This is a genomic window from Burkholderia sp. WSM2232, from assembly GCF_000472545.1.
GTDB lineage: Bacteria > Pseudomonadota > Gammaproteobacteria > Burkholderiales > Burkholderiaceae > Paraburkholderia.
Map to the genome: position 1 here is coordinate 57,433 of NZ_AWZV01000022.1, position 57,671 is coordinate 115,103.

General features: G+C 64.4%; 47 protein-coding genes (2 of these 47 only partly in view). 24 read left to right on the forward strand and 23 right to left on the reverse strand.

Going from position 1 to position 57,671, the window contains the following annotated elements; all coding sequences use genetic code 11:
* A protein-coding gene (gene polA, locus F757_RS0120480) for a DNA polymerase I (protein WP_027213025.1) crosses the window boundary here: on the reverse strand, window positions 1-704 show its 5' end (the start). It extends 2,038 nt beyond the left edge of the window; 704 of the gene's 2,742 nt are visible here — the first part of the coding sequence; the start codon lies at window positions 702-704; its stop codon lies beyond the left edge, outside the window.
* Window position 705: 1 nt separating this feature from the next.
* Here polA and F757_RS0120485 point away from each other — a divergent pair, with 1 nt between their 5' ends.
* On the forward strand, window positions 706-1,449 hold the full coding sequence (locus F757_RS0120485) for a TIGR00730 family Rossman fold protein (protein WP_013342013.1): 744 nt from the start codon (window positions 706-708) through the stop codon (window positions 1,447-1,449).
* 102 nt (window positions 1,450-1,551) lie between these two features.
* Here the strand turns inward: F757_RS0120485 and F757_RS0120490 are convergent, their stop codons facing one another.
* Window positions 1,552-2,460: a transcriptional regulator GcvA gene (locus F757_RS0120490; RefSeq protein WP_027213027.1), complete on the reverse strand. Its 909-nt coding sequence runs from the start codon at window positions 2,458-2,460 to the stop codon at window positions 1,552-1,554.
* A 96-nt stretch (window positions 2,461-2,556) separates the two neighbouring features.
* On the opposite strand from F757_RS0120490, the gene F757_RS0120495 reads away from it, so the two are divergent.
* Window positions 2,557-3,126 (forward strand): chromate transporter, encoded by a 570-nt coding sequence (locus F757_RS0120495; RefSeq protein WP_027213028.1) that lies wholly within the window; start codon window positions 2,557-2,559, stop codon window positions 3,124-3,126.
* The gene (locus F757_RS0120500; RefSeq protein WP_013342016.1) at window positions 3,123-3,650 is read left to right on the forward strand and encodes a chromate transporter; all 528 of its coding nucleotides are present in this window, start codon (window positions 3,123-3,125) and stop codon (window positions 3,648-3,650) included. The genes F757_RS0120495 and F757_RS0120500 overlap by 4 nt, the downstream gene beginning before the upstream one ends.
* Before the next feature lie 99 nt (window positions 3,651-3,749).
* On the opposite strand, the gene F757_RS0120505 is transcribed toward F757_RS0120500, so the two are convergent.
* A complete protein-coding gene (locus F757_RS0120505; protein WP_027213029.1) occupies window positions 3,750-5,276 on the reverse strand; it encodes an AMP nucleosidase in 1,527 nt (508 codons plus the stop codon).
* Between the two features lie 201 nt (window positions 5,277-5,477).
* Between F757_RS0120505 and F757_RS0120510 the strand changes: the two genes are divergently transcribed.
* The 4 genes from F757_RS0120510 (at window position 5,478) to F757_RS0120525 (ending at window position 9,500) form a co-directional block, all read left to right on the forward strand.
* Entirely contained in the window at window positions 5,478-5,873 is a 396-nt protein-coding gene (locus tag F757_RS0120510) for a hypothetical protein (RefSeq protein WP_013342018.1), read from the forward strand.
* A 214-nt stretch (window positions 5,874-6,087) separates the two neighbouring features.
* The gene (locus tag F757_RS0120515; protein ID WP_027213030.1) at window positions 6,088-7,083 is read left to right on the forward strand and encodes a homoserine kinase; all 996 of its coding nucleotides are present in this window, start codon (window positions 6,088-6,090) and stop codon (window positions 7,081-7,083) included.
* Complete coding sequence (locus F757_RS0120520) at window positions 7,074-7,883, forward strand: BPSS1780 family membrane protein (protein ID WP_027213031.1); 810 nt, start codon at window positions 7,074-7,076, stop codon at window positions 7,881-7,883. The genes F757_RS0120515 and F757_RS0120520 overlap by 10 nt, the downstream gene beginning before the upstream one ends.
* 117 nt (window positions 7,884-8,000) lie before the next feature.
* Window positions 8,001-9,500 carry a cryptochrome/photolyase family protein gene (locus F757_RS0120525; protein ID WP_027213032.1) on the forward strand — a complete coding sequence of 500 codons (1,500 nt, stop codon included), beginning with the start codon at window positions 8,001-8,003 and terminating at the stop codon, window positions 9,498-9,500.
* A 129-nt stretch (window positions 9,501-9,629) separates the two neighbouring features.
* On the opposite strand, the gene F757_RS35330 is transcribed toward F757_RS0120525, so the two are convergent.
* On the reverse strand, window positions 9,630-9,806 hold the full coding sequence (locus F757_RS35330; protein WP_084530981.1) for a DUF3563 family protein: 177 nt from the start codon (window positions 9,804-9,806) through the stop codon (window positions 9,630-9,632).
* 131 nt (window positions 9,807-9,937) lie between these two features.
* Window positions 9,938-11,128 (reverse strand): extracellular catalytic domain type 1 short-chain-length polyhydroxyalkanoate depolymerase, encoded by a 1,191-nt coding sequence (locus F757_RS0120535; RefSeq protein WP_027213033.1) that lies wholly within the window; start codon window positions 11,126-11,128, stop codon window positions 9,938-9,940.
* A 337-nt stretch (window positions 11,129-11,465) separates the two neighbouring features.
* On the opposite strand from F757_RS0120535, the gene F757_RS0120540 reads away from it, so the two are divergent.
* From F757_RS0120540 to F757_RS0120555, 4 genes are all read left to right on the forward strand, one after another.
* A complete protein-coding gene (locus F757_RS0120540) occupies window positions 11,466-12,167 on the forward strand; it encodes a phosphatase PAP2 family protein (protein WP_027213034.1) in 702 nt (233 codons plus the stop codon).
* A 128-nt stretch (window positions 12,168-12,295) separates the two neighbouring features.
* On the forward strand, window positions 12,296-13,069 hold the full coding sequence (modA, locus tag F757_RS0120545) for a molybdate ABC transporter substrate-binding protein (RefSeq protein WP_027213035.1): 774 nt from the start codon (window positions 12,296-12,298) through the stop codon (window positions 13,067-13,069).
* A 41-nt stretch (window positions 13,070-13,110) separates the two neighbouring features.
* A complete protein-coding gene (gene modB / locus F757_RS0120550) occupies window positions 13,111-13,785 on the forward strand; it encodes a molybdate ABC transporter permease subunit (protein ID WP_027213036.1) in 675 nt (224 codons plus the stop codon).
* A gap of 1 nt (window position 13,786) precedes the next feature.
* Entirely contained in the window at window positions 13,787-14,488 is a 702-nt protein-coding gene (locus F757_RS0120555; protein ID WP_027213037.1) for an ABC transporter ATP-binding protein, read from the forward strand.
* 169 nt (window positions 14,489-14,657) lie between these two features.
* Here the strand turns inward: F757_RS0120555 and F757_RS0120560 are convergent, their stop codons facing one another.
* Both F757_RS0120560 and F757_RS0120565 read right to left on the reverse strand, forming a co-directional pair.
* The gene (locus F757_RS0120560; RefSeq protein WP_027213038.1) at window positions 14,658-15,494 is read right to left on the reverse strand and encodes a TOBE domain-containing protein; all 837 of its coding nucleotides are present in this window, start codon (window positions 15,492-15,494) and stop codon (window positions 14,658-14,660) included.
* 124 nt (window positions 15,495-15,618) lie between these two features.
* The gene (locus F757_RS0120565; RefSeq protein ID WP_027213039.1) at window positions 15,619-16,002 is read right to left on the reverse strand and encodes a tautomerase family protein; all 384 of its coding nucleotides are present in this window, start codon (window positions 16,000-16,002) and stop codon (window positions 15,619-15,621) included.
* Between the two features lie 98 nt (window positions 16,003-16,100).
* Between F757_RS0120565 and F757_RS0120570 the strand changes: the two genes are divergently transcribed.
* Entirely contained in the window at window positions 16,101-16,952 is an 852-nt protein-coding gene (locus tag F757_RS0120570; protein ID WP_027213040.1) for a LysR family transcriptional regulator, read from the forward strand.
* A 174-nt stretch (window positions 16,953-17,126) separates the two neighbouring features.
* Here the strand turns inward: F757_RS0120570 and F757_RS0120575 are convergent, their stop codons facing one another.
* Window positions 17,127-17,600: a hypothetical protein gene (locus tag F757_RS0120575; protein ID WP_232221433.1), complete on the reverse strand. Its 474-nt coding sequence runs from the start codon at window positions 17,598-17,600 to the stop codon at window positions 17,127-17,129.
* 235 nt (window positions 17,601-17,835) lie between these two features.
* Between F757_RS0120575 and F757_RS0120580 the strand changes: the two genes are divergently transcribed.
* Both F757_RS0120580 and F757_RS0120585 read left to right on the forward strand, forming a co-directional pair.
* Entirely contained in the window at window positions 17,836-18,273 is a 438-nt protein-coding gene (locus tag F757_RS0120580) for an MbcA/ParS/Xre antitoxin family protein (RefSeq protein ID WP_027213042.1), read from the forward strand.
* Window positions 18,270-18,971 (forward strand): RES family NAD+ phosphorylase, encoded by a 702-nt coding sequence (locus F757_RS0120585; protein WP_027213043.1) that lies wholly within the window; start codon window positions 18,270-18,272, stop codon window positions 18,969-18,971. Before F757_RS0120580 ends, F757_RS0120585 begins: the two co-directional genes overlap by 4 nt.
* Before the next feature lie 53 nt (window positions 18,972-19,024).
* Here the strand turns inward: F757_RS0120585 and F757_RS0120590 are convergent, their stop codons facing one another.
* The gene (locus F757_RS0120590) at window positions 19,025-19,762 is read right to left on the reverse strand and encodes a metallophosphoesterase (RefSeq protein ID WP_027213044.1); all 738 of its coding nucleotides are present in this window, start codon (window positions 19,760-19,762) and stop codon (window positions 19,025-19,027) included.
* A 433-nt stretch (window positions 19,763-20,195) separates the two neighbouring features.
* On the opposite strand from F757_RS0120590, the gene F757_RS0120595 reads away from it, so the two are divergent.
* The 8 genes from F757_RS0120595 (at window position 20,196) to treY (ending at window position 39,804) form a co-directional block, all read left to right on the forward strand.
* Window positions 20,196-20,858 carry a DUF1345 domain-containing protein gene (locus tag F757_RS0120595; protein WP_027213045.1) on the forward strand — a complete coding sequence of 221 codons (663 nt, stop codon included), beginning with the start codon at window positions 20,196-20,198 and terminating at the stop codon, window positions 20,856-20,858.
* Window positions 20,859-21,289: 431 nt separating this feature from the next.
* Window positions 21,290-24,742, forward strand: coding sequence for a maltotransferase domain-containing protein (locus F757_RS33895; RefSeq protein ID WP_084530983.1), 3,453 nt, complete (start codon window positions 21,290-21,292; stop codon window positions 24,740-24,742).
* Entirely contained in the window at window positions 24,739-28,209 is a 3,471-nt protein-coding gene (gene treS, locus F757_RS0120605) for a maltose alpha-D-glucosyltransferase (protein ID WP_027213046.1), read from the forward strand. The genes F757_RS33895 and treS overlap by 4 nt, the downstream gene beginning before the upstream one ends.
* Complete coding sequence (gene glgB, locus F757_RS0120610; RefSeq protein WP_027213047.1) at window positions 28,202-30,412, forward strand: 1,4-alpha-glucan branching protein GlgB; 2,211 nt, start codon at window positions 28,202-28,204, stop codon at window positions 30,410-30,412. Before treS ends, glgB begins: the two co-directional genes overlap by 8 nt.
* Window positions 30,413-30,527: 115 nt before the next feature.
* Window positions 30,528-32,747 carry a glycogen debranching protein GlgX gene (glgX, locus tag F757_RS0120615; protein ID WP_027213048.1) on the forward strand — a complete coding sequence of 740 codons (2,220 nt, stop codon included), beginning with the start codon at window positions 30,528-30,530 and terminating at the stop codon, window positions 32,745-32,747.
* 66 nt (window positions 32,748-32,813) lie between these two features.
* Window positions 32,814-34,745, forward strand: coding sequence for a malto-oligosyltrehalose trehalohydrolase (gene treZ, locus F757_RS0120620; protein ID WP_027213049.1), 1,932 nt, complete (start codon window positions 32,814-32,816; stop codon window positions 34,743-34,745).
* Complete coding sequence (malQ, locus tag F757_RS0120625) at window positions 34,742-36,952, forward strand: 4-alpha-glucanotransferase (RefSeq protein ID WP_027213050.1); 2,211 nt, start codon at window positions 34,742-34,744, stop codon at window positions 36,950-36,952. The genes treZ and malQ overlap by 4 nt, the downstream gene beginning before the upstream one ends.
* Window positions 36,949-39,804: a malto-oligosyltrehalose synthase gene (gene treY / locus F757_RS0120630; RefSeq protein ID WP_027213051.1), complete on the forward strand. Its 2,856-nt coding sequence runs from the start codon at window positions 36,949-36,951 to the stop codon at window positions 39,802-39,804. The genes malQ and treY overlap by 4 nt, the downstream gene beginning before the upstream one ends.
* Before the next feature lie 115 nt (window positions 39,805-39,919).
* Here treY and F757_RS0120635 read toward each other — a convergent pair whose 3' ends face one another.
* Both F757_RS0120635 and F757_RS0120640 read right to left on the reverse strand, forming a co-directional pair.
* On the reverse strand, window positions 39,920-41,263 hold the full coding sequence (locus F757_RS0120635; protein ID WP_027213052.1) for a hemolysin family protein: 1,344 nt from the start codon (window positions 41,261-41,263) through the stop codon (window positions 39,920-39,922).
* A gap of 91 nt (window positions 41,264-41,354) precedes the next feature.
* Entirely contained in the window at window positions 41,355-42,158 is an 804-nt protein-coding gene (locus tag F757_RS0120640; RefSeq protein ID WP_027213053.1) for a sensor histidine kinase, read from the reverse strand.
* Window positions 42,159-42,342: 184 nt separating this feature from the next.
* Here F757_RS0120640 and F757_RS0120645 point away from each other — a divergent pair, with 184 nt between their 5' ends.
* Both F757_RS0120645 and F757_RS0120650 read left to right on the forward strand, forming a co-directional pair.
* Entirely contained in the window at window positions 42,343-42,684 is a 342-nt protein-coding gene (locus tag F757_RS0120645; RefSeq protein ID WP_006047612.1) for an FKBP-type peptidyl-prolyl cis-trans isomerase, read from the forward strand.
* Between the two features lie 36 nt (window positions 42,685-42,720).
* The gene (locus tag F757_RS0120650) at window positions 42,721-43,497 is read left to right on the forward strand and encodes an AraC family transcriptional regulator (protein WP_027213054.1); all 777 of its coding nucleotides are present in this window, start codon (window positions 42,721-42,723) and stop codon (window positions 43,495-43,497) included.
* Between the two features lie 291 nt (window positions 43,498-43,788).
* On the opposite strand, the gene purF is transcribed toward F757_RS0120650, so the two are convergent.
* The 12 genes from purF to asd all read right to left on the reverse strand — a co-directional run.
* Window positions 43,789-45,339, reverse strand: coding sequence for an amidophosphoribosyltransferase (gene purF / locus F757_RS0120655; protein ID WP_027213055.1), 1,551 nt, complete (start codon window positions 45,337-45,339; stop codon window positions 43,789-43,791).
* 144 nt (window positions 45,340-45,483) lie between these two features.
* A complete protein-coding gene (locus tag F757_RS0120660) occupies window positions 45,484-45,978 on the reverse strand; it encodes a CvpA family protein (protein ID WP_013342048.1) in 495 nt (164 codons plus the stop codon).
* Window positions 45,979-45,986: 8 nt separating this feature from the next.
* Window positions 45,987-46,970, reverse strand: coding sequence for an SPOR domain-containing protein (locus F757_RS0120665; RefSeq protein ID WP_027213056.1), 984 nt, complete (start codon window positions 46,968-46,970; stop codon window positions 45,987-45,989).
* Window positions 46,971-46,999: 29 nt separating this feature from the next.
* Window positions 47,000-48,310 (reverse strand): bifunctional tetrahydrofolate synthase/dihydrofolate synthase, encoded by a 1,311-nt coding sequence (gene folC / locus F757_RS0120670; RefSeq protein WP_027213057.1) that lies wholly within the window; start codon window positions 48,308-48,310, stop codon window positions 47,000-47,002.
* 232 nt (window positions 48,311-48,542) lie between these two features.
* Window positions 48,543-49,415 carry an acetyl-CoA carboxylase, carboxyltransferase subunit beta gene (gene accD / locus F757_RS0120680; protein WP_027213058.1) on the reverse strand — a complete coding sequence of 291 codons (873 nt, stop codon included), beginning with the start codon at window positions 49,413-49,415 and terminating at the stop codon, window positions 48,543-48,545.
* Between the two features lie 78 nt (window positions 49,416-49,493).
* Window positions 49,494-50,306: a tryptophan synthase subunit alpha gene (trpA, locus tag F757_RS0120685; RefSeq protein ID WP_027213059.1), complete on the reverse strand. Its 813-nt coding sequence runs from the start codon at window positions 50,304-50,306 to the stop codon at window positions 49,494-49,496.
* Between the two features lie 36 nt (window positions 50,307-50,342).
* Complete coding sequence (locus F757_RS0120690; protein ID WP_027213060.1) at window positions 50,343-51,254, reverse strand: DNA-methyltransferase; 912 nt, start codon at window positions 51,252-51,254, stop codon at window positions 50,343-50,345.
* Between the two features lie 11 nt (window positions 51,255-51,265).
* Window positions 51,266-52,459, reverse strand: coding sequence for a tryptophan synthase subunit beta (trpB, locus tag F757_RS0120695; RefSeq protein WP_027213061.1), 1,194 nt, complete (start codon window positions 52,457-52,459; stop codon window positions 51,266-51,268).
* Window positions 52,460-52,511: 52 nt separating this feature from the next.
* A complete protein-coding gene (locus F757_RS0120700; RefSeq protein WP_198021424.1) occupies window positions 52,512-53,261 on the reverse strand; it encodes a phosphoribosylanthranilate isomerase in 750 nt (249 codons plus the stop codon).
* Entirely contained in the window at window positions 53,237-54,049 is an 813-nt protein-coding gene (gene truA, locus F757_RS0120705; protein ID WP_027213063.1) for a tRNA pseudouridine(38-40) synthase TruA, read from the reverse strand. The genes F757_RS0120700 and truA overlap by 25 nt, the downstream gene beginning before the upstream one ends.
* The gene (locus F757_RS0120710) at window positions 54,046-56,637 is read right to left on the reverse strand and encodes a FimV/HubP family polar landmark protein (RefSeq protein ID WP_027213064.1); all 2,592 of its coding nucleotides are present in this window, start codon (window positions 56,635-56,637) and stop codon (window positions 54,046-54,048) included. Before F757_RS0120710 ends, truA begins: the two co-directional genes overlap by 4 nt.
* 140 nt (window positions 56,638-56,777) lie before the next feature.
* Window positions 56,778-57,671, reverse strand: the 3' portion of a protein-coding gene (gene asd, locus F757_RS0120715; RefSeq protein WP_013342058.1) for an aspartate-semialdehyde dehydrogenase. Its footprint extends 228 nt past the window's final position; only the last 894 of its 1,122 coding nucleotides appear in the window; its start codon lies off the right edge, out of view; its stop codon occupies window positions 56,778-56,780.

The following is a 57,671-nucleotide window of genomic DNA, read 5'->3' on the forward strand; positions in this document are numbered from 1 at the left end:
GCACGTCGCAGATTGTCTCCTACCGCACCTTTGATCTCTTCTGCATGTGCGACGATGCCATCCAGCGACTCGTATTGCGTGAGCCATTTGAGTGCGGTTTTCGGCCCGCATTTCTCGACACCCGGCACGTTGTCGACGGTATCGCCGATCAGCGACAGGTAGTCGACAATGCGCTCCGGAGGCACGCCGAACTTGGCAAGCACTCCCGCACGGTCGAGTTTTTCGTTGGTCATCGTATTGATGAGGGTGACATGATCCGACACGAGCTGCGCCAGATCCTTGTCCCCAGTCGACACGATCACGTTCATGCCACGCTTTTCCGCCTCGGTGCTGAGCGTGCCGATCACGTCGTCCGCTTCCACGCCGTCGATCATCAGAAGCGGCCAGCCAAGCGCCCGCACGGCCACGTGAATCGGTTCGATCTGCCGCGAGAGATCATCGGGCATGGACGGACGATTCGCCTTGTACTCGGGATACCAGTCATCGCGAAACGTTTTGCCCTTGGCGTCGAACACGCACGCGCTATACTCTGCTGTGACTTCCTTGCGCATGCGCCGCAGCATGTTGATCATCCCGTAGAGCGCACCCGTGGGGCCACCATCGGGCCCGCGCAGATCAGGCATCGCATGGTAGGCCCGGTACAGATAACTCGAACCGTCGACCAATAGCAGGGTCTTACCTTCAAGGCTTCGTTCTTCAGGCATTATGACTAAGAGAAAAGTGATTCCGAGTCTGCGATCACTCGCAGATCAAGAGCGCGCAACGGCAAAAAAAGCCCGCGCATCGTGGCAGATGTTCACGATTATGGCAGAGTTTATTGAGGCGACCGAGTACCTCTCGGAGATTCGCCCGGCTGTCAGCATCTACGGTTCAGCGCGTCTGAAACCGAACTCGCCGTATTACAAACTGGCCACGCAGATCGCGCGCAAGCTCTCGGATGCGGGCTTCGCCGTAATCTCCGGCGGCGGCCCCGGCATCATGGAAGCCGCGAATAAAGGCGCGCATGCAGGCAAGGCGCCTTCGGTCGGGCTGAACATCGAATTGCCGCATGAGCAGTCCGGCAACCAGTGGCAGGACATCTCGCTGCGCTTTCGGCACTTTTTCACGCGCAAGGTCACGTTCGTCAAGAACTCCGACGCCGTGATCGTCATGCCCGGCGGTTTCGGCACGCTCGACGAACTTGCCGAAGTGCTCACGCTCATTCAAACCAAGAAGTCGCGCCACGTGCCGATCATTCTGGTGGGCGCCGAGTTCTGGGAAGGCCTGCTCGCGTGGTTCAAGAATTCGCTTACGCCAATGGGCCTCATCAATCCGACCGACATCGACCTCATGCAGGTGATCGACGATCCGGACCAGGTTCTGGAAGCGGTGCTCAAGTTCTACGAAGATCGCGAAGGTGCGGAGCCGCAGCCCACCAAGTCGGAAGAAGACCGGATGTTCTATCTGTAACGTCCAGGCTGACAGGCCTTCTTGCTTTCGCGCGTGGCACGGCAAGCACGCCCGCGCGAAGTCTCTACCCGAGCGGGCAGCCTTTTTGCTGCCCGTTTGCGTTCATACCGGCGCTTGCGCTTGCATGTCGTCGCGCTGATCGCCCTGCGCTTGCAGCCATGCGCAGAATTGCGCGACCAGCGGCGCGTTCGCCACCTCGCGGCGCGCGACCCACCAATAGCCGCGCGCGTCAAGACGCGGCCCGGCAAGCGGCATCACGAGCCGGCCCGACGCAAGTTCGTCAGCGACCAGCGGCAACGGGCCGAGCGCTACGCCGAGCCCATCCACCGCAGCCTGCAAGGCCAGATAGAAGTGATCGAACGACTGCTTTTTGCGGCATTTCGTTGTCACGCCCGCGGCGGATAACCAGTTGCTCCACGCATCCGGCCGCGTGTCCGAATGCAGCAGCACGTGCCGCGCGAAATCGTCCGCGCTTCTGATTGGCGAACGCTGCAGCAACGCAGGACTGCAGACCGGCACCTCGCTTTCGCCGAGGAAATGGCCGCTCACGCAATTGGGCCAATGCGCGGGGCCGCGCCGCACGGCGACGTCGAAACTGTCCAGTGTCTCGACGGGCGCATTAGACGTGGCAAGCCGCAGTTCCACATTGGGCACTTTGCGCTGGAATTGATGCAGTCGCGGCAGCAGCCACTTCATCGCGAAAGTGGGCAGCGCATTCACGCGCAGCACGTGCACCACGCCGGAGTCGCGCAACTGGTCCGTGGCGTGCGCAATGCTGTCGAACGCAGCCTGTACCGTGGACAGATAACGCCGGCCGTCGGCCGTCAGCCGTACACGCTTGCCGTGACGCTGGAACACCTGCACGCCGAGCCAGGACTCGAACGCCGAAACCTGCCGGCTGATTGCACCGTGAGTCACATGCAGCTCGTTCGCGGCGGCACTGAAGCTTTCATGACGCGCCGCGGCTTCAAAGGCGCGTAGCGCGGGAAACGGAGGAAGATTGCGAGCCATGCTTGTGATTGTAAGTCACAAAGCCGGGCGCAAAAATCGTTTTGCCGCGCGGCAGTTCAGCGCTAACCTCCTGAGCTTGAACTGGAAGCAAAGCATATGGACCACAACCTCACCTCCTTCGACCCGACCGCGGTGCCAAAGCCCACGTTACGGGAAATCTTCGGCGGCTTTCTCGGCCTTGGGCTCATCTCGTTCGGCGGTGCATTGCCGCTCGCGCGGCGCGCGCTCGTCGAGCAGCGCCGCTGGCTGAGCGCCGAAGACTTCACCGATCTGCTCGGCCTCTGCCAATTCCTGCCGGGCGGCAATGTGATCAATCTGTCGGTTGCAGTCGGCATGCGTTTTCGCGGCGTGCCGGGCGCGCTCGCGGGCTTGCTCGGGCTGATCGCCGGGCCTTCGCTGGTAGTCATCGGACTAGGCGTCCTGTACGAGCGCACGCAGGACGACCCGCATGTGCGTCATCTGTTCGCGGGGCTTGCGGCGGCCGCAGCGGGCCTTTTGATTTCGATGGCGGTGAAGATCGTGCTGCCGCTGCGCAGCAAACCCATGGCCGCGCTCATCGCCGCGCTCGGTTTCGTCGCCATCGCGGTCATGCGGTTGCCGCTTCTGCCCACCATGCTGGTACTGACGCCGCTTAGCATCTACCTTGCATCGAGGAACGCACCATGAACGACACGCTGGTTTCCCTCGCCATTATCTTCAGTCAGCTTTCGCTGCTGGCCTTCGGCGGCGGCAACACGATTCTTCCGGAGATGCAACGTCAAGTGGTGGAGGTGCATCACTGGATGCCGGCGAGCGAGTTCAGCGCGCTCTTCGCGCTCGCGCAAGCCGCGCCCGGACCGAACCTGATGATCGTGACCCTGATCGGATGGCACGTGGCCGGCTGGCCCGGCATGCTCGTCACGTCGATTGCGAAGTTCGGACCCTCGTCGATCGTGACGATACTCGCATTGCACGCGTGGGACCGCTTCAAGGACCGGCCGTGGCGACGCTACGCGCAATTGGGACTCGTGCCCGTGACGGCCGGCATCGTCGCGGCGAGCGCGGCGCTGATTGCACAAGCGTCGGATTCGACGGCGATCGCATGGGCGATCACCGCGTTCACAGCAGCTATCGCGCTGAAGACGCGCATCCACCCGCTATGGTTGCTGGCCGCGGGCAGCCTGATCGGATTGACTGGCTTCGGGCAGTAAGCGAGCCGCTTTTTTGCGAGCGGCGTCAGGCACTCGTCATCAACGCTTGGGCGGCAGCAGCGGGCGGCGCGCGGTCCGCGCGCTGCTGTAATTGCCAGCTTACTGAAACGCCACTTCAGCGAAGCTGCGGAGTTTGCGGCTATGCAACCGATGCAGCCCGTTCTCGCGCAACAGCTCCATCGCTTTCACGCCAATCTGCAAGTGCTGGTCAACCTGCGCGCGATAAAACTGATCGGCCATGCCTGGCAGTTTCAACTCGCCGTGCAGCGGTTTGTCGGACACGCAGAGCAAGGTTCCGTATGGCACGCGGAAGCGGAATCCGTTTGCGGCAATGGTCGCGCTTTCCATGTCCAGCGCAATCGCGCGGCTTTGCGACAGCCGTTGCACCGGTTCGCGATGATCGCGCAACTCCCAGTTGCGGTTGTCGACACTGGCCACGGTGCCTGTGCGCATCACGCGTTTCAGTTCGACGCCGTCCAGTTGCGTGACCTGTGCCACGGCGCGCTCCAACGCGACCTGCACTTCGGCGAGCGCCGGAATCGGCACCCACAGCGGCAAATCCGCATCGAGCACGTGATCCTCGCGCACATAGCCGTGCGCGAGCACATAGTCGCCGAGGCGCTGCGTGTTGCGCAGCCCCGCGCAGTGGCCGAGCATGATCCACGCATGCGGACGCAGCACGGCGATGTGATCGGTAATGGTCTTCGCGTTAGACGGCCCGACGCCGATGTTGATCATCGTAATGCCGCTGCCGTCCGCGCGCTTCAGGTGATACGCGGGCATTTGCGGCAGGCGCGGCGGCGCGGTGCCTTCCTGCGCCTGCTCGCCGAGATTCTCGTTGTAGGTGACCACGTCGCCGGGTTCGACAAACGAGGTGTACTCGCTGCGGTAGGCGCGCAGTTCTTCGTCGTCGGTACGGGCCATCATCGTGCGGCCCAGTTTGACGAATTCGTCGATATAGAACTGATAGTTCGTGTACAACACGTAGTTCTGGCAATGCGTGGGCGAGGTCGCCGTGTAGTGCTTCAGCCGATGCAGCGAAAAGTCCACCCGCGCCGCGGTAAACAATGCAAGCGGATGCGGCTCGCCGGCAAGCGGCTCATACGTGCCGTTGACGATGCGATCGTCGAGCAGCGCGAGGTCCGGCGTGTCGAACACGTCGCGCATCAGGAAGAGGCGCTCGCGATCCAGATCGCCTTCCAGGTGAATGCCCTCTGCAAACGCGAAGTGAATGGGAATGGGCTGCGTGGAAACGCCGACTTCGATTTTCACATGATGGTTCTTCGCGAGCAGCCGCAACTGCTCGCGATAGTAGTTGCCGAACAGATCGGGCCGCGTGACCGTGGTCTCGAACACGCCGGGCCCTGCGACAAAACCATACGAGCGGCGCGAATCGATATGCGTGTTCACTTCGGTGCACACGCGCACGAACGGATAGCAAGCACGCACGCGGCGCTCGAACAGTTCGTTGCGGCGATAGCGTGCGAAGGCGTCGCGCAAGAAGGATGTGTTCGCTTCGTAAATCGCCGACAGTCGGGTCACGGCTTCGGCGGCGTCGTCGAACGATTCGGTCGGGAAGCTGTTGACGGGAGTTTGCACCGCGCGTTGATTGGTATCGTTGTTCATCTTCGTTCGCCTCTATTAATGAGACGACATTACCACGGAAGCCGTGATAGCCAAATGACCTTGCCGCGCTCCCCGGCATGCGCCAGCGGGAGGTTCGCACGATGGCGGACGCGGCGCGCGAAAGCAGCGCAAAATAAGGTGATCGCGCCCGTGGCAGAGGTTGGATTTGCTAGAATCGGGGCACCATTCCGGAGAATCACCATGAAGCCGCTCCTTCCCGTCGCCGTTGCACTGGCCCTTGCCTGCGGCAACGCCGCGATGGCTGCCCAGCCTGTCGACGACACGCCGCCCCCGGGCGCACCGCAGTCCGCCAACGAACGCGCCGGGCTACCCGATCTGGAAAAGATCAACCGGCCGGCCGCGCAGGTCAGCTCGAAGGTCGAAATCAATGTCCCGCGCACGCCGAGCTTTTATGAGCGCAGCGCGAACGGCACCGAAATCACCGAATACCGAGACAAAGGCAAGCCCGTCGAAATCAATGTGCGTTCCAACCTCGGCACGCGCTATCACATGAGCGCGCCGCTCGACACGTCGCCGGCCGTGCGCGATAACGGTCGCGCTAGCACCCGTTTGCCGTCCGTCAATCTGACCTATTGATGCACGGCGGGGCAGGCGTCCCGCCGCTTTCGCCAACGCCCCGCCCCTGGCGTCGCGAGGTTAGCCGCTGTAACCGTTAGAACATCGCTGTTGCCGTGAATCCCGCTGCCGTTTGCGGACCCGCCTGTTCGCGCGTTCGCCGCTGCCTTGACCACCGCACGTATGCTGCTGGCCGCACCGCGCCAGCCCGACGAACCTGATCCGACTTTTCCGCATGGCTGTCTTCACCGCTGTTACCGAATCCCAACTCGCAGACTGGATGCGCCATTACGATCTCGGCGAGGTCGTCGAATTTCGCGGCATTACATCCGGCATAGAGAACAGCAATTTCTTTCTGACGACGACGCGCGGCGAATACGTCCTCACGATTTTCGAAAAGCTCACAGCAGAGCAGCTCCCGTTCTACCTGGATCTGATGCGGCATCTGGCAGCGCACCGCGTGCCGGTGCCCGACCCCATGCCGCGCGAGGACGGCTCGCTGTTCGGCATGCTGCTCGGCAAACCCGCGGCTATCGTGACGAAACTCGAAGGCGCGCCGGAACTCGCGCCGGGCGTCGAGCACTGCGTCGAAGTCGGGCAGATGCTCGCGCGCATGCATCTGGCCGGGCGCGATTACACCGGTTATCAGCCGAACTTGCGCAGCCTGCCGTGGTGGAAGGAGACGGTGCCGACCATCCTGCCGTTTCTCGAAGGCGAGCAGCGCGAGCTGCTGTCGTCGGAACTCGCGTATCAGGAGGCGTTTTTCGCATCCGCGGATCACGCCGCGCTGCCCGGCGGCCCATGCCACGCCGACCTGTTCCGCGACAACGCGATGTTCGCGCACGCCGCGCCCGGAACAGGCCACCAGGTGCGCCTGGGCGGCTTCTTCGACTTTTACTTCGCCGGCTGCGACAAGTGGCTCTTCGACGTCGCAGTAACGGTCAACGACTGGTGCGTGGACCTCGCGAGCGGCAAGCTCGATCAGGCGCGCACCGAGGCCATGCTGCGCGCGTATCAGACGGTGCGTCCTTTTACCGTCGAGGAAAATCGCCATTGGGGCGATATGCTGCGGGCGGGCGCATACCGTTTCTGGGTTTCGCGGCTGTATGATTTTCATTTGCCGCGCGCGGCCGAACTGCTCAAACCGCACGATCCCGGCCATTTCGAGCGCATTCTGCGCGAGCGCCTGTCCGGCGTAGCACTTCCAGGCATCCATACCTCATGCAACTGATCGAAGTTCCCGCGAAAACCGGCTATGTCTGGTTCCGGCAAGGCATCTGGCTGTTCCGCAAGAATCCGCTCGCGTTCCTGACGCTCTTCTTCACCTACCTGCTGGTGATGACGCTGGTCGCGCAAATCCCGTTGATCGGCAGTGTGCTGCCGCTCGCGTTCATTCCGGGCGTCGCCGTCGGCTTCATGGCCGCGTGCCGCGATACGATCGCCGGCAAGCCGGTGTTCCCGACCATCCTCGCGGACGGTTTTCGATCCTACGGGCCGCTGGTCGCGCGCCGGCTGATCGTGCTGGGCGTGTTCTATGTCATCGCGATGGCGCTGGTGCTGGCGGGCTCCGCGCTCGCCGACGGCGGCATGTTGCTCAAGGTGATGGTCGGCGCGGGCGGCCCGATGGACCCGGAGGCGGTTGCTAACAGCAACATGCCGCTCGGGGTGGTCACTGCTTTTGCGTTCTACGTTCCGGTCGCCATGCTGTTCTGGTTCTCGCCCATTCTTGCCGCGTGGCACGACGTGCCGCCCGTCAAGGCGATGTTCTTCAGCCTTGTCAGTTGCTGGCGCAATCGCGGCGCGTTTATCGTATTCGGCGCACTGTGGTTTGCCGTCGCGATGACCGTATCGCTCGGCTTGTCAGCGTTGATGCAGGCGCTCGGCGCCGGCGACTTCGCCTTTGCCGTGCTGATGCCCGCCACGATGATCGTCACGACCATGCTGTATTGCTCGTTCTACGCAACGTATCGCGGCTGCTACGGCGTGCAGACGCCGCAAACGCCCGACTTGCCGACCACGCCGGCGGCCTGAACGGCGTTGTTCGTCGCTCGCTGCATGCGTCAAGCCGGGCGCCTTTCCGTTGCCTGAGTGCGCTCGTGTGCTCAAGATCGCGGGCCGGCGCACTGCCATTTGCCGCTCCACTTGCCGATGACACGCGTCCGACATTCGACCGACACCTTTGAGACCGGCCTCGTCTGGTTTCGCCGCGACCTGCGCCATACCGACAACGCCGCGCTGTATTACGCGCTCAAGCACTGCGAGCGCGTCTGGTGCGTGTTCGTCTTCGACACAACGATCCTGCAGCCGCTCATTGAGCAATGGCAGTTGCGCCATCCGGGCACGCAGGCGCAAGACCGGCGCGTCGAGTTCATTCTTGAGTCGCTGCGCGAACTCGACGAAGCGCTGCGCGCGCGAGGCGGTGGCCTCATCGTCCTGTACGGCGATCCTGTAGACCTCGTGCCGAAACTGGCTGGCGAACTCGGCGCGGATGCCGTGTTTGCAAATCACGACTACGTACCGGCCGCGATCGAACGGGACGAAGCGGTACGCGAGCATCTCGCAGATGCAGGACGCACCCTCCAGACCTTCAAGGATCAGGTGATTTTTGAGCGCGCGGAACTGCTGACCGGGCAGAACAAGCCGTTCACGGTCTTCACGCCATACAAGAATGCGTGGCTCAAGCAGTTGACGAGCTTCGATCTGAAGCCCTACCCGGTCGAAACGTACGCAAACCGCCTGGCCCCGTTGCCCGCTCGCCTGAACCGGCAGCTACCGACGCTCGAACAGCTCGGCTTCGCGCCGGGCAATCTGGGGCAACTGGAATTGCCCGCAGGCATGAGCGGCGCGCAGCGTCTGCTCGACGACTTTCTCTCGCGAATCGACAGCTACGCCGAACGGCGCGATTTTCCGGCGGCAAAAGGGCCCAGCTACCTGTCGGTGCATTTGCGCTTCGGCACGGTGTCGATCCGCACGCTGGCGCGGCTCGCGCATGAGATGTCGCTGCAACCGGACGGCCGGGGCGCGGCTACCTGGCTCTCGGAACTGGTGTGGCGGGATTTTTACTTCATGATCCTCGCGCATCACCCCAGGCTCGCGAGCGGCGCCTCGTTCAGGGCCGACTACGACCGGTTGCGCTGGGAGCAAGGTCCAGAGGCGGAGGCTGCCTTCGCCGCCTGGTGCGAGGGCCGCACCGGCTACCCGCTGATCGACGCAGCCATGCTGCAACTCAATCGCACCGGCTACATGCACAACCGTCTGCGAATGGTGACAGCGAGTTTTCTGGTCAAGGATCTGGGCGTCGACTGGCGACTCGGCGAACGCTATTTCGCCGAGCAACTGAACGACTATGACTTCGCAGCGAATAACGGCGGCTGGCAGTGGGCGGCGTCGACGGGATGCGATGCGCAGCCCTATTTCCGGATTTTCAATCCGGTCACGCAGTCCGAAAAGTTCGATGCCGAAGGGCGGTTCATCAAACGCTACTTGCCTCAGCTTGCAAAGCTGCCTGCGAAATGGATTCATGCGCCGTGGCTCGCGGGCGCGCAACGGCTGGCAGAGTACGGTGTCGTGCTGGGTGAAGACTACCCGGCGCCGATTGTGGACCACGCGCAAGCTAGAGCGCGAACACTGGCCCGATTCGGCAAGTGAGCACACGCTCACATCGGTTTTTGCAGGCACGAAGCGCAAACGGCTGCGAGCCCAACGGCGATAAGCGCAGAAGCTATCGCCTTGCACCGGCGTCCTTCACTACCGCCGATGCATCAATTGACGCGCAGCTTAGTGCTGGCTCATCCACGACGGCTGACGGAAGTTCGCGTCGCGGTCCAGCTTGCGCATGCGGAATTCCAGGTCGTACAGGTCCGTCGCTTCGGCGAGGAACGCGTCAGCGCGTTCTTTGGCGAGTTGCTCGGGCGACTTCGTCAGAAACAGAAACAGGCGGGTTAGCAGGTACATGGTGAAACCTCAGCAATGAATTTAGGCGTTAAGGCCTAAGGGATAACCCGCATTATAGGGAAAACCCTAGGACTACGCCAGCATTCAATTTAGAGGTGTTGCGCAAACGTCACCGCGACCCGAGCACGACCTCACCGCACATGCATAGCGGCTTCGGCCGCGGCGCCTTCGGGCAGGCTCGCGCCCACGCGCCGCTGATGCTTGAAGAACTCCCACACCACCGCAGTGGCGTCGGGGCCCTTGGCGGAATGGAACGGCACCGCATCGTCGCCGCCGGCCCACGCGTGCGCAAGTCCCTGCACCCGGCAGACGCGCACCACGCGTCGTCCGCCGCGGAAATAATCCCGCATCGTCACGCCGCCTTTACGTTCCTCGCGCAATTCGCCGGCTTTGCGCGCGCCCTTCGAATCAATCATCCGGTTGAGCCGCAGAAACTGCGTCGCGAGTTGGTCGGCATTGACCGGCGCAACCACATGGTCCGCGTCGCCATGAATGATGATTGCCGGCATCCCCGGATAATGCGCAACGTCGGCCGCCTCGTCGACGAGTTCCACCGGATCGCGCCGCGCGCCGCGTCGCATCACGTCCATCGCGGTAATGCCGGAATGGGCTTCCCCAAGAGCAGGACCGGAATGCAGCGCGACAGCCGCGAAGCGCTCCGGATAATGCAGCGCCAGCAACGCCGTCAATCCGGCGCCTGCCGAAATTCCCGCGAGATACACGCGCTCGCTGTCAAAGCCATGCTGGGCAATGAGGGCATCCACGAGAGAAGCCACCGCGCGCGCCTCCGCACCCCCGGCGCTTTCCCCCGAGTCGTACCAATGCCAGCAGCGGTGCGAATGCGCGTGCTTCGACTGCTCCGGATAAACCACGGCGAAGCCGTAGCGATCCGCCAGCACGTTCATCCGCGTGCCTTGTGCAAATTCGTCGATGGACTGCGTGCAGCCGTGCAGCATCACGACAAGAGGCATGCTTTGCAGCGCGTGGCCCGACGGTACGTACAGCGCATAGTGGAGATGGTTGACGAGCCGCCCGGGCGCGGCCGGCGCCGAATGGAACGAGCGCGTCCACGAACCGCTCGCCCACGCAGCCGCCCGCGGACGTACCCGCGATTCGCGCGCCGCCGGGCGTGGCGCCTCGCGTTTGGCCGGAGCACGGACCAAGGCCGACTTGACCGGACGAACTTTGGTGGAGGGCTTGCTCGCCGCCGGGCGCACCGGACGCGCGGCAACGCGCTTGGCGGTCTTGTGGGCGTGCTCGCTCTGAATTGCGAGCAGACGCTTCAAACCGCGAAGCCAGATTTTGGAGAGACTTTTTGCCATCGGCGCAAAAACCTCGCAAAAAGGGACAGGATGGGCGAAAGCGCAGGCGCTTCTTGTGCAATGCACAATAACACCAATCCCGGCACTATGCAGGACGCGTGAATCTGCCCCAATTGGCCGACGCTGAGCCTTGCCGCCCGCTCGTCATCCACGCTGGGCTGCCTCTTTAGCGACTTGTTGGCGAGCTAACGCTCCGAATCAAAAAGCTTTTTTATCCAGCGCGGGCGGCCGTCAGGTGCCGTTTATACTGGCGGTTATCCCAGTGCGTCGGCGGGTGCCCCCGCTTGCGCGTTGTAATTGCTATCCACAATCCTATGCAGCCCTGAGCGCTTGTCCGATGCCCGAATTGTCCGACCACCTGTGGTACTCCATCACCAGCCTCGGCGGCGCCGGCATGACGCTGCCGCTCGCGTTCGCCATCGCGCTGTGGCTGGCGGTCGGCTACACGTGGCGTATGGCGGCGGGCTGGCTGCTGTTGCTCGGCGCGGCAATCGGCGTGGTGACGGTAACGAAGCTGGCGTTCCTGGGCTGGGGCGTCGGCGTGCGCGAGCTTGATTTCACGGGCGTCAGCGGCCACGCGATGCTCTCTACGGCGGTCTATCCGGTGGCCCTGTTCCTGATGCTGCTGCGAACGCATCCGGCCGTTCGCGTGCTGGGCGTCCTGCTCGGCCTCGCTGCCGGCATGGCGGTCGGTGTGTCGCGCGTCGTGCTGAGCGCCCACTCTCCCTCGGAAGCCGTCACCGGCTGCCTGGTCGGCGCGCTTGCCGCGCTGCTGTTTGTCCGGATGGCGTGGACGGCCCAGCCCGAGCGCCTTTCTGTCCTTCCGGTCGCGGTGAGCCTGATGCTGCTCGCGGTACTGATGCACGGCGTGCACGTGCCGACGCAGCGCTGGGTGACGCATATCGCGCTGAAAGTGTCCGGCCATGACCGGCCGTTTATCCGCGCGAAATGGAAGGCAATCCGCAACGTCTCGCCAGCCACGGCACCTGTCGCGCAGACGCACAACGTGCTCGCACCGCCCGCCTCGCTTCGCGCCTGACCCTTTCCATGCCACTGGCTGCGTCGTACGACCGGCGCAATGTCCGTCATGCCAGCGCTATTACCTCGTGTATATTACGATATGCGTTTTGACCACAGCTTCGGCACACGCCGGAGTGACACACTTCCATGACACTGTCCCGCCGTCTGCAGAACCGCACGCTGTTCGTCGCCAGCGCGATTTGTATTGCCTTTAGCGCCCAGGCGCGCGCCGACGAGCTGGTAGTGTCGGCCGCCGCGAGCCTGACCAATGCGTTCAGCGCGGTGAGCGAAGCGTTCGAAAAACAACACGCCGGCACCAAGGTGCTGCTGAATTTCGGCGCGTCGGACGTATTGATGCAGCAAATCGCCAAAGGCGCTCCCGCCGACGTGTTCGCCTCCGCGGATCAGAAGGCGATGGACAAGGCCGTAGCCGAAAAAGTCATCGCGCCGGCCACGCGCAAAGATTTTGCCGCCAACTCGCTGGTGCTGATCGTCCCGGCGGACAGCCGTTTCGCGCCGACGAGCCTCGCGGAACTGACTTCGTCGAACGTGAAGCGGATTGCCTATGGCGATCCCGCCTCGGTGCCGGTCGGCCGCTACACCCAAGGCGCGCTGAAGGCTGCGGGCGTGTGGGACGCCGTCAGCGCGAAAGCGGTACTCGCGGCGAACGTGCGGCAAAGTCTCGACTATGTGTCGCGAGGTGAAGTGGATGCCGGTTTCGTGTTCGGCACCGACGCCGCGATACTTCCCGGCAAGGTGAAAGTGGCGCTAAGTGTGCCGACGCAAGCGCCGATCACCTATCCGATCGCGCAAGTGGAAGGCAGCCGCCACGCCGCACAGGCGCAGGCGTTTGTCGACTTCGTGCTGTCGCCGGCCGGTCAGGCGGTGCTCGCGAAATACGGCTTCAAGCCGGCGCACTGAGCCCTCGAACCGATACGACACGATACGGACCGCGCAACATCATGCAACACGCCTGGATCCCGCTGATGCTGTCACTCAAGGTGGCGGGCTGGGCGACCGCGCTCAACCTGGTGTTCGGCGTTGCGGCCGGTTTTGGCTTGTCGCGCTGGCGCTCGGGCGCACGCGACGTCGTCGATTCGTTGCTGACGCTGCCGCTCGTCATGCCGCCTACGGTGCTCGGCTACTACCTGCTGGTCCTGCTGGGGCGACGCGGCGTGATAGGCGCTTGGCTGGACCGCTTCGACATTCAACTGGTGTTCACGTGGCAAGGTGCGGTGATCGCGTCGACGGTGGTCGCTTTCCCGCTCGTGCTGAAGTCCGCCCGCGCCGCCTTCGAAGCCGTCGATCCCCAGCTCGAGCGCGCCGCGCGCACGCTCGGCGTCAGCGAGACAGCGGTGTTCTTTCGCGTGAGCCTGCCGCTTGCCGCGCGCGGCATTCTCGCGGGCGGCCTGCTGGCGTTCGCGCGGGCGCTCGGCGAGTTCGGCGCCACGCTGATGATCGCGGGCAATTTGCCGGGCCGCACGCAGACGCTCTCGGTGGCCGTCTACGCAGCCGTGCAAGCCGGCGACGACAACACCGCGAACTTCCTCGTGATCGTGACTTCCGTGACGTGCGTCGTCATTCTGCTGCTCGCCGGCCGGCTCGTGCCGCAACGCACGCTTCTGGTGCCTCGCTGACATGCCGCTTGCCGTCGACATCCGCAAAACCTTCGCGAGCGCCGAGCGCCGCTTCACGCTCGAGGTCGCCTTCAACGCGACCACCCAGCGCGTGGTGCTGTTCGGCCCGTCGGGCGCCGGCAAGAGCCTGACGCTGCAGGCGATTGCCGGCCTGTTGCGCCCCGATGAAGGCACGATCGCGCTGCACGGCAATGCGCTATTCGACAGCGCGCGTCATGTCGATCTGAAGCCGCAGGCGCGCCAGGTCGCGTATCTGTTCCAGGACTATGCGTTGTTTCCGCACTTGAACGTGCGGCAGAACATCGGCTTCGGTTTGCAGCGCGGCTGGCTGAATCCGCGGGCGCGCCACAGTTCGGCGCAGGTGGATTACTGGCTCGACGCGCTCGAACTGCGCAATGTCGCGAGCAATTATCCGGCGCAGCTTTCCGGCGGGCAGAAGCAGCGGGTGGCGCTGGCGCGCGCGCTGGTGTCCAGACCGCAACTGCTGTTGCTTGACGAGCCGTTTTCCGCGTTGGACAGCAACCTGCGCCAGCGCATGCGGGCGGAACTCTCGGAGTTGCAAACCCGGCTGGATATTCCGATGGTTTTGATCACGCACGATCCCGACGACGTTGCCGCCTTCGGCGATCAGGTCGTGCAGATCAGCGACGGCCGCGTGCGTGAGCATCAAGCGTTCAGCGGTTATCTGCGCAGCGAGAGCTGATTCGCGTTTTTGCGGGCCTTTATGCACTCGCGCCCTTAGGCCCTCACGCTTTCCCGCCTCACACGCTCACGCCTTCGCCCCTTCCCCGCTCACACCCCCGCACCCTCACACCCCACGCCTCACGCCTCACGCCTCACGCCTCACGCCTCACGCCTCACGCCTCACGCCCTCAGTCTTTCACACCAAGTATCACGCTCGATGCCTTAAAAACCGCGACAGCGCTCGCGCCTTCCGCAACAGCCAGCGCATCGGCGCTCTGGTTGGTGATCACGGCAGTGATCACCGCGCCGCCTTCCAGCGCAAGCGACACCTCAGCGTTGACCGCGCCGCGCTTCACGCTCTGCACGGTGCCGCGCAGTTGATTGCGGGCCGATAGTTTCAACGGCGCGCCGCTTTCGCCGGTCACCAGCAGCACGACCCACGACGCCTTGATCAACGCGAACGCCGCCGCGCCCTCGGCAAGACCGAGCGCCTCCGTGCTCTCGTGCGTGAGAACGGCGACGATCGTATGGCCGCCGGGCAGCGTCAGCGAGACTTCGTCATTGATGGAGCCGCGCGTGATGCGCGAGACCGTGCCGTAAAGCTGATTGCGCGCGCTGGTCTTGACACCGATGCGGCCGATCAGATCCCAGTCGGTCGCGAAACCCTCGATAGCCGCGCCCGCACGCTCCAGAAAGCGCCGATGCTCGCGCTCGACCGCGCGAAACGTGTCGATCAGCTTGAGCGCGCGCGGCGTCAACGTGGTGCCGCCGCCGCCCTTGCCGCCGGTCAGCCGCACGACGAGCGGCTCGCCGGCGAGATTGTTCATGGCGTCGACGGCGTCCCACGCGCCCTTGTAGCTCATGCCGACCGCCTTGGCCGCGCTGGTGATGGAACCGGTCTCGCCGATGGCGGCAAGCAGCGCGATCCGCGACGCGCCGCCAAGCGTGTTGTTGCCCGCCTGGAACCACACGGACCCGCCGATTTCGAGCGGCTCGTGCGAAGAATCGTTGCTGTCTGAAGCCATGACGCGCGCGCTCGGCTAACGAAGGATCGAGGAGAGCGAACCATTATAGCGACCGGCCCCCGGCCCACGGAAAGACAGGCCGGCGGTCGATCGCCGGCGCCATGACTGGAAGACGAAGCGCCGCTCAAAGTGCGTAGTGCGCGATCCCATTGCCGAACGACCAGTTCTCCTTAAGCACCTCGACAAGATTGATGAGTACGTCCTCCCGTCGCAAGCCGGGCGACTCGTGCAACTCCTCCACGATGCGCTGATAGAGCGCCTTCTTCTGCTCGAGCGTGCGGGTGTTGTTCGCGGTGATCTGAATCATGACGAGGTCGTCCGTCCGCTCGACGTTCAGGTACTGGTTGTCGTACACGAAATTGGCGGCCTCGTGCTCGGTGATCAGCATGAAGACGTCGTCCTTCGGCACATTGAAGGTGGCGACGAGCGCACGCTGAATGCTGTCCGTGAGCGCCTTGCGGTATTCGACGGGTTTGCCGGCGCGTAAAGCGATGCGAGTCATTGGCATGACGTTCTCCTTGAGAGGGTGGATGCATGCACACAGCGTAGGCGCCCTCGCACATAATGAACAGACATGGCTCGCTATTTCATCTATGTTGAATTGAAATGAAAGTTCTTGATCTCGATGCGGTACGCGCGTTCGTGCTCGTTGCGGACCTGTGCAGCTTCACGCGCGCAGCCGACGCGCTAAACACCACTCAGTCGGCCGTCAGCCTGAAACTCAAGCGGCTGGAAGCGCATCTGGGCAAACAGTTGCTGGAACGCACTCCGCGGGTGGTGCGCCTTTCCGTCGACGGCAAGGCGTTTCTGGGCGGCGCGCGCGACCTGCTGAATGCGCACGAGCGGGCGCTGGGGGCGTTGTCGGTGGAACGTCGGCGACTGGCGCTCGGCCTGAGCGAGCACGTCGCGGGGCCCGACCTGCCGCAGTTGCTCGCGCGCCTGAGTGCACACGATCCGGCGCTGGTGGTCGAACTGCACCTCGGCACGTCCACCGCATTGCTGGCTCAATTCGACGAACGCCGGCTGGACGCGGCGATCGTGCGTGACAGCGTGGACGCGCCGCCGCGCGCGGACGCCCAAGTGTTGTTTAGCGAATCGCTCGGCTGGCTCGCAACGCCGACGTGGCTGCCGCGTGTCGGCGAACCGCTGGCGCTCGCGTTGTTGAGTCCGCCGTGCAATGTGCGCGACACGGCTTTGCGGACACTGGCCGATGCGTCGATAGCATGGCAGGAGGTATTTGTGGGCGGCGGGGTGGCGGCCGTGGGCGCGGCGACAGCGGCCGGCCTTGCGGTGTCGCCGCTCGCGCGCAGAGTCGCGCCGCGCGGTTTGATCGACGTTGGCCCGCGGCTGGGGTTGCCGCCGTTGCCGGAATCGCGGGTGACGCTGCACTCGCGCGTGCGCGACGAGCGTTCAAAGGAAACGCTGCGGCTAGTGGCCAACGGGTTGGCGGGTGGGTGAGCGGGGAATGAGCCGTGGTGGCGGGGCTGGCACGGCGCTGTGCCGCTGTTCCGCTGTTCCGCTGTTCCGCTGTTCCGCTGTACCGCCGTGCCGCTGTACGCTGTGTCTCTCTACCGCTGTGCCGCTGGCGGCCCGCCGCGACGGCCACCTCCCGCCTTTGCCGTGCGCCCCCGCTCAGTGCAGGATTGGCGGCAGTGATCCGCTGCGCGCGGTGGCCGGATCTGCCGCGGCGTCCGCCCGATCCGCACCGGCGCTGACTGAGAGCATCCGAGGCTTCGGCTCCGCAGCCCCCGGCTTCGCAGTTGCCGGCTTGCGAACCTGGCTCTTGCCCGTCACGGCGCCCTTCAGTGCATCACGATGCACGGCATGGTCTCGCGCAATGTCGGCATGCACGGCCCTGGCCTCGCCGGACTTCGTCCGGACGATTTGCGCGTGGGGTTTCCTGGCCCGCTCAACTCGCGCACCGTTTTGCTTCGCCTGACCGCCGACTACCGCCGCCGTCCCTTTGACGCTCCCGTTCGCTCCGTGCCGCACGCCATCACGCACGGCCGGGTTCGCCTTTGCGACATAACCCGCATGCCTGCCCGCGTTCTTCGTCGCCGACTTTGTCGTCGCGTTGACTGGCGGCTTTTGCGCCTGATGCTTCACCGCGCCATGCCTCGCATGCGCGCCGGCCTCAGGCGGATTCCATACCTCCGCATAACCGTTAGCCATGGCCGCGCCGGCTATGCACCAGGTCGCTATCGCCGTTGCTACTGCTCGAAACCACATCTGCTCGACTCCCAAAATCGCTGCCTGCTGGCGAGCCGGGATTATATTCCCTTGCAAAAATCCGAAATTGGACTAGCATAGGCAATAAGTACACATTAGGACTTACCCCATCATGGCTCACGCCGCCCGCGCCACCCAGACTGAAGCGCCGATTCGTCGGCCGTCTTCAGAGCCCTCGTTTGCGGAAATGTCCGCAGCGGGTTTGCGCGCATTCTTCAATATCGCGCGAGACTGGGACTTGAGCGCGGACGAGCAGATCGTCCTGCTCGGCTCGCCCGGCCGCTCCACTTACTTCAAATGGAAGTCGGCCCCGGAAACGGCACGCCTTGGCCGCGACACGCTGGAGCGTCTGTCGCTGCTGCTCGGCATCTACAAGGCGCTGCAAATTCTCCTGCCGCAACCCAGCGCCGCGGACAGCTGGATCAAACGTCCCAACAGCGCGCCGCCGTTCGGCGGCCGTCGTGCGCTGGACCGCATGCTGGCCGGCAACATTAGCGATCTGGTTGCGGTGCGCCAGTATCTCGACGCAATGCGGGGCGGCTGGGCGTGACACAACCGCATTGGCAGGACCGCTGGCGCAGCGCGCCACTGGACTGGTCGCCCGCGTACCGCGTCATTCCCACGCGCTTTCCGGCCGTCAATCTGTTCGATCGGGTTGCATCGGCGGAAGATTTCGACGCGCTTTACGCGCTCGAAGCCATGACCAACGACAGGCTGCGCACCGAAGTCGGCGACCTCGACCTCGTGCCACGCGAAGAACGCCGTTTCGGGCCAGGCTATGGGCCGATCATGGCCGCCCTCACGCATCTGAATCCGCTCGGCAGCCGCTTTTCCGACGGCACCTACGGCGTGTTCTATTGCGCCCGCTCGCGCGCCACCGCCATAGCCGAAACGCGCTATCACACGGGTAAATTCATGGAAGCCACGGCCGAGCCGCCCATGCGTCAGCAAATGCGTCTCTACACGGTGGTGGCGCAAGGGGAGGTAGTAGACCTGCGTGGCGATCCGCAGTTGGACCTCGCAGTGCTCTCGCCGGACGACTATCTCGCCGGCCAGTCGCTCGGACGCGCGGTGCGCGAAGCCGGAGCGCCAGGCATAGCGTATCCGTCGGTGCGCGACCCGGAGGGCGAATGCCTCGCGGCATTCAAGACCACGCTGCTGCGCGATTGCCATCACGCGGCGTATCTCGAGTACAACTGGAACGGCACGAGCGTGGATATGGTTTTCGAGCTGAGCCAGGTCGGCTGACAGCACCTCGAGCAGCGTGCATCAAAACTGCACGCAACCGGGTTGGCGCCCGCTCAGGGCAGCGCCAGCGCCGCCGCGCCTTCCGCGCGCGCTTCTTCAACGGAAATCGACCAGCGCCGCAGCGCCCTCGGTTCGACCAGCGTCAGTCTGCCGCCAGGCCCGAACGCGCCAGTGTCGATGAACACCTGCGAGCCGACCTGCTTGATGTCGCGCATCGGCGTATGGCCGCAGTAAGTCAGCGACAATCCGCGCTGCCGTTGCGGGTCGCCGTTACCCATCGCGAGCTCGCGTCCCCACAGCATTTGCTGACGCGTTTCGGCGGAAAAATTGCCGGCGTCGAGTTCGGCGTCGGTACCGAAGAATTCGGCGTGCAGAACATTGAAGCGCTCCTGCCCGCTGCCCACTACGCGCGCAAGCGGCAACGTGCGCAGCCGCTCCGCGTAGCGGCGCAGGCTCTCATCGGGCAAGTTGGCCGCCCATGCGCCGCCAATGCCATACCACCACTGACGCCGCAAGCGGCCATCTGCAACCGCGCAGAGCGCGTCTTCGTGATTGCCGAGCACCGCGAAAAACCATGGCTTGTCGAGCAGCGCCAGCGCCTGCTCCGAGTGCTCGCCGCGATCCACCAGATCGCCGACTGAAAACAGCCGGTCGCAAGCCGGGTCGAACGAAACGAGGCGCAGCAGATAGCGCAATGCATCGACACAACCGTGCAAGTCGCCGACTACGAAGTCGCGGCCGCTCCGGTTGGCCGGGTGATGCTGAACAGAGGTATCGAGTACGGAAGCCATAAGCTCATCATAATGCGCAATGTGCGATGCGTATGCGCGCTGCCTCTCGTAGCGCGGCAACAGATGGCGAAAACTTGACATGGAATCACGCGAAAAGCGCAGGTTTCAGGGCAAATCTTGCCGCAAATCGTCATTCTGAAGGCGCGCCCTTGCTGGCTTCGCAATCTGCCAGGCCAGCTTGTGTGCGGGTGCGCCGACTGTGTGTACACGCACCGATAAACGGATTCGACGCGCAGACGCCACCGAAAGTTGCGCTCGCTAACGCGGGCACCTGCCATCGGCTCCGGATCGAAAGGCATTGGCAAGGCCGTTGCGGAAACACTGTGCATGTGCTGCACCGCTCGCAACTGTGCACCGCGTGTGCACCGCGGACGCGCCGCGCACGCGCCGCGCACGCGTAGAATCCGCGACACCTCGGCGTCTCGTCAATTTCATGTTTACGAAATACTATCCGCAAACGCTTCGCAACCGTCCACGCATGCTGATCGCGCTCGCTCTCGGCGTCGTTGCAGCTGTATTGATGCCGCAGCACATGCGGCCGATGGTTCGTGTACTGGTCGGCTGGGACACCGCAGTGTGGAGCTATCTGGTGTTGATCTGGGCGCACATGGTCGCCGCGGACGAACACCGCGTGCGCGATTCGGCGCGCCGCGACGACGAGAACGCCGGCGTCGTGCTGTTCGTGATCTGCGTGGCCACGATTGCGAGCATTGCCGCGATCGTGCTCGAACTTGCTTCGGCCAAGGGCACGGCAGGCGCCTCGACCGTGTGGCATTACACGCTGACCGGACTGACGCTGATCGGCGCGTGGTTCATGATTCCCACCATCTTCACATTGCATTACGCGCGGCTCTACTACGACACCGACGTGCAGGAAACGCCGCTTCTCTTTCCCGATCAATCGTTGACGCCGGACTATTGGGACTTTCTGTACTTCTCGTTCACGATCGCTGTTGCGTCGCAGACGTCCGATGTCGTCCTGCGCTCGCGCGCCATTCGCCGCGCCGCGCTCGCACAGTCTATCCTTTCGTTCTATTTCAACGTCGCGGTGCTCGGCTTGTGCGTGAACATCGCGGCCGGCCTGCTCGGCTCGTAACGCCGCAATGTTGCGCGGCCCGCATGCAGCGCCGCGCAAACTGACAACTGCCCTTCGTCCCGCCACGTCGCGTGTAAAACGCGGACCAATGCCGCCCGTTTTACACGGGCTCGCGCCATCCAGCGGCTGCTCACGCCGCCGCGCGCCGCAACGCTTCCTCCAGAACACTCGCTGCTCCAAAGGCCGCCGCCTCCGGCTCACGGGCACAGCCTTTGCTGACTTCCGCAGACGTTGTGACCGGCTCGTGCCGCGACGCCTGGCGGCGAGGCACCCGTAACTGGCCAGCGGCGTGACGATCTTTGCACTACATTGACCAAGTACGCGCCGTCAGTCTACGGATCGCGCGGCAGCCGGCTCTGGAAGCCCAATGAGCGCTGTGATCGCATGCCAATTGCATCCACACCGCAGCAGGACAAATCTGGAAACGACCGATGGAACCTCCAAACGGGTACGCGCCGCGGATCTATTTTTTTCATTCACCTCTGGTCGGTCCGCTTGACGCGTGGCCTGCGCAGTTCGCTCACGCGGCCGCACTCGGCTTCGATCACGCGCTGATCGGCAGCCTTTTCGAGCCAGGCCGGGCGAGCCACGGCCAGGTCGTCGGCAACCATGCGCGCCTGCACCCGGCGTTCGAAGCGCAAGGTTCCGCCGGCGAGGCCATCCGCACACTCGCGGACGAGGCGCGTCGACACGGTCTGACCTTGCTGGGCGATCTGGTGATCGACCGCGTCGCCGCCGACGGTGCGCTCTACGCCGAGCACGCAGACTGGTTTCATCCGCTGGAGCGCGAAGAGGCCCGTCTCGATCCGCGTCATGTCCATCGCGAGGACAACGTCGCTTACGCGAACTTCAGCGATGCGGGTACGTGTGCCGCGCTCGCCGACTGGTGGACGCGCCAGCTTCTCGCGCTCGCCGAGGCCGGCATTGGCGGCTTCCGTTTCGATTCGCCGCACCGTGTGCCCGCAGAGGTCTGGCGGCAGTTGCGCGACGCCGTGCGCGACGCTCATCCCGACGTGCGCTTTCTCGCCGCGACTCCAGGTCTCGCCCGCGGCGATCTGTCCGGGCTCGACGGCGCGGGCTTCGACAGCGTGTTCTCGTCGGTGCGCTGGTGGGACTATCGCGCGAGCTGGATGGTCGAGGAGCACGCCGCGCTCGCGCGCATAGGCGGGCCCATTGCATTTCCCGAAGCGCCATACGGTACGCGGCTCGCCGCCGAATTGAGCGACCCGCATGATTCGGGCGTCGTTGAGCGCGCTTATCGGCGTGCACTGTTCACGGCGTCCGCCGTCGGCACCGGCTGGATGATGCCGATGGGTTTCGAATACGGCGTGAGCGAACCCATGTCGCAAACGCGAGGCAACGCGTCGCAATTCGCACTCGCTTGCCAGGCGAAGCGGTTCGACCTGTCGCAATCCATCTCGCTCGCCAACGAACTCGCGCGCCACACCAAGGCGCTGCAGGTGAACGGCGAGTTGCGCCCGTTGAGCGGGCCGGGCGCGCCGGCCGCTCTTCTGCTGCGTGCCGACCAGCCCGACATGCGCGATGCCGGCCAGGCGGTCCTTATCGCGATCAATCCCGAACTCAGTGCGGCGGTTCGCGTGGATCCGGCGCGCTTCCTTGCCGGCGTGCCTGGCAATTTCACGCGCTTCATTCCGCTCGATGCACGCGGTGGCGCGTCGCCCGCGGCATTGGCGCCATTCACGCTCGCCCCCGGCGCCGTGCGTCTCTTCCAGGCCGTCACGGAAAAGCCGATTTGTCTCGCACCGCCCATCGACAAAGCGAACAGCAAACGCAGCGGCCGCAAGACCGTGCTCGAAGCGATCAACGCGCCGCGCGTCGCGATTGAAAGCGTCATGCCTTCCGTGGACAACGGCCGCTTTGCCGCCAAGCGCAGCGTCGGCGAACGCGCGGAGATCAGCGCCGCGATTTTCGCCGAGGGTCACGACAAGATTGCAGCCGCGGTGCTGTGGCGCGCCGCGGACGAGAACAACTGGCACGAAGTACCGATGAGCCCGGCACAACCGGCCGGCCTCGACATCTGGAAGGCGCGCATTCCGCTCGAACGTATGGGCCGTCACGAGTTCACGGTGATCGCCTGGCGCGACGACTTTGCTTCGCTCGTCGAGCACGTCGAGAAAAAGCTGAAAGCAGGGCAGACAGTCGAGACCGAACTCGACGAAGCCGCGCACCTGTTCGCGCTCGTGCTGGCCGAAGTGGAAACGGCGGAAGGCGCGGACAAAGAGCCGCTCGAACACATCGTCACGCAGTTCAAGAAGGCCGACGATCAGGCCAAACTCAAGCTGCTGCTCCAGCCGGCCACGGCGAAGGCGATGACTGCCGCGCGGCATCGTCCGTTTCTGAGCCGTGATCCGGTGACCTACAAGATCGACGCCGAACGCACCGCCGCGCGGTTTGCGAGCTGGTACGAGATCTTCCCGCGTTCAATGAGCGACGACGAATCGCGTCACGGCACCTTCGCCGACGTCACGAAGAAGCTGCCGCGCATTCGCGACATGGGCTTCGACGTGCTGTACTTTCCGCCGATTCATCCGATCGGCGTGAGCAATCGCAAGGGCCGCAACAACACGCTCAATGCGCAGCCCGGCGACGTCGGCAGCCCGTATGCGATCGGCGGGGCCGAAGGCGGCCATACCGCCGTGCATCCGCAACTCGGCACGCTCGACGACTTCAAGGCGATGCTCGCCGCCGCGCATGCGCACGGCCTCGAAATCGCGCTGGACTTCGCAATTCAATGTTCGCCGGATCATCCGTGGTTGAAGGAGCATCCGACATGGTTCGCGTGGCGCCCCGACGGCACCTTGCGTTACGCGGAAAACCCGCCCAAGAAGTACCAGGACATCGTCAACCCTGACTTCTACGCGCACGACGCGAAGCCCGACTTGTGGCTTGCGTTGCGCGACGTGATCCTGTTCTGGATCGAGGCGGGCGTGCATATCTTCCGCGTCGACAATCCGCACACGAAGCCTTTGCCGTTTTGGGAGTGGATGATCAACGACGTGCGCTCGCGCTATCCGGACACCATCTTCCTTGCTGAAGCATTCACGCGGCCGCGCATGATGAACCGGCTCGGCAAGATCGGCTTCTCGCAGTCGTACACGTACTTTACGTGGCGCGAGTCGAAGCGCGATTTCATCGAGTATCTGACCGACCTCACGCAGACCGGCGCGCGCGATTTCTACCGGCCGAACTTCTTCGTGAACACGCCGGACATCAATCCGCGCCATCTGCAATCGCATGGACGCACCGGCTTTCTGATTCGCGCGGCGCTCGCTTCGACGCTCGCCGGCCTGTGGGGCGTGTATAGCGGCTTCGAGCTTTGCGAGGCGGCGGCGTTGCCGAACAGCGAGGAGTACCTCGACTCCGAAAAGTATCAGTTGCGCGCGTGGGACTGGAACCGGCCCGGCAACATCATGGCCGAGATCACTGCATTGAATCGCATTCGCCGCGCGAATCCCGCGCTGCAAACGCACCTCGGTCTCACGTTCCTGCCTGCACACAACGAGAACATTCTGTTCTTCGAGAAGGCGACCGAAGCGCGCGACAACGTGATCCTGGTCGCTGTCAATCTCGACCCGTTCAACGAACAAGGCGCGGATATAGAGTTGTCGTGGGAGACGTTCCAGAAGTGGAGTCTGCACGATCACAGCGCACTCGAAGTCACCGACCAGATGACCGGCGCGCGTTTTGACTGGCACGGCCGCTGGCAGCATGTGCGGCTCGGGCCGGGCCAGCCGTTTTCGATCTGGCGCATTGCGCCGCTCGGCGGCCTGCCCGCCGAGCGCCCCGACGAAGCCGACAGCGATTCGACCAGCGCCCTTCACGCAGACGCTGGCAACCCTACCCCGACGGAAGGTGCGATATGAAGCGTGACGATCCCTCCCAGACCACGACGCAAGCGCCGGTGGGCAACGCCCCCGGCAACACGGCAAAGCCGCGCACGAACCGGCGCGGCAAGCCCACGGCGCTCGCCGACGATCCGCTCTGGTACAAAGACGCGATCATCTATCAGGTGCACATCAAGTCGTTCTTCGATGCGAATAACGACGGCGTAGGCGACTTTCCCGGCCTCATCGCGAAGCTCGACTACATTGCCGAACTGGGCGTGAATGCGATCTGGCTGCTGCCGTTCTATCCGTCGCCGCGCCGCGACGACGGCTACGACATTGCCGATTACCGCAACGTGCATCCCGACTATGGTCAGCTTTCCGACGTCAAACGCTTCATTCAGGAAGCGCACGCGCGCGGCATTCGCGTGATTACCGAACTGGTGATCAACCACACGTCGGATCAGCACCCGTGGTTCCAGCGCGCGCGCCGCGCAAAGCCCGGCTCCAATCACCGCAACTTCTATGTGTGGTCCGATACGGATCAGAAGTACCCGGAAACGCGCATTATCTTTATCGACTCAGAGCCGTCGAACTGGACGCACGATCCGGTGGCGGGCGCGTACTACTGGCACCGCTTCTATTCGCATCAGCCCGACCTGAACTTCGACAATCCCGCGGTGCTGCGCGAAGTGCTGCAGATCATGCGCTTCTGGCTCGACATGGGTATTGACGGGCTGCGGCTCGACGCGGTGCCGTATCTGGTCGAACGCGAAGGCACCAACAACGAGAACCTGCCGGAAACGCACGCCGTCCTGAAGAAGATTCGCGCGACCATCGACGCCGAGTATCCGAACCGCATGCTGCTCGCCGAGGCGAACCAGTGGCCGGAAGACGTGAAGGAATACTTCGGCGATGAAGACGAATGCCACATGGCATTCCACTTTCCGCTGATGCCGCGCATCTACATGTCGATTGCAAGCGAGGACCGCTTTCCGATCACCGACATCATGCGGCAAACGCCGGACCTGGCCGCGTCGAATCAATGGGCAATCTTCCTGCGCAATCACGACGAGCTCACGCTCGAAATGGTCACGGACTCCGAGCGCGATTACTTGTGGAACACCTACGCGAGCGACCGCCGCGCGCGCCTGAATCTGGGCATTCGCCGCCGTCTCGCGCCGCTCATGGAGCGCGACCGCCGCCGTATCGAGCTGATCAATTCGCTGCTGCTGTCGATGCCGGGCACGCCCGTGATCTATTACGGCGACGAACTCGGCATGGGCGACAACATTCACCTGGGCGACCGCGACGGCGTGCGCACGCCAATGCAGTGGTCGTCGGATAGAAACGGTGGTTTCTCGCGCGCCGATCCGGAGCAACTGGTGCTGCCGCCGGTCATGGGTTCGCTCTATGGATTCGACGCGGTCAACGTCGAAGCGCAAAGCCGCGATCCGCATTCGCTGCTCAACTGGACCCGGCGCATGCTGGCCACGCGCCGCGCGAAACAGACGTTCGGGCGCGGCACCATCCGCTTTCTGAAGCCGGAAAACCGCAAGATTCTCGCGTATCTGCGTGAGATGCCCGGCGAGCCGCCCATTCTGTGCGTGGCCAATCTGTCGCGCGCGCCGCAGGCGGTGGAGCTCGACCTGTCGGAATTCAACGGCGCGGTGCCGATCGAAATGACCGCCGATTCGGTGTTCCCCGCCATCGGTCAATTGACGTATCTGCTGACGTTCCCGCCGTATGGCTTCCTGTGGTTCCTACTGTGCGAAGGCGGTCAGCGTCCGACGTGGGCACAGGCGCATCCCGAGCCATTGCCCGAGTTCGTCACCATCGTGATTCGTGAAGGCCAGGCCGGGCCGACGCCGGAAAACGTGCGGCTGCTCGAATCCGAAGTGCTGCCTTCGTGGCTTAGCCGGCGCCGCTGGTTTGCGTCGAAGGATCAGAAGATGCACGCCGTGCGGCTCGCCGCGCTCACTACGATTCCGAACGGCGGCTTCGCCTTCACCGAGATCGAAGCGGACGTCGGCGATCACACCGAACGCTACGTGGTGCCGATTGCGATCACCTGGGGCGGTGAGACGACCACGCCGCTCTTTCTCCAGCTTGCGCTCGCGCGCGTACGGCGAGGCCGCAACGTCGGGCATCTGACCGACGCGTTCGCATTGCCGATCTTCGCGCACGGCGTGCTGCGCAAACTGCGTGAACGCGCGGTCGTGCCCACCGTGCAGAAGAGCGAGATCCGCTTTATTCCGACCGACCGCTTCGCCGAACTCGACAACCTCGGCGAGCGCCCGGAAGTGCGCTGGCTCGCGGCCGAGCAAAGCAACAGTTCGCTGATCGTCGCGGATGCCGCGGTGCTCAAGCTCGTGCGGCGTCTCGTGAGCGGCATTCATCCGGAAGCGGAAATCAGCCGCTACCTGACGCAACTCGGCTATGCCAACACGGCTCCGCTGTTCGGCGAGGTGGTGCGGGTGGACCCCGAAGGCGTGCCGCACACGCTCGCGATCCTGCAAGGCTTCGTCGACAACCAGGGCGATGCATGGAACTGGTCGCTCGATTATCTGCGCCGCTCGGTCGACGAACTGGCGATTACCGTCGACACGGAAGCCACCTCCCCGCCGGATCGCGATAACGAGGCGATTCTGCTGGAAGGCTACTCCGCGTTGGCGGGCATCATCGGCAGGCGACTTGGCGAATTGCATGTCGCGCTGTCCTCGCCGACCGACGACCCCGCGTTCTCGCCGGAGCCCGCGAGCGCGGAACAAGTGAAGGCATGGGTGGAAGGCACACAGTCGATGCTTGCAAGCGCGCTCGATCTGCTCGCGCCGCGCGTCGAACAGCTGCTCGATGCGGACACGAAGGCGCTCGCGCAAAGTCTGATCGACCGGCGCGCGGCGCTCGTGGAAGCCGTGAACAAGCTCCTTACCCCCGACACCCAGGCGCTGCGCATCCGCATCCACGGCGACTTCCATCTGGGCCAGGTGCTGGTTGCACAGGGCGACGTGTATCTGATCGACTTCGAAGGCGAGCCGGCGCGTTCGCTCGAAGAGCGTCGGCAGAAATCGAGCCCGCTGCGCGACGTGGCCGGCCTGATGCGCTCGCTGTCCTATGCGAGCGCCGCAGCGCAGTCCACGACGGAAGCGGCGCCGCAACAGACGGCGGATCGCAAGCGCGTGTTGTTCGACCGTTTCCGCGCGCACGCCACCGACACGTTCCTGAAGGAATACCGCGCGGCCACCGCGCAAGCGCCGACGCCGCTGGTTGAACCCGAGGCCGAACAGGCGCTGCTCGATCTGTTCCTGATCGAGAAGGCCGCGTATGAAATCCGCTACGAGGCAGCCAACCGGCCGACGTGGCTGAGCTTGCCGGTGCGCGGACTCGCGGCGCTCGCGAGCCGGCTGCTCGGCGATACCGGCGCGCCGCATGCTTCGCACGATTCGTCAACCCAGGCGCCAGACGCCGCCACCCCGCCTCATCCGGCCGAGGGCGACTATGAGTGAACACGATCCGGCCGCAGGCCTCCAGCCGCTCGAGATAGACGCGCTCGTCGAGGCGCGCCATCCCGATCCTTTCTCGCAACTCGGCATGCATCACACGGACGCCGGTCCGGTCGTGCGCGCGCTGTTGCCAAATGCCGCGCACGTCAGCGTGATTGCGCGCGCCGACGGCGCGCTGCTCGGCGAGCTTCAGCAGTTGCGCCCCGGCCTCTTTGCGGGGCGCGTGAGTTCTGCCGCGCCGTACCGGTTGCGCATCGACTGGCATGGCGTCGTGCAGGAAATCGAAGACACCTACTCGTTCGGTCCCGTTCTCGGCGACGAACCGCTCGGCCGTCTTGCAAACGGCGACCCGTATGCGGTGCTCGAATGCCTTGGCTCGCGTCCCATGGAAGTCGACGGCGTGCCCGGCGTGCGCTTTGCGGTGTGGGCGCCGAATGCACGGCGCGTCTCGGTGGTCGGCGACTTCAATGCGTGGGACGGGCGCCGTCATCCGATGCGTTTGCGCCATCAGGCGGGCGTGTGGGAACTGTTCGTGCCGCGAGTCGGGCCGGGCACGCGCTACAAGTACGAACTGCTCGCGCGCGAGGGGCATCCGCTGCCGTTGAAGGCCGATCCTTGCGCGATGCAAACCGAAAAGCCGCCTGGCACAGCGTCGGTGGTTGCGCATGCCGACGAGATCGAGCAGTTTCCGTGGACCGATCACGAATGGATTCAGTCGCGCGGGGCGAAGCAGACGCCGCGCTCGCCGATTTCCATCTACGAGGTACATGCGGAGTCGTGGCTGCGCATCGCCGAAGATGGTCAACGCGGTCTCGACTGGGCCGAGCTCGCCGAGCGCCTGATTCCGTATGCGAAGACCATGGGCTTCACGCATGTCGAGTTCATGCCGGTCGCGGAACATCCGTTTGGCGGATCGTGGGGCTATCAGCCGCTCGGGCAATTCGCGCCGTCGGCGCGTTTCGGCAAGCCGGAGCAATTCGCGCTGTTCGTGAACAAGGCGCACGAGGCAGGGCTCGGCGTAATTCTCGACTGGGTGCCCGCGCACTTTCCGAACGACGCACACGGCCTCGTGCAGTTCGACGGCACGCCGCTTTACGAGCATGCCGATCCGCGCGAGGGCTACCACCAGGACTGGAACACGATGATCTACAACCTCGGCCGCAACGAGGTGAGTGCGTTCCTGATCGCGTCAGGGCTCGCATGGCTCAAGCGCTATCACGTTGACGGCCTGCGCGTGGACGCCGTGGCGTCCATGCTTTATCGCGACTATTCGCGCGCCGCCGACGAGTGGGTGCCGAACATCTATGGCGGGCGCGAGAACCTCGAGTCCATCGCGTTCCTCAAGCGCCTGAATCACGAAGTCGGGTATGTGCCTGGCGCGCCGGGCGCAATCACCATTGCCGAGGAATCGACCGCGTGGCCCGGCGTGACGGCACGCGTGGAAGACGGCGGGCTCGGCTTCCATTTCAAGTGGAACATGGGATGGATGCACGACACGCTGCACTACATGCACGAAGATCCGGTGTACCGCCAGTACCATCATCACAACATGACGTTCGGAATGGTGTACGCGTATTCCGAACGCTTCGTGCTGCCCCTTTCGCACGACGAAGTGGTGCACGGCAAGGGTTCGCTGCTTGGCAAAATGCCCGGCGACACGTGGCAGAAGTTCGCGAATCTGCGCGCGTACTTCGGCTTCATGTGGACCCATCCGGGCAAGAAACTGCTGTTCATGGGCGGCGAATTCGGCCAGCTCGCGGAGTTCGATCACGATACGTCGCCGCACTGGCATCTGCTCGACGATGCGCATCATCACGGCGTGCAAGTGCTGGTGCGCGATCTGAACCGTCTGTACCACGAGGAGCCCGCGCTGCATCTGCTCGACAGCGAACCAGGCGGCTTTGACTGGCTGATCGGCGACGACAGCGGCAACAGCGTGTTCGCGTATCGCCGCACCGACGGCGCGGGCCGCGAACTTGTCGTGGTCTGCAACATGACGCCAGTGCCGCGCGTCGGTTATCGCATCGGCATGCCGCGCGAAGGACGCTGGTCGGAGGTACTCAATACCGATGCAGGCGTGTATGGCGGCTCGAACATGGGCAACGGCGGCGTGATTCATACCGACGCAATGTCGAGCCACGGCTGGCCGCATTCGGCGTCCCTCACCTTGCCGCCGCTCGCGACAATCGTGCTGCGCGCTGATTGAGGGCCAACTGACGCCTGCGCCGGAAACGAGCGCGCGGCCCGCATCACGGGGCCGCGCGCTCGTCGCATGAGCAGGCATTAGCCGCTTCACCAGAACAGAACAAGGAAGGGGAACCATGTCGCATGCAATGCCGGACCGGCTTCTGCCCGGCTCGCCCTATCCGCTTGGCGCCAGTTGGGACGGCCTTGGTGTCAACTTTGCGGTGTTCTCCGCGAATGCGCAGAAAATCGAGCTATGCCTGTTCGACCCCACGGGCCGCAAGGAGATCAAACGCTACCCGCTGCCCGAATGCACCGACGAGGTCTGGCACGGCTATTTGCCGAACGCACATCCGGGCACCGCTTACGGCTTTCGCGCACACGGTCCGTATCAGCCTCAGCAGGGGCATCGCTTCAATCCGCACAAACTGCTGCTGGACCCGTACGCGCGCAAGCTCGTCGGGCACTTCCGCTGGTCCGATGCGTTGTTCGGCTACCGCGTGCATTCGAATCGCGCGGACCTTTCCATCGACCGGCGCGATTCCGCGCCTGCCATGCCGAAGTGCGTCGTGATCGACGAAGCATTCGACTGGTCGCACGACAAGCGCCCGAACGTGCCGTGGGGCGAAACCGTCATCTACGAAACGCATGTGCGCGGCGCCTCGATGCTGCGCAACGATCTGCGCCAGCATGAACGCGGTACGTTTGCCGCGCTGGCTTCGCCGGAATTTATCGAGCACCTGCTGAGGCTCGGGGTGACCGCCGTCGAACTGCTGCCGGTGCACGCGTTTCTCAACGACCGCTTTCTCGTGGAACGCGGCCTGCGCAATTACTGGGGCTACAACACCGCGGCGTTCTTCGCGCCGGAGCCGTCGTATCTGAGCACGCACCGGCTCGACGAAATGCGCATTGCCGTGCGCCAGTTGCACGCGGCCGGCATAGAAGTGATTCTGGACGTGGTCTACAACCACACTTGCGAAGGCAACGAAATGGGCCCGACCGTCTCGTGGCGCGGCCTGGACAACGCGAGCTATTACCGCCTGATTCCCGGCGACGAGCGGCATCACATCAACGACACCGGCTGCGGCAATACGGTGAACCTGCTGCATCCTCGCGTGCTGCAAATGGTCATGGATTCGCTGCGCTACTGGTCGACCGCTTTCAACATAGACGGCTTCCGTTTTGATCTGGGCGTGACGCTCGGACGCGAGCCTCATGGCTTCGATCCAGGCTCAGGTTTTTTCGACGCGGTTCGCCAGGACCCGATCCTCTCGCAACGCAAGCTGATTTCGGAGCCGTGGGACATTGGTCCGGGGGGCTATCAGCTTGGCAATCATCCACCGGGTTTTGGCGAATGGAACGACCGCTTCCGCGATACCGTGCGGCGGTTCTGGCGCGGCGACGCGGGCCTGCGCCCCGACCTCGCCGCGCGCCTGACCGGTTCCGCCGACCTGTTCAACCGGCGCTTTCGCAAGCCGTGGGCGTCGATCAATTTCGTCGCCTCGCATGACGGTTTTACGCTCGCCGACATTACCGCCTACGAGCACAAACACAACGAGGCGAATCGGGAAGGCAACCACGACGGCCACAACGAAAACTGCAGCAGCAACTGGGGCGTCGAAGGACCGACCGACGACGCCGCGATCCTTGAAACGCGCCAACGCGTGGCGCGCTCGATGATCGCGACGCTGTTCATCGCGCTCGGCACACCGATGATGCTCGCCGGCGACGAATCGTTGCGCACGCAAAACGGCAACAACAATGCGTACTGCCAGGATAACGAAATATCGTGGCTCGACTGGGAAAGAGCCGAATCTCCGGACGGCCGCGACATGACAGACTTCGTGGCGCGGGTGGCGGCCCTGCGCAAACGGCATCCGCTGCTGCGCGAAACGCGGTTTCTGTTTGGCGACCGTGAAGTATTACCGGGCCTTTTCGACATAGGCTGGTTCGACGAAAACGGCGATCCGTTGACAATCGAAGCGTGGGAGGACCCCGAGGGCCGCGCGTTCACGTTGCGTCGCGCGGGGCCGGGTGTGAACGGCGAAACGGAAGTATTGTTGATGATGCTCAACGCGAGCGCGGAAACGCTGCGTTTCACAGCCCCCGCGCCGCACCTGGAATGGCACGTGCTGTTAGACACTGCCGATACCGCAAGCGCGCCGCACCGGCTCGCCGCGACGGACCTGGAAGTAGCCGCGCATGGCCTCGTGATACTCGCCGCGCAACCGGTCGGCGAGGCCGACTGGCAAGCGGGCTGGAAGGCCGGCGCGCGGCACGGGTCACGGCTCCTGACGGCGTTGCCACCGGAGCCGGGCGAGCATCCGCCGGCGAGCGACGCGTCGCCGGCTGCGTAGGTCGCGGCGTTCATGCGCAAACGGCGTGTGAGCGGCCCGGCAGCAAAAACCGAATGGTGAAGAGTCATGTCCGAACATCAGATCGATCCTAACGCGCGTCATTTCGCGCATTGCCTGCCGTTCGGCGCGCAATTGCTGGGGCCCCAGGGCGCCAATCCGCGCACGCGTTTCCGTTTCTGGGCGCCGTCGTGTAAGAGCGTGCAGGTGGAAATCGAGAATGGCACCGCGCAAGGCTCGCACGACATGACGCCGGCGGGCAACGGCTGGTTCGAGACGTGCATCGCGAGCGGTGCGGGCACGCTGTACCGCTTTCGTCTCGACGACGGCAACGCGGTGCCCGATCCCGCGTCGCGCTTTCAGCCGCAAGACGTGCATGGCCCGAGCGAAGTCGTCGACCCGCGCGCGTATTGTTGGGAACATGCCGACTGGCACGGCCGGCCCTGGGAAGAAACCGTGCTGTACGAACTGCACGTGGGCGCGATGGGCGGCTATCGGGGCGTGCAGGAGCGCTTGCCGGCGCTGGTGGCGCTCGGCGTGACCGCCATCGAACTAATGCCGTTGAACGATTTTCCCGGCCGGCACAATTGGGGCTATGACGGCGTGCTGCCGTACGCGCCCGATTCCGCGTACGGCCGGCCCGAAGATCTCAAGGCTCTGGTCGACGCGGCGCACGGCCTCGGCCTGATGGTATTTCTCGACGTGGTCTACAACCACTTTGGCCCGGACGGCAACTACCTGCACGAATACGCGCGTTCGTTTTTCCGCGAGGGCACGCATACGCCGTGGGGCCCCGCCATCGACTTTGAGCGCAGTGAAGTCAGCGACTTCTTCATGGACAACGCCGTCTACTGGATCAACGAATACCGGATAGACGGTCTGCGCTTCGACGCCGTGCACGCCATCGACAACCATGCGTGGCTGCGCGAGCTGGCCGACCATATTCGCGCCAATGTGCAACATGGCCGCCATGTGCATCTCGTGCTGGAAAACGAGCACAACAGCGCAAGCCTGCTCGGGCATCACTTCGACGCACAATGGAACGACGACGCGCACAACACGCTGCACGTGCTGCTCACGGGCGAAACCGAAGGCTATTACCACGCCTATGAGGACCAGCCGATCCGCCGTCTCGCCCGCGTGCTTTCCGAGGGCTTTGCTTACCAGGGCGATCCGTCGCCGCTGCACGACGGCGCGCCGCGCGGCGAACCGAGCGGGCATTTGCCGCCTACCTCGTTCGTGATGTTTCTGCAGAACCACGATCAGATCGGCAACCGCGCATTCGGCGAGCGTCTGCGCAAGCTGACTTCGGACGAAGCGTTGCGCGCGGCCACCGGCTTGCTGCTGCTGTCACCGCAAATTCCGCTGCTGTTCATGGACGAGGAATACGGCTCGACGCAGCCGTTCCTGTTTTTCACCGACTACACCGGCGATCTCGCCGACGCCGTGCGCGAAGGACGCCGCCGCGAGTTCGCCCGGTTCTCCTCGTTCAGCGACGAAAAGCGGCGCGCGCAGATTCCCGATCCGAACGACGAGAAGACCTTCGCCGCTTCGTCGCCGCCCGCCCCGGTGACGGCCGCGGCGTCCGCTTCACAAGATGACGACGAAACCAGGGAGCGGCTCGACTGGATGCATTTCTACAAATCCGCGCTGACGGTGCGCGCAAAACTGATCACACCGCGTCTGAAACACGGCAAGGCGCTGAACGCAACGGTGCTGACCGACGCGAACGGCGCGGACGCAAATGCGCTCGTCGCGCGCTGGAAGCTGGGCGATGGCGAGACGCTGTCGCTCGCGCTCAATCTGTCGAAGGACAATGTGCCGTTTAACGACGTGCCCGCCGGCAAGGTCATTTTCGAAACGCCGCCGCGCGTGCGCGAGCAGATCGACGCGAAGGTGCTGCCGGCGCATGCGTTCGTCGCATGGCTGACCGGCGACATCAACGACTACGCGACCGGTCATGACGCACGCATTGTCGGCAAAGAGGAGCGCCGCTCGTGAGTACCCGACGTTCCGGCGACACGATCGCCACGCTGGCAACACGCGCCGGTTTCGAGGTGGAGTGGGAAGACGCGCATCGCAAGGTGCATCGCGTGCCCGAGAAAACGCTCGCGATTCTGCTCGAACGGATGGGCCTGCCATGCGGTAACGCCACGCAAATCCGTCAAAGTGCGGCCGCGCTCGACGCGGAACTGTCCGGCCGCAAGCTGCCGCCGCTGATGACCGCTCAGGTCGGGCGCGGCATTGCGCTGCCCGCCGCGGCGCTGAAGTCCGGCAGCCATTACCGGATCGAGCTGGAAAGCGGCTCGATCATCGACGGACGCTTTACCGCGCCCAAAGGCGAGGAGGCGTTGCTCGCGCCCATCGACGAGCCCGGCTATCACACGCTCGTGATTCACGAGCAGCGCGTGACGCTCGCGGTTGCGCCGCCGCGCTGCTACACCGTGGCCGACGCGTGGCGCAACCTTCACGACGACGAGCGTGCCGTGGCTCCGCCGTTGTGGGGCGTGGCCGCGCAGCTTTATGGCTTGCGCCGGGTGGGCGATGGCGGCATTGGCGATTATTCGGCGCTCACACGAATCGCGGCGGAAAGCGCGAAGCGCGGCGCGCATGCGCTCGCCGTCAGTCCGACCCATGCCATGTTCAGCGCGGAGCCGAACCGCTTCAGTCCCTATTCGCCGTCTTCGCGCTTATGGCTGAACGTCACGCATATCGACCCGGCTGCCGTGTTCGGAGAAGCGGCCGCGCGCGCCGCGATGCAGTCCGCCGACGCCGTGGATGCATGGTCCGAACTGGAAGGCTTGCCACTGATCGACTGGCCGCAGGCCGTCGTGCTCAAACTGAAAGTCTTACGCGCGCTATTTGAAAATTTCTGCACGCATGAGCGCGCCCGCGAGGGCACGGAAGACACCCCGCGCGCGCTGGAATTTCACGGCTTCTGCGAACGCGCGGGGCGCGCCCTGGAAGATCATGCGCGTTTCGAAGCGCTGCAAGCCGCGCAACTCGCGCAAGGCGGCAATGGTCATTGGCGCAACTGGCCGGAAGCATTGCGCGATCCGCGCAGCCCCGAGGTGGAGGCGTTCGCGCAAGCACATCGCCACGAGGTCGAGTTTCATCTCTTTCTGCAATGGCTTGCCGCGAAAGGTCTGTCGCATGCGCAGCATGCGGCGCGCGAAGCGGGCATGGCCGTGGGTCTGATCGCCGACCTCGCGGTGGGATGCGACAGCGCCGGCAGTCATGCATGGTCCTATCGCGACGACATGCTGCAGGGCGTGTCCGTCGGCGCGCCGCCCGACCTCTTCAACCAGGCGGGACAAAGCTGGGGCCTCACCACGTTCTCGCCGCGCGCAATGCGCACGCAAGGGTTCTCCGCGTTCATCGACATGTTGCGCGCCGCGTTCGCGCATGCGGGCGGCATCCGCATCGATCACATTCTCGGCTTGCGGCGCCTGTGGCTCGTGCCGGAAGGCGAAAGCGCGAGCAACGGCGCGTATCTGCGCTATCCGCTCGAAGACCTGTTGCGGCTCATCGCGCTCGAATCGTGGCGGCATCGCGCGATTGTGATCGGCGAGGATCTCGGCACGGTGCCGCCCGGCTTTCGCGAGCGGCTCGACGAGCATGGCATTGCCGGCATCCGCGTGCTGTGGTTCGAGCGCGGCGAGGACGGCACCGGCTTCAAGCCGCCCCAGGCATGGGACCGCAATGCGGTCGGCACGACCACGACGCACGATCTGCCGACCGTTGCCGGCTGGTGGGCGGGCAGCGACATCACGTGGCGCAACCGGATCGGCCAGACGATGGCCCGGCCCGACGGCCGCGATCCGGAAGAAGCTGCGCAGGAAGAACGTGCGAGCGACCGCGCCGAGCTATGGCAGGCGTTCCAGCAAGCCGGCGTGGCTGCGCCGGAAGTCGAGGCGCCGCCCACCGACAACCCGCCGGTGGACGAAGCGCTCGCGTTCGTCGCGGCGACGCCCGGACCGCTTGTCACGTTTCCGCTCGAAGATCTGCTCGCGCAGCGCGACCAGCCGAACCTGCCCGGCTCTATCGACGAGCATCCGAACTGGCGCCGCCGCATGAACCTGCCCATCGACGAAATGTTTCTCGACGACACCTTCTGCGACCGGCTACTCGCCGTTGACCGAGCGCGCAGCGCCGCAACCGTTTCCACTCCTTCAGCCAATCCTGCTTCGGAGCCTGATACGCCATGACCGTCCCGCGCTCCACTCTTCGGCTCCAGTTTCACCGGGGCTTTACTTTCGACGATGCCGCGAAGCACGTCGACTACTTTGCCGCGCTCGGCATCAGCCACGTGTACGCGTCGCCCATCACGACCGCGGAGCCCGGCTCGATGCACGGCTACGACACCGTCGACTACACCCAGGTCAGCGCCGAATGCGGCGGCGAGGCGGGCTTGAAGCGCCTCGTCGAAAAGCTGCACGCGCATGGCATGGGGCTGATCGTCGACATGGTGCCGAACCACATGGGCGTAGGCGGCTCCAGCAATGCGTGGTGGCTCGACATTCTCGAATGGGGACGCCATAGCGCCTATGCGCGCCACTTCGACGTGGACTGGCATTCGCCTGATCCCGCCTTACGCGGCAAGGTGCTGCTGCCAACCCTCGGCGCGCCGTATGGCGACGAACTCGTCTCGGGCCGCATTGCATTGCATTTCGCAGCGGACAGCGGCCGCTTTTATGTCGGCTACGGGCCACACGTGTTTCCGGTTTGCCCGGTCGATTACGCGTCGATCCTCAATAGCGCCGACCGTGCCGATCTCAGCGCGCTCGCGGAACGCTTCCAGGGATTGACGACACAGCCTCCGGACCAGCCGCGCGCCGCCGAAAGCCGCGAAATGCTGCGCGAGTTCGTCGCGCAAAACGGCACCTCGGCCATTGAGTTCGTGCTGCAAAGCTATGCGCCGGGCGATCCGCTCACGCGCGACCGTCTGCATCGGCTGCTCGAACGCCAGCACTTCCGGCTCGCCTGGTGGCGCACTGCCGCAGACGAAGTCAACTGGCGGCGCTTCTTCGACATATCGACGCTCGCCGCGGTGCGCGCGGAGCGGCCCGAAGTGTTCGAGGCCACGCATGCACTGATATTCCGTCTGTACCAGGAAGGCGTGATCGACGGGCTGCGGATCGATCACGTCGATGGCCTCGCGGAGCCGCGCGAGTACTGTCAGCGGCTGCGGCAACGCCTCACCGAATTGCGTGAGACGACGCCGTACGTGATCGTCGAGAAAATTCTCGGACGCGGCGAACCGCTGCGCGACGACTGGCCGGTGGACGGCACCACGGGCTACGACTTCATGAACGACGTGGGCGCGCTGCTGCATGACCCGGCGGGCGCCGAGCCGCTTGCGCAGGCATGGGCCGAACTGACGGGCCGCAGTCCGGATTTCGCAGACGAAGCACTGGCCGCGCGGCGCAAGATCGTCGCGGAGAATCTCTCCGCGGAGCTGGACCGCGCGGCGCGGGCGCTGCATCGCATCGCGCGCGACTCGCTGGCCACGCGCGATTACACCTTCACCAGCTTGCGACGCGTGCTGACCGAACTGGTGGTGCATTTTCCCGTGTACCGCATCTATCCGCAAAACGGCCTGCGCAGCGCCGCGGACAACGTGTACTTTGAACAGGCGCTGGCCGGTGCACGCGCCACGCTTTCGCGCGCCGATCACGGTGTGCTCGAACGCGTGAACACATGGCTTGGCGCGAGCGCGGAAGACTCGCCTGCCGCGCGCCACGCTCAGCCGCAGCAAGGGCAGAACGGCGCGCCGCCGAACCACGCAGGTTCGGCGCGGCGCACTGCGCAAACGCTCTTCTCGCAATTGACCGCGCCGGTTGCCGCCAAGGCTGTCGAGGACACCGCGTGTTATCGCTACGGCCGGCTCTTGTCGCGCAACGAAGTGGGCGCCGATCCGGGCGAATTCGCGTTGTCGGTCGAACAGTTTCATGCGGGCAACGTCGAGCGCTCGCAGCGCTTTCCGCACGCCATGCTGAGCACCGCGACACACGATCACAAACGCGGTGAAGACGTGCGCGCACGGCTGGCGGTGCTGAGCGAAATTCCGCACGAGTGGGGCGCGACCTTGCGCGCGTGGTCCACGTTGAACGCGCCGCAGCGCCGTTCGCTCGACGGCAAACCAATCAGCAGCGTGGGCCAGGACACGAGCTACGACTGGGCGCCCGGCCCTGCGGCCGAAGCGATGCTGTATCAGACGCTGGTGGGTTGCTGGCCGCCCGAGCTTCAGCCGGACGACGAAGCAGGCGTGAAGGCATTGGCCGAACGCGTCGCGCAATGGCAGTTGAAGGCACTGCGCGAGGCGAAGCTGCAAACCAACTGGTTCACGCCCGACGAAGCCTACGAAGCGGGCTGTCGCGACTTTCTGTTCGACATTCTCGCGCCGCAGCGGCGCGACGGCTTTCTCCGGGAACTTGCCGCGTTTGTCGCACGCATTGCGCGCGCGGGCGCGCTCAATAGCCTGCAGCAGACTGTGTTGCGGCTCGCATCGCCTGGCATTCCAGATCTTTATCAAGGCACCGAGCTGTGGGACTTCAGTCTCGTCGATCCGGACAACCGCAGGCCGGTCGACTTCGAGCAGCGCGCCGCGTTGCTTGCGCAAACCCCGCCATCTGAATTTTTGCCAACGTGGCGCGACGGACGCGTGAAGCTTGCGGTCGTGCAGCGCGTGCTCGCGCTACGGGCGCATTTGCCGGAGTTGCTTTGCCAGGGCACTTATCTGCCGCTCACGGTACGCGGCGCGCATGCTTCGAACGTGATTGCGTTCGCGCGGCGGCACGGCAACGCGTGGGCCGTCGTCGTGGCGAGCCGGCTCGCGGCTGGCCTGCTCGGCGATCAGGGCGATCTGCCGATGGTCGCGCCCGAAGCGTGGCAAGACACCGCCGTCGAGATGCCGGCGGATCTGTCCTCGCGTGCGTTGTTCGACTGGCTGAGTCCGGCCGCGCCGAAGGTCGATGAAAACGGCTGGCTGTATTTGCGAGACGCTCTCGCGGCCATGCCGATTGCAGTGCTGGTGGAAGACGGCGTGCCGCGCAGTTGACGGCACACTGAACGGTGAGCCGCCTGGCGCAGCAGGCAGGAAGGCGGGTTCGGCGCGTTCGGCGCGGCATGCCGCGTTGGTAAGCGTGGGGGAGCGTTCCGGCGCGAGGAAGGGGCTAGCCACCTTCGTCGTCGAAAACTTTCGGGTACACGCGCACGAGGACAATGCGCGGACCCTTCATCTTTTTCACGACGACGTCGAAACGGTCGAATTCCACGCGCTGCCCTTCGGCAGGCAAATCGTTGAGGGCCTGGATCACAAGGCCGCCGACGGACTCTGCCTTGCCCTCGTCGATGTCGATACCCAATGCCCGTTCCAGCGACACCACCGGCAAGCTGCCCTTGCCGATCAGGGTGCCGTCGTCCATGCGCGTCCAGTCGGCGTCGCCCTGACGGAATTCGTCGTGAATCTGGCCGACTAGCGCACCCAGCAGATTGTCGAGCGTAAGAAAACCGATGGGCTTCGCATTCTTGTGCCCCACCAATGCGAAATGCGGCGCGCCCTTGCGAAACCGCCGGAACAGTTCGAGCGCCGGCATGTCAGGCTTGACGTACTGAACGGGTCGCGCGTAATGCGAGAGATCGTCGAGCGTACTGCCTGCATGCCGCGCGAGCAGCAGGTCCTTCAAGTGGATCATGCCCGCAACGCGCTCGCCGGATGCATCTTCAAAGAGCGGATAACGGCTGAAGCGATGCCGCGCCACCATCTGCATGTTTTCGCGCAACGGCAAATCGAGCCTCAAGCCGACCATTTCATACGCGGGGCGCATCAGATCCGACACAGTCATGCGCGAAAAATCCAGCGAATGCGCGATGGTGTTCCACTCGTCCTGGCTATACGCGTCTTCGGGCGCGCCGCGCTCTGAAACCACATTGGTACGGCGGCTGCGCAGAATGAGCTTCAGCTCGTCGGTTGAATAGTGCGAGTCGTGCGCGTGCTCCGCGTGCAGTCCGGCGAGCTTGAGAACCGCGTTCGCGCTGGTGTTGAGCAACCAGATAGCTGGATACATCGCCCAATAAAAGCCGTACAGCGGCATGGCGGTCCACAGGGAGATCTTCTCCGCCTGGCGAATGGCGAGCGACTTTGGCGCGAGTTCGCCCACCACGATATGCAGAAACGAGATACACGAAAACGCGAAGAACAGCGAAATGCCGTGAATCAATTGCTCGGACTGCACGCCCGCCAGGCTGAAAAGCGGCGTGAGCAGGTCCGCAAAAGCAGGCTCGCCGATCCAGCCGAGGCCGAGCGAGGCGAGCGTAATACCGAGCTGACACGCAGACAGATAGGCGTCCAGGCGCCCATGTACCTTGGCGAGCAGGCGCCCCTGCAATCCGTGTCTTTGGGCGAGGCTTTGCACGCGCGTCTGCCGTAGTTTGACGAGGCCGAATTCGGCGGCAACAAAAAAACCGTTCAGGGCGACGAGTAGCAATGCGCCGATAAGGGCGACAACCTGGATCAAAGCGGAGGCTCCGGCAACAAAAGTTGTCAGTATAGAGGGCGAAAGGTGATCGAAAAGTTAATTGCGGACGGCACCTCGTCCGCATCAGCGCTTATCGGGCCGGCGGAGCGCTCAACGGAACACGCAGCGAAAGTGTGGCCGGCGCACTCTCAGTCGCGTCGTGTTGTTCGAAGCCGCCGCCATGCGCTTCCGCTACGCGCTTGCACAGCGCGAGCACCCATGCAATGCGATTCGCTTCACGCGGTTCGCGAGCCTGCTTGCGCGCGAACGCTTCGAGCACATGAGGCAACGAAGCATCGACCAGCGCGGCGCTCGTTTGGTATGTAACCGCGGCATGCCAACTGGTTGCGTCCGCACGCGATTCAAGCGTGACAGTCGCGCCCTGCGCGCTCGATTCGACGGCAAAAGTCAGCATGACCCACAGTGCCGCCGCCAGACGCTCGCGGTCGCCATTCAGTTGCTCGGTGGCAAGTTGAGAGTTGATCACGAGTTCGACGCCGCGTGTACGCGCGAGCGCCGAACGCACTTCGTCAACGGTTTCATCGAGCAGGGGATGCAGCGGGAACGGCGCATAGTTAAGCGCAAGCGACTTGGTCTCGGCGCGCGTGGCGTCGACGATCGTCCCGAGCAGCTTCACCTGTTGATCCACGCCATTGCGAATGCCCGTGACCGCGCGCTGCGAATTCGGATCGTTCGGGTCAAGCTTGCGCTCGAGCACATACGCCCAGCTATGGATAGCGTTCAACGGACCGCGCAGGTCGTGCGACACCAGAGAAAGCACGTGGTCGCGCATAAAAAGCGCGGATTCGGCCCGCAGATGCGCGGTGCGTTCGGATACGACGAACCCGGAACCCGCCGTTTGCGCCCCGGCTGTTCCGGTTGAAGACGTTGTCACGATCGACCTCTCAGGCAATGCATGATGATTGGGAAAGTCCCATTATAGGCATGCCAACGGGCGCCACCAGCCTGGCCAGATGGCTAACGGAGGTCGCAATCCCCGTGCCACGCCGCATTCTTCGACCGCCCTGCTGCAACGCGCCTACAATGTCGGTTTTACGTTATGAACCGAGGAGCGACACATGTCCACTGTGACTACCGAATCCGGCTTGAAGTACGAAGATATTGTTGAAGGAACGGGCGCCGAAGCGGTTGCCGGCAAGACCGTCAGCGTGCACTACACCGGCTGGCTGACCGACGGCCAGAAGTTCGACTCGAGCAAGGACCGCAACGACCCGTTCGCGTTCGTGCTGGGCGGCGGCATGGTCATCAAGGGCTGGGACGAAGGCGTGCAAGGCATGAAGGTTGGCGGCACGCGCAAGCTCACCATTCCGCCGCAACTCGGCTACGGCGTGCGTGGCGCGGGCGGCGTGATTCCGCCGAATGCAACGCTCGTTTTCGAAGTCGAATTGCTCGACGTCTGAAGCTTCGCTCCGCTCGCCTGTCTGCTGATCAGTCCCATGACGCACGCCGCCGTGACTGCCCCTAGCGTTTCTCTGCGCCGCTTCGGCGCGCAGGAGGCGTCGGACGTGCACGACTTCCACCAGGTCGTACTCGGACTGGAGGGCGCGATGGTGATGGCCGTGAACGGCGTTGAGCAGCAGATTGACGCGCGTTGTGCGTGGCTCGTTCCCGCGGGCGCGCGGCACGACTATGCGGGGCTCGGCGAAAACCGCCAGTTGGTGCTGGATTTGCCGGCCACGACGCTGGCCGTGCCGGAGCGGCTCTTCGACCGGGCGCGGGCCATTACCTTCGATGCTCCGTTCACCGCGCTCGTGCAGCGCATTGCTTTGCGCGCCGCGCAGGGCGCATCGGAAGACGCTGTCGCGGCTCGGCGCTTTCACTGGGACGCGGCGGCTCGCCTCGGCGCGGCGCTGGTAGCGGGCGCGGGCACACAAAGCAAAGAAGCGCCCGCCGCGGGGCTCGACTTCGCGCGCATCGACCGTTGGTTGCGCGCGCATCTGTCAGAGCCGCTGCGTATTGCCGATCTTGCCGCGCACTGCGGCTTAGGCGTGCGGCGCTTTCATCAACTCTTTGTCGAAGCGTTCGGCGAAACGCCGCATCGCTATTTACAGCGGCTGCGGCTCGATACGTCGCTCACACTGCTCGCCGATCCGCGGCGTTCGCTAACAGACATTGCGTTTGATACCGGCTTTGGCGATCAGAGCGCTTATACGCATGCCTTCACGCGGCGGTTCGGGCTTGCGCCGGGTCAGTGGCGCGCGTTGCGGCACTGAGCGAGCGGTTTTCAACGGCGCCGCATCGGGCGCTACCTTATTGGCGGATCAATCACTGGCGCAAAAAAAAGCGCGCCGGCCAATTCGCCCAGCGCGCCGCGTATCGACTTACTCACCTGTTACAGGCCGGAAAGCGCGTCGGTCCTACGCGGCGCCGGCCGTGACCAGCGGACACCTCTTCATATGAACTGCTTCGAGCCGACGCGAACGCCGACCACCAGGCTCGACACGCTCGCGGCGGCATAGCGCGGCGCACATGCGGCCGCGCCATGCCGCGAGGCCCGTCCGGGCTTAGCCTACCGACAACTGCAAATGCAACTGCGAGCGCGCGGGGCCGCCACCGTCGATTGCTTCGCTCGCGGCGTCGCGGTCGGACTGTGACGACGGCGCAAGACGCGCGGTTTCGATGCGGTCGAGGTACTCGGTGGTTACGTCGCCAGTCACGTAGTTGCCGTCGAAGCACGACGCCTCGAACTCCTTGAGCGCCGGGTTGATGTCGCGCACGGCCTGCTTGAGCGCATCGACGTCCTGATACACGAGATGGTCGGCGCCGATCATGCGCGCCACTTCCTCGTCCGAACGGCCGTGAGCGACCAGTTCGCCGCGCGTGGGCATGTCGATACCATAGACGTTCGGGAACTTCACCGGCGGCGCGGCCGAAGCGAAGATCACCTTATTCGCGCCGGCGTCGCGCGCCATCTGGACGATCTCGTGCGACGTGGTGCCGCGCACGATGGAGTCGTCGACGATCAGCACGTTCTTGCCCTTGAACTCGATGCCCATTGCGTTGAGCTTCTGACGCACCGACTTCTTGCGCACCGCCTGGCCCGGCATGATGAACGTGCGGCCGACATAGCGATTCTTGAAGAAACCCTCGCGATATTCGACGCCCAGCTTCTTTGCGACCTGCATGGCCGCCGGACGGGACGAATCGGGAATCGGCATGACGACGTCGATTGCAACATCGGGCAATTCGCGCTTGATCTTCTCAGCGAGGTAATCGCCCATGCGCAGACGCACGTTATAGACCGGCACGCCGTCCAGCACCGAGTCCGGACGCGCGAGATACACCAGCTCGAAAATGCACGGGTTCAGGCTCGGACTGGTCGCGCATTGCTGCGAATGGACGTTGCCGTCGAGGTCGATGAATATCGCTTCGCCGGGCGCCACGTCGCGCACGAATTCAAAGCCAATGCCTTCGATCGCCACCGATTCCGACGCCAGCATCCACTCCACGCCTTCCGGCGTTTCGAGCTTGCCGAGGCACAGCGGGCGAATGCCGAACGGGTCGCGGAAGCCGAGCAGTCCGTAACCGGCGATCAGCGAGACGATCGCATACGAACCGCGCACCCGGCGATGCACGCCCGACACCGCCTTGAAGAGCGCCGCCGGGTCGAGTTGCAAGCCCGAGCTCGAAAGCTGCAATTCGTGCGCGAGCACGTTGAGCATCACTTCCGTGTCGGAATTGGTGTTGATGTGGCGGCGGTCGACGCGGAACATCTCGTCTTTCAACTGCTGCCAGTTGGTCAGATTGCCGTTATGCGCGAGGATGATGCCGAACGGCGCGTTCACGTAGAACGGCTGCGCTTCTTCCTCGCTCGAAGCCGAGCCGGCCGTCGGGTAGCGCACCTGGCCGATGCCGGTGTTGCCCGGCAGGCTGCGCATGTTGCGCGTGCGGAACACGTCGCGCACCATGCCGTTGGCCTTGTGCATGTGGAAATTGCTGCCGTTCGCCGTCGCGATACCGGCGGCGTCCTGACCGCGGTGCTGCAGCAGCAGCAGGCTGTCATAGATCAGCTGGTTGACCGGAGAATGGGAAACTACGCCTACGATGCCGCACATGGCATGTCCTTCAAAGGTACGAAATTCGTCAGAGCGGCCGGTGCCTCGCGAGAGCGCGATATGACGCGACAGTTCGCGACATGATGCCAAGGCAGCCGGTTTGCGCCGGAGTGCTGCCGCGTTCCTTGACCACTCACCTGATCGTCACACGCGGACGTAGGCAGCGAGCGTTTCCGGAAGCAGCGGTTTCATTACGTGCACGCCCTCGACCGCATAGGGCCGCAGCAAGGCGTTGCGCCAGAATTCCTGTTGGGGCAGTTCGGTCAGGCCGGCGAGGGCGACCAGAATCAGCACCAGAACGACCCCGCGCACGAGGCCGAACATCAAACCGAGCGAGCGGTCCACGCCGCTCAGGCCAGTAGCCTGCACGATACGGGAAAGCAGCGCATTCAGGACGCTTGCCACCAGCACCACGCCGATCGCCACCAACGCAAAGGCCAACAGCCACTGGGTCAACGCGCCGCCCGGCCACGTGGACGGAATATACGGCACGACATAACCGACGAAGCGGCAAGCAATGAAAAACGCCGCAATCCAGCCGATGAGCCCGAACACTTCGGACAAAAACCCGCGCCATGTGCCGCGCAAGGCCGACAAACCGATCACCGCCATTACAGCGTAGTCGAAGGCAGTGAACATCGCTCGCTTTACTGTGCGGCGCCGCTGTTCGCGCCCGACCCTAAACCGGCCTCGCGAACCTTCGCGATGGCGGCGCTTGCCGCTGCGCGATCCGCGAACGGACCGGCACGCAACAGCGTGAGCGTCGAGCCGTCTGCCTGCTTCCGATGTTCGGTATATGCGGGTACGCCGGCTGCTTTCAACCTGGTTGCCCAATTACGCGCGTTGGCTTCGTTTGCAAAGGCGCCCAGTTGGACCGCGAAACGGCTGCCCGGCGGCGAGGCCGGCGTGCCGGAATTCGCGTCGGCGTTTGCTGCGACATTGGTTTCGTCCGCGGACGGCGCGGCGGCCGTCGTATTGCTGCGGGTTGCCGGCTTGTTGACCGCGCTGTTGGCGGGATTGTTGGCCAGTTTCGACGCCTGTGCGGCGGATGCCGGTGCCTTCGCGGTATTGGCTGCGACTGCGGGCGCTGGCGCCCTGGCAGCAGGCTTCGCGCCGGGAGCGGGATTGGCGCTCGCCTCGGCGTGCGTAGTTTCTTTGCCGGCCTGCTGGCTCGCGTCTTTCCTCGCGGCGCCCGCTTGCCCTTGCGCAACCGACGGCGCCGCCGAGGAGGCCGGTGCGAGACTCGAAGCCGCGAGCGCAGCGTCCGGCGTGGGATTATCCGGTGCGACGCCAGCCTGCGTGTCTACTTCGTGCCTGGCGAGCCGGGGCGCGGGGCGGCTGGGAATGTCAATCGAGATGTCGTCGGTAACCGGCTTCGGGTGCGAGTCGAGCACCATGGGGAGCACGACCACCGCTGCCACGACCATTGCGATCGCGCCGACCAGGCGGCGCCGCGCACGTTGTTTTTCCGGCAGCGTGGGGTCGAGCAGCATCGCATCGGCATCGACGGTGCGCTCGGTGCGGCGGGTTCGCCGCTCCACGCGCTCGCTACGGGCGGCCCGGGTGGAACTGGTGTTTGCGCCGCGCCTGCTGGGCGCGTCGTCTTTCTTGCCGAACGAGAAAATTCCCATGAATCGCTTGGTTCGAGCGTGGCGCCCGTTCAGTGTTGCTGCGATTTACGGTAGGCCATAACGCCCGCTACCGTATAGAAACTGCCGAAAACCACAATTCTATCATTCTCTGACGCCCGCTTTAGCGCATCTTGGTACGCCTCTGCAGGCGTCGCGTAACGCGTTACGCTGCTGTCGCCGCTGTCCTGCACGCCCTGATCGCGCAACGCGGCCTCGAGCTGTTGCGCCGATGCCGCTCGCGGCGTCGGCAGGTCGGTGACGCACCAGTGATCGATTTCGCCCTTCAGGTGCGCGAGCACGCCGGCAATGTCCTTATCGGCCATCATGCCGAACACGCCGTATGTGTAGGGGAAAAAGCCCATGTTGCCGAGGTTCTGGCCCAGCACAGCGGCCGCGTGTGGGTTATGGCCGACATCCAGCACGATGGCCGGCTTGCCCGGCAACACCTGGAAACGTCCGGGCAACTCGACGTTCGCGAGGCCGAGGCGGATGTCTTGGGCCGAAACCGGCAGACGGTCGCGCAGCGCTTCCAGGCCGGCTAAAGCGGCGGACGTGTTGATCAACTGATTCGCGCCGCGCAGTGCCGGATAAGCGAGCGCCGAGCGCCGCAGCGTCGGGCCCACGTAGCTCCATTGCTGCCGCTCGCTGCCGGCTTGGCCTTCGTAGCGGAAATCGCGGCCAAATAGCCACAGTTCGGCGCCGATCTGCTCCGCATGGTCGATCAGCGTTTGCGGCGCAACCGGGTCAGCGCAGATGGCGGGCTTGCCAGCGCGGAAAATGCCCGCCTTTTCGAGCGCGATTTTCTCGCGCGTGTCGCCCAGGTATTCCGTGTGGTCGATGTCGATGCTGGTGATGATCGCGCAGTCGGTGTCCAGAATATTCACAGCGTCGAGGCGCCCGCCCAGGCCTACTTCGAAAATCACCGCGTCCAGCCCGCGCGACGCGAACAGGCTCATGATCGCCAGCGTCGTGAACTCGAAATAAGTCAGCGAAACCGGTTTCCCGAGGCTCATGCGCGCTGCCTCCACTTTCTCGAAGTGCGGCAGCAGGTCGGCGTCGCTCGCCATTTGGCCGTTGATCCGCGCGCGTTCGTTGAATGACAGCAAATGCGGCGAAGTATGACAGCCCACGGTGAAACCGGCGCGCAGCAGGATCGATTCGAGGATCGCGCACGTCGAACCCTTGCCGTTCGTTCCACCCACCGTAACGACCGGGCAGGCAAACGACAGTTGCATCGCGTCGCGCACCTGGCTTATACGTGCGAGACCCATGTCGATACCGACCGGATGCGCGGATTCGAGATGCGTGAGCCACGCGTCGAGGGTGGGGAATGTGGTCATCGGGTGAATCGCGAGAAAATCATTGAGCGGTGTTACAAACATGCGCGGCGCGGCGCCTTGCGCAGTATGTGAGACCGTGATTATCCCGGAAATGACAGCGCGCCGCTTGATTGCTCATGCGGCGCGCTATGTTTTGCAGATTTTTTCGCTGACGGCGCCGGGCTGGCTGCATCCCGAGGCACTGTGACGGTGGCCGGGAAGCCGGCCTCCGGGCCCGTGCGCTTCGCCGAACTTACGCGACGGCGTCCGCCGGCTGGTGGCTCAGGAGCGCCATCAGTTGAGCGAGCTCTTCGCGCAGCCTGCGACGGTCCACGATCATGTCGATCGCGCCCTTCGTCAGCAGGAACTCGGCGCGCTGGAAGCCTTCCGGCAGCTTTTCACGCACGGTCTGTTCGATCACGCGCGGGCCGGCAAAGCCGATCAGCGCCTTGGGTTCCGCGATAACGACGTCGCCGAGGAACGCGAAACTCGCCGACACGCCGCCCATGGTCGGATCGGTCAACACGGAAATGAACGGCAGCTTGGCTTCGGCCAGCTTTGTCAGCATGGCGGTGGTTTTCGCCATTTGCATCAGCGAAAGCAGGCTTTCCTGCATGCGCGCGCCGCCCGACGCGGTAAAGCAGATGAACGGCACTTTCTGCTCGAGCGCATTCTGCGCGCCGCGGGCAAAACGCTCGCCGACCACCGAGCCCATCGAGCCGCCCATGAACGAAAACTCGAAACAGGCCACCACCACCGGCAACGTGTGGATCGCGCCGCCCATGACGACCATGGCGTCGGTCTCGTCGGTCTCGTCCATGGCCTCTTTCAGGCGGTCCGGGTACTTGCGGCTGTCCTTGAACTTGAGCGCGTCGACCGGAACGATCTCCTGGCCGATTTCATAGCGGCCTTCCGGATCCAGCAGGCTGTCTAGCCGCTCGCGCGCGCCGATGCGCATGTGGTGGTCGCACTTCGGGCACACATGCAGATTGGCCTCCACGTCGTTGCGATACAGCACGGCTTCGCACGACGGGCACTTGATCCACAGGCCTTCCGGAATCCCCTTGCGGCTCTTCGGGTCGGTTTGTTTGATTTTCGGCGGCAGCAGCTTATCGAGCCAGCTCATATTGAATCCTTCTGGGGTCAACGGTTGCGCAAACGGCGGGACAAACCCGCCGCTCGCACTACAGACGACAAATCACTGTTATCGGGCAGTCGCAACGCTATCGAGCGCTTCGCGCACCTCAGCGACGAAACGCGTGAGCGTTTCGGCGGCGGTTTCCGGGGCGGCCTGCTCGAGCAATTGCACGATACGGCTGCCGATCACCACGGCGTCGGAAACTTCGGCCACGAGGCGGGCCGTTTCGGCGTCACGAATGCCAAAACCGACGCCCACCGGCAGGGGCACGCGCGACTTGATCGCCGGGATTTTACTCGCGATGCTGGAAACGTCCAGATTTGCCGCTCCGGTCACCCCTTTTAGCGACACGTAATAGACATAACCACTCGCAATCTTGCCGACTTCGGCAATGCGCTCGTCGGTGGAGGTGGGCGCCAGCAGGAAAATCGGATCGATCCCAGCCGCGCGCATCTTTTCGGCGAAATTCGCGCATTCTTCCGGCGGGTAGTCGACCACGAGCACGCCGTCCACGCCGGCTTCCTTCGCCGCCTGGGCGAAGGCTTCGGTGCCCATGCGTTCGATGGGGTTGGCGTAGCCCATCAGCACGACAGGCGTGGTGTCGTTGGTTTCGCGAAACCGCTTGACGTCCGCCATCACGTGGCGAAGCGACACGCCGTGCGCCAACGCGCGCTCGGACGATTGCTGGATGACCGGGCCGTCGGCCATCGGGTCGGAAAACGGTACGCCGAGTTCGATGACGTCGGCGCCGCCCGCGGCCAGCGCGTGCATGAATTCGACCGTGCGGGCCGGGTCGGGGTCGCCCGCCGTCATGAAAGGAATCAGGCCTTTTCTGCCCTGCTCGGACAGCGCAGCGAATGTACTTTTGATACGGGACATGGAGTTATTCTCGATTGAGCTACTGCGCGCGGCGCGTCATTGCACTTCAGGCTGCCGCTGCGCTCCCGCTTTGACGGGCGCACGCCCGGCGGGCGTGGCAGCGACAGCGCTAACGCGCTCCCGCGCTATCGCGCAGTAACTTTCATTGATCTCATAGCCGACGAATTCGCGCTGCTGGCGGGCGCAAGCGACTGCGGTGGTGCCGCTGCCCATGAAAGGGTCGAGCACGCGGCCGCCCTTCGGACAACTTGCCAGCACCATGCGCTCGACAATCTCCAAAGGCTTCTGCGTGGGATGATCGACGCGCTCGGCATGTTGCCGGTGCAGCCTCGATACAGACCAGACGTCCTTCGGATTATAGCCAAGCTCCAGCCACTTGCTCCCTTCGAACAACTTACGCGAACGCGCCTTCTTCGTGGCGGCATCGTACGGGATGCGGACGGGATCGAGGTCGAAATAATAATCTTTCGACACCGCGAAGAAACCGATGTTGTCGTGCACCGACGTGAAACGGCGCGTCGTTCCGCCCATGCTCGGCACACGCCGGTCCCAGATGATCTCGTTGATCATCAGGAGTTTTGTCTTCAGGAAGCTGAAGATTTCCGGCGCGTATTGCCACGTGCAGAAGATATAGAGCGAGCCCCACGGCTTGAGCTTCGGAATGGCAAGCTCGAGCCAACCGCGCGTCCAGGCGAGAAAGTCGTCGCCGCTGCGCATGTCGGAGTCGTTGCCGTAATCCTTTCCGAGACCGTACGGCGGGTCGCAGAGGATCAGGTCGATCGACCCGTCAGGAATATTCGCCACATCGGTCAGAAAGTCGCGGTTCAACAACTGGATGCCTGCGGGCACCTGCGGCAACAGCAGCGCAGGCGCCTCGGGCGCCAGAAGCTCCTCAGCCGGCGCCGTTTCGCTGGTCGCCTGTTGGGGTTCGTCGAACTCGTCGCGCATCGCGGGCGCGCTCAGAACTGAATGCCCGATCGCTCGGCGACCGTGTGCATGTCCTTGTCGCCACGCCCGGACAGGTTCACCAGCAGGTGCTTGTCCTTTGCGAGCGTCGGCGCGAGTTTCGTCGCGTAAGCCAGTGCATGGCTCGATTCCAGCGCCGGAATGATGCCTTCGACACGGCAGCAATCATGGAACGCCTTGAGCGCTTCTTCGTCCGTGATGCCGACATATTGCGCGCGGTTAGACTCTTTTAGCCACGCATGCTCTGGCCCGACGCCCGGATAGTCCAGACCGGCGGACACCGAATGCGTCTCGATGATCTGCCCGTTCTCGTCTTGCAGCAGGTAGGTGCGGTTGCCGTGCAGCACGCCGGGACTGCCGCCGATGAGAGACGCCGCGTGCCGGCCCGACTCGATGCCGTCGCCGGCCGCTTCCACGCCGATCAACTGCACGGAAGCATCGTCGATATACGGATAAAAGATCCCCATTGCGTTCGAACCGCCGCCAACGCACGCGATCACCGCGTCGGGCTGACGCCCGATCAGCTCCGGCATTTGCACTTTGCACTCGTCGCCGATTACGCGCTGGAAGTCGCGCACCATCATGGGATAAGGATGCGGCCCCGCGACCGTACCGATAATGTAGAAGGTGTTTTCGACGTTGGTTACCCAATCGCGCATGGCCTCGTTCAGCGCATCTTTCAGCGTGCGCGAGCCCGACTCGACCGGCACGACCGTGGCACCGAGAAGTTTCATCCGGTACACGTTCGCAGCCTGGCGGCGCACGTCTTCGGCGCCCATGTAGACCACGCATTCCATACCAAAGCGGGCCGCGATTGTCGCAGTTGCCACGCCATGTTGTCCGGCGCCGGTTTCTGCGATCACGCGCGGTTTGCCCATGCGCTTGGCCAGCAACGCCTGACCGATCACGTTATTGATCTTGTGCGCGCCGGTGTGATTCAGGTCTTCACGCTTAAGGAAAATCTGCGCGCCGCCGAGTAGCTCGCTCCAGCGCTGCGCGTGGTAAATCGGCGAAGGCCGGCCCACAAAGTACTTCAGCTCGCGCTCGTATTCCGCAACAAAGCCGGGGTCTTTCTGGAATTTCTCGTAGGAGGTACGCAGCTCGTCGAGTGCGTGAACCAGCGTTTCAGCGACGAACACGCCGCCAAATTGGCCGAAATGGCCTCTTTCGTCAGGCAAGTTATACATGAGGTCACTCTTTCGTGGCGTGCGGCGCGCTCAAAGGCGCCGCACCGCGGAATCACTCGGCGTCCGCCGCGCGCACTGCGCGTACGAACGCCGCCATCCGGGCGTGATCTTTCACGCCCTTGGCACCCGGCACTTCGATGCCGCTCGAGACATCGACCGCGTACGGGCGCACGCGATGGATCGCATCACTGACGTTTTGCGCGTTCAACCCACCACTCAAAACGGCCCGACGCGCGAGCTCTGCTGGAATAAGTGACCAATCGAAAACCTTCCCGCCGCCGCCATAGCCGTCGACATGAGTGTCGAACAGAAAACCATTGGCGCCTGAATAGTTGAGAGCCGATTTTACCAAATCGGCCGACTGAGTATCCGACGCAACGCGCAACGCACGCAACCAAGGCAAACCCGCAATGCCGGCAAGCGATTCGCACTGGTCCGCCGTCTCGTCGCCGTGAAATTGCAACAGCGAGAGCCCGACGTTGCTCACCACTTCGCGCAGCCACTGCGGCGTGGGGTTCACGAACAGGCCGACCACCGACACGAAGGGCGGCACGTCCCGCACCAGCTCGACGGCCTGCGCGACGCTGACCGCGCGCGGGCTCGGCGGATAGAACACCAGGCCTATGGCGTCGGCGCCCAGGTCGACAGCATGGCTGACGTCAGCCGCTTTCGACAGGCCGCACAGCTTGATGCGCGTGCGCCGGGGCACGGTTTGCTGCTGGCCGCCGGTAGCCGATGCCGGCGCGGCGTTGTCAGTGGCGAGAATATCGGTCGAACTCATGTCTGTGCCTGCTCGTTCCATACGGTGCTCCACGGCACGCTGCCGGTCTGCGGCGCGGGCACGGCGAAGTGCTCAGGATAGCCCACCTGCGCGAGGTACAAGCCGTCCGGCATGAAAGTCGGCGCGGCCCATTCGCGGTCGCGGCTCGCGAGGACCTCTGCCATCCACTGAACCGGGCGACGGCCTTTGCCGATATAAACCAGGCAGCCCATCAGGTTGCGCACCATGTGATGCAGGAATGCGTTTGCCCTGAAGCGAAAATGCACGAAGTCGCCGTCCCTCTGAATGTCGATCTGATACAGATGTTTGACCGGCGTTTTCGACTGGCATTGCGACGAGCGGAACGCCGAAAAGTCGTGTTCGCCGATCAATTGCGCGGCCGCTGCACGCATCGCGTCGATATCCAGCGACGCGTGGACCCAACCCGCGCGCCCCGCGAGCATCGGCGAACGGACCGGATGCACGTATAGCACATAGTAATAAGTGCGCTCGAACGCGGAAAACCGCGCGTGGAACGCGTCGGGCATCGGCTTGGCCCACTGCACCGAAATGGTCTTCGGCAAAAACGAATTCGTGCCCCGGACCCAGGACACATCGGCCCGCTCCAGTTCGGTGTCGAAATGGACGACCTGACCCAACCCATGCACGCCCGTGTCCGTCCGCCCTGCGACGACGGTGTGCACAGGCGTCTGCGCGAACTCGCGCAGCGCCCGTTCCAGCTCGTCCTGGACCGTGTTGCCATGCGGTTGCGACTGCCACCCGCAGAACGCCGTGCCGTCGTACTGAATGCCTAGCGCAATCCGCTTCACGACAACGGAGCGAGCGTCGAGAGCAGCGCGCGGGCGTCGTTGCGCGTGGCCGGATCGTTGGCTTCGATCACTTCGTTGATCAGCGTGCGCGCGCCGGCCAGATCGCCGAGTTCGATGTACTCGGCGGCCAGCTCCAGCTTGTTTCGCGCAATGCGGGCCAGATCGGCAGGCGTGAACGCGGGCAGCGGCTGCGTCGGACTGGGCGGCAGTTCCAGGTCGAAGTCGAGTTTCAGCGCGCCGAAACCCGCCGTGCCCAGACTACCGGCGCCCAAGCCTGCTACCGCGCCGCGGGCCGCCGTGCCCGCGGCAATTTCGTCAGCGGCGTGCGGCGCCTCATCTGCGTCAGGCGGCGGCGGAACGGCTTGCCGCGCCGTCGTTTCGGGCGACGCAACGGGTTGACTGCTCAGTGATTCCGGTGCGCGCATGGGTTCCGCGCCCGAGCCGACACGCGGCGGCAACGGCATGTCGAGGCTACCGAAAGCATCCACGGCGGCGCGCGGGAATTGTGTAGCCGCTGCCACGCCAGGCTCCTTGTGCGCGGGCGTGCCGAGCTCGTCGTCGTGAACTTGCGGGCCTGGTGCCGGGGTCTGCGGGAGCAACGGCTCCGGCGGCAACGGTTCGTCGTCCCATTCCAGACGATGCGACAACGGTTCCGGCTCCCACGCCTCGTTCAACGGTTCGAGCGGCGCTCGCGGCAAAGCGTCGGCGCCCAGTTCGGCGGCGGCGCCCAGGCTTGCGGCTGCGGTCGCATTCTGCAGGTTTTCGCCGTCTTGCTCCGACGCCGCCCCGGTTTCCTCGAACGCGGCGATTGGCTGCGATGAGCGCGGTTCTGCGGGCAGTTCCGCATGGGACGGCACGGAAGTCGCCAATGGTTCATCAGACGCGGGCTGTCGTGCTGTGGCCAAGTCAGCCGTCTGGAGCGGCGTCTCTCCAGTTGCATCTTCCGGTGACAGTTCGTGCGGTGCCACGTCCTGCGGTGTGCGCTGCTGTTCCGACGCGAGTTCAGCTTGACGCAATGCCGCCTGGTCCCGGGCCGCGGCTTGCTGGGCGGCTGTTTCCTCGGCAGTACCGACGGCTGCAGTGTCCGCTGCGTGTGGTTCAGCCATTAGGCGCTGAGCGTGGGCATCCTCGTGTGCAGCGTCGTCGGCGGCAACCTGCCCTACTATTTCGCGTTCCGAAGCGCTCTGCGCGGCGGCCCGAGCATCCGCTTCGCGCGCCTGCGCGTCACGTGCGGCGGCCGTGCGCATCTCAGCCTCGCGCTCGGCCGCGACGCGCTCCGACATTTCCCGTGCCGCTGCATCGCCTTCAGCCGCTTCGCGCTCGGCGGCCGCTGCCGCGACGGCTGCCGCTGCGGTAGGTGCTGCGACCGCCGTGGGTGCATGCTGCGCAGCTGCGGTCCCAAGGTTAGCGCCCTCATCTCCGTCGACCGTGTCGCCGCGAGTGGCAACCGAAGCCGCCACTTCCACGTCATTCGACGACTCGGCCTTCTCCGACGCTTCGGCTCGGCGCGCCTCGGCGAGGCGCTCACGCTTGCGCCGACCCATCCGCAAAGCAGCCAGCAGTACCACCAGCGCCGCGCCGACCGCGGCGCCCACCGCGAGGTTCGTCTGCGAAATGCCGGGCTCGTTGGACGTCGACATAGCGGCGCCTGCATGGCCAGGCACGACAGCCACGGTGGATGCGCCCGCCACCGATGGCGTACCGCTTCCCGAAGCAGCGGTCGGCGCCGCCGGCGCTCCGCCTATGCCATGCTTTTGCAATTCCATCAGCACGCGGTTCTTCAGCGCGAGCAGTTGCTGCAAGCTGGACACTTGCGCGCGCGGCTGCGAGGCACCCGTGACAGCGGCGGCCCCGCTCGCCGACGGCTGAACCGATCCGGCCCACACATGCGTGCCGCTCGCAGCCGACGCCGCCTGCAAGCCCGCGGCAGGCGCCGACGAAACAGCGTCGCTGGAAGCGGCCGAACTAGCGTCCGTCGCCGCACTGGCCGCGGTTTGTGCGGCAGCGGCAGGCGGGGTCGGCGCCGCTGCTTGCGCCGCGGGACTTTCCGCGCCGGTCGCGCCGCTCGCACTAGCCGCCGCGGCACTGCCTTGCGTGGCGCCGCTCGCGGCCGCCACAACCGAAGCATTCGACGACGACGAACCACTAGCAGCCGTCGGCGCGGAGGCTCCCGCCGCGGTCGCCGCCACTGCACCCGACGCGTCGAGCGGCGGCACAGTCAACACCGAGCCAAGACGCATGCGATTAGCATCGTGGCCCATGAACGCGTTCGGGTTCGCGTCGAACAGAGCACGGGCCGCGCGTGCAAGCGTGGCCCGGTCGCGCGATTGAGTCACCGCAATCGCCACGTCGTTCAGCGACTGACCCGGCTTGACCGTATATTGCCCGCCGCCCGAGTAAGACCCAGACGCCGCCACGGGCGCTGATGCCGCGGCACCGTCCGGCGCGCTCGCGGCGTCGAGCGGCACGGCGAATGCGCTGCCAAGGCTCGCGCCCGTCAGCAGGAACGCCAAAGCGGCTGCGGCCGCGAGGCGGCAAGTATCTGGGCGCGCAAACATGGCCCGAAGGGAAGCGAGTCGAAGATTCATCGGGACTCCTGGCGCGTCAGCGCGCGGCCCTTTTTTGCGGTTATAAAGAGACAAGATAATCGGAGCACACAAATGAAAAAAGCGCCGCGCAAGCGCGACGCTTCTTGAGTTTTCTACGCGTCGTGACCGCGTAGTTTACTTTACTTGTCGAGCACAATGCGAAGCATGCGGCGCAGCGGCTCAGCCGCGCCCCACAGCAGCTGATCGCCGACCGTGAATGCGGACAGATACTCACCGCCCATGGCCAGCTTGCGGACGCGTCCGACCGGCACCGTCAGCGTGCCCGTGACGACTGCCGGCGACAGGTCGCGCATCGACGCTTCGCGCTCGTTCGGCACGACCTTGACCCAGTCGTTGCCCGAAGCGAGGATGCTGTTCACTTCGTCCAGCGGCACGTCCTTGTTCAGCTTGATGGTGAGCGCCTGCGAGTGGCAGCGCATTGCGCCGATGCGCACACACAGGCCGTCCACCGGAATGGAACCGGGCGTACCCATGGCCGGCTTGCCGAGAATCTTGTTGGTTTCGGCGCCGCCCTTCCATTCTTCCTTCGACATGCCGTTGCCAAGGTCCTTGTCGATCCACGGAATCAGCGAACCGGCGAGCGGCACGCCGAAGTGGTCGGTCGGCATGCTGTCGCTGTTCATCGCTTCAAGCACGCGGCGGTCAATATCGAGAATCGCTGAAGCCGGGTCCGCGAGCTCGTTCTTCACCGCGCCATGCAGCGTGCCCATTTGCGAAAGCAACTCGCGCATGTTCTGCGCGCCCGCGCCCGACGCGGCCTGGTACGTCATGGCCGTCATCCAGTCGACGAGGTTTTCGCGGAACAGGCCGCCCAGCGCCATCAGCATCAGACTGACCGTGCAATTGCCGCCGATGAAATTCTTCTGGCCTTTGACCAGCGCGTTCTTGATCACGTCCAGGTTGACAGGATCGAGAATGATGACCGCGTCGTCCTTCATGCGGAGCGCGGAAGCCGCGTCGATCCAGTAGCCGTTCCAGCCCGCTGCGCGCAGCTTCGGGAACACTTCGTTCGT

Bases quoted from the DNA above. Each gene is read 5' to 3' on its own strand.
- F757_RS0120485 (WP_013342013.1), top strand. From the start codon at position 706: ATGACTAAGAGAAAAGTGATTCCGAGTCTGCGATCACTCGCAGATCAA.
- F757_RS0120490 (WP_027213027.1), bottom strand. From the start codon at position 2,460: ATGGCTCGCAATCTTCCTCCGTTTCCCGCGCTACGCGCCTTTGAAGCC.
- F757_RS0120495 (WP_027213028.1), top strand. From the start codon at position 2,557: ATGGACCACAACCTCACCTCCTTCGACCCGACCGCGGTGCCAAAGCCC.
- F757_RS0120500 (WP_013342016.1), top strand. From the start codon at position 3,123: ATGAACGACACGCTGGTTTCCCTCGCCATTATCTTCAGTCAGCTTTCG.
- F757_RS0120505 (WP_027213029.1), bottom strand. From the start codon at position 5,276: ATGAACAACGATACCAATCAACGCGCGGTGCAAACTCCCGTCAACAGC.
- F757_RS0120510 (WP_013342018.1), top strand. From the start codon at position 5,478: ATGAAGCCGCTCCTTCCCGTCGCCGTTGCACTGGCCCTTGCCTGCGGC.
- F757_RS0120515 (WP_027213030.1), top strand. From the start codon at position 6,088: ATGGCTGTCTTCACCGCTGTTACCGAATCCCAACTCGCAGACTGGATG.
- F757_RS0120520 (WP_027213031.1), top strand. From the start codon at position 7,074: ATGCAACTGATCGAAGTTCCCGCGAAAACCGGCTATGTCTGGTTCCGG.
- F757_RS0120525 (WP_027213032.1), top strand. From the start codon at position 8,001: ATGACACGCGTCCGACATTCGACCGACACCTTTGAGACCGGCCTCGTC.
- F757_RS35330 (WP_084530981.1), bottom strand. From the start codon at position 9,806: ATGTACCTGCTAACCCGCCTGTTTCTGTTTCTGACGAAGTCGCCCGAG.
- F757_RS0120535 (WP_027213033.1), bottom strand. From the start codon at position 11,128: ATGGCAAAAAGTCTCTCCAAAATCTGGCTTCGCGGTTTGAAGCGTCTG.
- F757_RS0120540 (WP_027213034.1), top strand. From the start codon at position 11,466: ATGCCCGAATTGTCCGACCACCTGTGGTACTCCATCACCAGCCTCGGC.
- modA (WP_027213035.1), top strand. From the start codon at position 12,296: ATGACACTGTCCCGCCGTCTGCAGAACCGCACGCTGTTCGTCGCCAGC.
- modB (WP_027213036.1), top strand. From the start codon at position 13,111: ATGCAACACGCCTGGATCCCGCTGATGCTGTCACTCAAGGTGGCGGGC.
- F757_RS0120555 (WP_027213037.1), top strand. From the start codon at position 13,787: ATGCCGCTTGCCGTCGACATCCGCAAAACCTTCGCGAGCGCCGAGCGC.
- F757_RS0120560 (WP_027213038.1), bottom strand. From the start codon at position 15,494: ATGGCTTCAGACAGCAACGATTCTTCGCACGAGCCGCTCGAAATCGGC.
- F757_RS0120565 (WP_027213039.1), bottom strand. From the start codon at position 16,002: ATGCCAATGACTCGCATCGCTTTACGCGCCGGCAAACCCGTCGAATAC.
- F757_RS0120570 (WP_027213040.1), top strand. From the start codon at position 16,101: ATGAAAGTTCTTGATCTCGATGCGGTACGCGCGTTCGTGCTCGTTGCG.
- F757_RS0120580 (WP_027213042.1), top strand. From the start codon at position 17,836: ATGGCTCACGCCGCCCGCGCCACCCAGACTGAAGCGCCGATTCGTCGG.
- F757_RS0120590 (WP_027213044.1), bottom strand. From the start codon at position 19,762: ATGGCTTCCGTACTCGATACCTCTGTTCAGCATCACCCGGCCAACCGG.
- F757_RS0120595 (WP_027213045.1), top strand. From the start codon at position 20,196: ATGTTTACGAAATACTATCCGCAAACGCTTCGCAACCGTCCACGCATG.
- F757_RS33895 (WP_084530983.1), top strand. From the start codon at position 21,290: ATGGAACCTCCAAACGGGTACGCGCCGCGGATCTATTTTTTTCATTCA.
- treS (WP_027213046.1), top strand. From the start codon at position 24,739: ATGAAGCGTGACGATCCCTCCCAGACCACGACGCAAGCGCCGGTGGGC.
- glgB (WP_027213047.1), top strand. From the start codon at position 28,202: ATGAGTGAACACGATCCGGCCGCAGGCCTCCAGCCGCTCGAGATAGAC.
- glgX (WP_027213048.1), top strand. From the start codon at position 30,528: ATGTCGCATGCAATGCCGGACCGGCTTCTGCCCGGCTCGCCCTATCCG.
- treZ (WP_027213049.1), top strand. From the start codon at position 32,814: ATGTCCGAACATCAGATCGATCCTAACGCGCGTCATTTCGCGCATTGC.
- treY (WP_027213051.1), top strand. From the start codon at position 36,949: ATGACCGTCCCGCGCTCCACTCTTCGGCTCCAGTTTCACCGGGGCTTT.
- F757_RS0120645 (WP_006047612.1), top strand. From the start codon at position 42,343: ATGTCCACTGTGACTACCGAATCCGGCTTGAAGTACGAAGATATTGTT.
- F757_RS0120650 (WP_027213054.1), top strand. From the start codon at position 42,721: ATGACGCACGCCGCCGTGACTGCCCCTAGCGTTTCTCTGCGCCGCTTC.
- purF (WP_027213055.1), bottom strand. From the start codon at position 45,339: ATGTGCGGCATCGTAGGCGTAGTTTCCCATTCTCCGGTCAACCAGCTG.
- F757_RS0120660 (WP_013342048.1), bottom strand. From the start codon at position 45,978: ATGTTCACTGCCTTCGACTACGCTGTAATGGCGGTGATCGGTTTGTCG.
- F757_RS0120665 (WP_027213056.1), bottom strand. From the start codon at position 46,970: ATGGGAATTTTCTCGTTCGGCAAGAAAGACGACGCGCCCAGCAGGCGC.
- folC (WP_027213057.1), bottom strand. From the start codon at position 48,310: ATGACCACATTCCCCACCCTCGACGCGTGGCTCACGCATCTCGAATCC.
- accD (WP_027213058.1), bottom strand. From the start codon at position 49,415: ATGAGCTGGCTCGATAAGCTGCTGCCGCCGAAAATCAAACAAACCGAC.
- trpA (WP_027213059.1), bottom strand. From the start codon at position 50,306: ATGTCCCGTATCAAAAGTACATTCGCTGCGCTGTCCGAGCAGGGCAGA.
- F757_RS0120690 (WP_027213060.1), bottom strand. From the start codon at position 51,254: ATGCGCGACGAGTTCGACGAACCCCAACAGGCGACCAGCGAAACGGCG.
- trpB (WP_027213061.1), bottom strand. From the start codon at position 52,459: ATGTATAACTTGCCTGACGAAAGAGGCCATTTCGGCCAATTTGGCGGC.
- F757_RS0120700 (WP_198021424.1), bottom strand. From the start codon at position 53,261: ATGGAACGAGCAGGCACAGACATGAGTTCGACCGATATTCTCGCCACT.
- F757_RS0120710 (WP_027213064.1), bottom strand. From the start codon at position 56,637: ATGAATCTTCGACTCGCTTCCCTTCGGGCCATGTTTGCGCGCCCAGAT.